General features: G+C 58.1%; 40 protein-coding genes, 4 tRNA genes, 3 pseudogenes and 1 riboswitch. Of the genes and pseudogenes, 25 read left to right on the top strand and 22 right to left on the bottom strand.

What is annotated here, in order from left to right; all coding sequences use genetic code 11:
- Nucleotides 1-2,157: glycoside hydrolase family 3 C-terminal domain-containing protein (locus tag BZK31_RS09870; protein WP_083182505.1), on the top strand; the 2,157-nt coding region annotated here is incomplete at its 5' end.
- A 64-nt stretch (nucleotides 2,158-2,221) separates the two neighbouring features.
- Here BZK31_RS09870 and BZK31_RS09865 read toward each other — a convergent pair.
- Nucleotides 2,222-2,863, bottom strand: a complete 642-nt coding sequence (locus BZK31_RS09865; RefSeq protein ID WP_083182504.1) for a TetR/AcrR family transcriptional regulator — start codon at nucleotides 2,861-2,863, stop codon at nucleotides 2,222-2,224.
- 224 nt (nucleotides 2,864-3,087) lie between these two features.
- Here BZK31_RS09865 and BZK31_RS09860 point away from each other — a divergent pair, with 224 nt between their 5' ends.
- The 4 genes from BZK31_RS09860 to BZK31_RS09845 all read left to right on the top strand — a co-directional run bounded on the left by BZK31_RS09860 (nucleotide 3,088) and on the right by BZK31_RS09845 (nucleotide 8,772).
- Nucleotides 3,088-3,573, top strand: a complete 486-nt coding sequence (locus tag BZK31_RS09860) for a hypothetical protein (protein WP_244182658.1) — start codon at nucleotides 3,088-3,090, stop codon at nucleotides 3,571-3,573.
- A 531-nt stretch (nucleotides 3,574-4,104) separates the two neighbouring features.
- Entirely contained in the window at nucleotides 4,105-5,727 is a 1,623-nt protein-coding gene (locus BZK31_RS09855; RefSeq protein WP_083182503.1) for a methyl-accepting chemotaxis protein, read from the top strand.
- Nucleotides 5,728-6,032: 305 nt separating this feature from the next.
- On the top strand, nucleotides 6,033-6,998 hold the full coding sequence (locus BZK31_RS09850; protein WP_083182502.1) for an endonuclease: 966 nt from the start codon (nucleotides 6,033-6,035) through the stop codon (nucleotides 6,996-6,998).
- Nucleotides 6,999-7,056: 58 nt separating this feature from the next.
- A complete protein-coding gene (locus BZK31_RS09845) occupies nucleotides 7,057-8,772 on the top strand; it encodes an amidase (protein ID WP_083182501.1) in 1,716 nt (571 codons plus the stop codon).
- A gap of 127 nt (nucleotides 8,773-8,899) precedes the next feature.
- Here BZK31_RS09845 and BZK31_RS09840 read toward each other — a convergent pair whose 3' ends face one another.
- On the bottom strand, nucleotides 8,900-10,255 hold the full coding sequence (locus BZK31_RS09840; RefSeq protein ID WP_083182500.1) for an aminomethyltransferase family protein: 1,356 nt from the start codon (nucleotides 10,253-10,255) through the stop codon (nucleotides 8,900-8,902).
- A gap of 78 nt (nucleotides 10,256-10,333) precedes the next feature.
- Here BZK31_RS09840 and BZK31_RS09835 point away from each other — a divergent pair, with 78 nt between their 5' ends.
- The 4 genes from BZK31_RS09835 to BZK31_RS09820 all read left to right on the top strand — a co-directional run bounded on the left by BZK31_RS09835 (nucleotide 10,334) and on the right by BZK31_RS09820 (nucleotide 15,148).
- Complete coding sequence (locus tag BZK31_RS09835; RefSeq protein ID WP_083182499.1) at nucleotides 10,334-10,678, top strand: DMT family transporter; 345 nt, start codon at nucleotides 10,334-10,336, stop codon at nucleotides 10,676-10,678.
- Between the two features lie 2 nt (nucleotides 10,679-10,680).
- Nucleotides 10,681-11,253: a TetR/AcrR family transcriptional regulator gene (locus BZK31_RS09830; RefSeq protein WP_083182498.1), complete on the top strand. Its 573-nt coding sequence runs from the start codon at nucleotides 10,681-10,683 to the stop codon at nucleotides 11,251-11,253.
- A gap of 557 nt (nucleotides 11,254-11,810) precedes the next feature.
- Complete coding sequence (locus BZK31_RS09825; protein WP_083182497.1) at nucleotides 11,811-13,664, top strand: ABC transporter ATP-binding protein; 1,854 nt, start codon at nucleotides 11,811-11,813, stop codon at nucleotides 13,662-13,664.
- A gap of 350 nt (nucleotides 13,665-14,014) precedes the next feature.
- A complete protein-coding gene (locus BZK31_RS09820) occupies nucleotides 14,015-15,148 on the top strand; it encodes a major royal jelly family protein (RefSeq protein ID WP_244182659.1) in 1,134 nt (377 codons plus the stop codon).
- A 104-nt stretch (nucleotides 15,149-15,252) separates the two neighbouring features.
- On the opposite strand, the pseudogene BZK31_RS09815 reads toward BZK31_RS09820, so the two are convergent.
- Nucleotides 15,253-15,957 (bottom strand): annotated as a pseudogene (locus BZK31_RS09815) (substrate binding domain-containing protein); the annotation flags it as partial.
- Between BZK31_RS09815 and BZK31_RS09810 the strand changes: the two are divergent.
- The 3 genes and pseudogenes from BZK31_RS09810 to BZK31_RS09800 form a co-directional block, all read left to right on the top strand.
- A pseudogene (locus tag BZK31_RS09810) lies at nucleotides 15,950-16,639 on the top strand (NmrA family NAD(P)-binding protein); the annotation flags it as partial. The pseudogenes BZK31_RS09815 and BZK31_RS09810 sit on opposite strands and share 8 nt — an antisense overlap.
- A 188-nt stretch (nucleotides 16,640-16,827) precedes the next feature.
- Nucleotides 16,828-17,683: pseudogene (locus BZK31_RS09805) on the top strand (pirin family protein); the annotation flags it as partial.
- A 218-nt stretch (nucleotides 17,684-17,901) separates the two neighbouring features.
- Complete coding sequence (locus tag BZK31_RS09800; RefSeq protein WP_083182494.1) at nucleotides 17,902-18,390, top strand: thiol-disulfide oxidoreductase DCC family protein; 489 nt, start codon at nucleotides 17,902-17,904, stop codon at nucleotides 18,388-18,390.
- 110 nt (nucleotides 18,391-18,500) lie between these two features.
- Here the strand turns inward: BZK31_RS09800 and BZK31_RS09795 are convergent, their stop codons facing one another.
- Nucleotides 18,501-19,004 carry a cupin domain-containing protein gene (locus tag BZK31_RS09795; RefSeq protein ID WP_083182493.1) on the bottom strand — a complete coding sequence of 168 codons (504 nt, stop codon included), beginning with the start codon at nucleotides 19,002-19,004 and terminating at the stop codon, nucleotides 18,501-18,503.
- Between the two features lie 284 nt (nucleotides 19,005-19,288).
- Between BZK31_RS09795 and BZK31_RS09790 the strand changes: the two genes are divergently transcribed.
- The gene (locus BZK31_RS09790; RefSeq protein WP_083182492.1) at nucleotides 19,289-19,921 is read left to right on the top strand and encodes a histidine phosphatase family protein; all 633 of its coding nucleotides are present in this window, start codon (nucleotides 19,289-19,291) and stop codon (nucleotides 19,919-19,921) included.
- 56 nt (nucleotides 19,922-19,977) lie between these two features.
- Here the strand turns inward: BZK31_RS09790 and BZK31_RS09785 are convergent, their stop codons facing one another.
- Nucleotides 19,978-20,913: a LysR family transcriptional regulator gene (locus BZK31_RS09785; protein ID WP_083182491.1), complete on the bottom strand. Its 936-nt coding sequence runs from the start codon at nucleotides 20,911-20,913 to the stop codon at nucleotides 19,978-19,980.
- A gap of 121 nt (nucleotides 20,914-21,034) precedes the next feature.
- Here BZK31_RS09785 and BZK31_RS09780 point away from each other — a divergent pair, with 121 nt between their 5' ends.
- On the top strand, nucleotides 21,035-21,961 hold the full coding sequence (locus BZK31_RS09780) for an alpha/beta hydrolase (protein WP_167377899.1): 927 nt from the start codon (nucleotides 21,035-21,037) through the stop codon (nucleotides 21,959-21,961).
- Nucleotides 21,962-22,162: 201 nt separating this feature from the next.
- Nucleotides 22,163-22,708, top strand: a complete 546-nt coding sequence (locus BZK31_RS09775; RefSeq protein ID WP_341865291.1) for an MFS transporter — start codon at nucleotides 22,163-22,165, stop codon at nucleotides 22,706-22,708.
- Between the two features lie 281 nt (nucleotides 22,709-22,989).
- On the opposite strand, the gene BZK31_RS09770 is transcribed toward BZK31_RS09775, so the two are convergent.
- Nucleotides 22,990-23,066, bottom strand: a tRNA-Arg gene (locus BZK31_RS09770).
- 315 nt (nucleotides 23,067-23,381) lie between these two features.
- Between BZK31_RS09770 and BZK31_RS09765 the strand changes: the two genes are divergently transcribed.
- The 3 genes from BZK31_RS09765 to BZK31_RS09755 all read left to right on the top strand — a co-directional run bounded on the left by BZK31_RS09765 (nucleotide 23,382) and on the right by BZK31_RS09755 (nucleotide 24,630).
- Nucleotides 23,382-23,618 carry a hypothetical protein gene (locus BZK31_RS09765; RefSeq protein WP_083182490.1) on the top strand — a complete coding sequence of 79 codons (237 nt, stop codon included), beginning with the start codon at nucleotides 23,382-23,384 and terminating at the stop codon, nucleotides 23,616-23,618.
- Nucleotides 23,619-23,656: 38 nt separating this feature from the next.
- The gene (locus tag BZK31_RS09760) at nucleotides 23,657-23,842 is read left to right on the top strand and encodes a PA3371 family protein (protein WP_083182489.1); all 186 of its coding nucleotides are present in this window, start codon (nucleotides 23,657-23,659) and stop codon (nucleotides 23,840-23,842) included.
- Between the two features lie 473 nt (nucleotides 23,843-24,315).
- A complete protein-coding gene (locus BZK31_RS09755) occupies nucleotides 24,316-24,630 on the top strand; it encodes an Arc family DNA-binding protein (protein WP_083182488.1) in 315 nt (104 codons plus the stop codon).
- Nucleotides 24,631-24,775: 145 nt separating this feature from the next.
- Here the strand turns inward: BZK31_RS09755 and mgtE are convergent, their stop codons facing one another.
- The gene (gene mgtE / locus BZK31_RS09750; protein WP_083182487.1) at nucleotides 24,776-26,218 is read right to left on the bottom strand and encodes a magnesium transporter; all 1,443 of its coding nucleotides are present in this window, start codon (nucleotides 26,216-26,218) and stop codon (nucleotides 24,776-24,778) included.
- Between the two features lie 324 nt (nucleotides 26,219-26,542).
- Here mgtE and bamE point away from each other — a divergent pair, with 324 nt between their 5' ends.
- On the top strand, nucleotides 26,543-27,040 hold the full coding sequence (gene bamE, locus BZK31_RS09745) for an outer membrane protein assembly factor BamE domain-containing protein (protein WP_083182486.1): 498 nt from the start codon (nucleotides 26,543-26,545) through the stop codon (nucleotides 27,038-27,040).
- A gap of 43 nt (nucleotides 27,041-27,083) precedes the next feature.
- Here bamE and BZK31_RS09740 read toward each other — a convergent pair.
- From BZK31_RS09740 to ltaE, 7 genes are all read right to left on the bottom strand, one after another.
- Nucleotides 27,084-27,160: transfer RNA gene (locus BZK31_RS09740), tRNA-Arg, on the bottom strand.
- An 87-nt stretch (nucleotides 27,161-27,247) separates the two neighbouring features.
- Nucleotides 27,248-27,324: transfer RNA gene (locus BZK31_RS09735), tRNA-Arg, on the bottom strand.
- A 109-nt stretch (nucleotides 27,325-27,433) separates the two neighbouring features.
- Nucleotides 27,434-27,524 (bottom strand) — tRNA-Ser (locus tag BZK31_RS09730).
- Nucleotides 27,525-27,586: 62 nt separating this feature from the next.
- Nucleotides 27,587-27,775, bottom strand: a complete 189-nt coding sequence (csrA, locus tag BZK31_RS09725; protein ID WP_002554426.1) for a carbon storage regulator CsrA — start codon at nucleotides 27,773-27,775, stop codon at nucleotides 27,587-27,589.
- A gap of 172 nt (nucleotides 27,776-27,947) precedes the next feature.
- Nucleotides 27,948-29,180: an aspartate kinase gene (locus tag BZK31_RS09720; protein WP_073166215.1), complete on the bottom strand. Its 1,233-nt coding sequence runs from the start codon at nucleotides 29,178-29,180 to the stop codon at nucleotides 27,948-27,950.
- Nucleotides 29,181-29,273: 93 nt separating this feature from the next.
- Nucleotides 29,274-31,898 (bottom strand): alanine--tRNA ligase, encoded by a 2,625-nt coding sequence (gene alaS, locus BZK31_RS09715; protein ID WP_083182485.1) that lies wholly within the window; start codon nucleotides 31,896-31,898, stop codon nucleotides 29,274-29,276.
- Between the two features lie 143 nt (nucleotides 31,899-32,041).
- The gene (ltaE, locus tag BZK31_RS09710) at nucleotides 32,042-33,046 is read right to left on the bottom strand and encodes a low-specificity L-threonine aldolase (protein WP_083182484.1); all 1,005 of its coding nucleotides are present in this window, start codon (nucleotides 33,044-33,046) and stop codon (nucleotides 32,042-32,044) included.
- A 213-nt stretch (nucleotides 33,047-33,259) separates the two neighbouring features.
- Nucleotides 33,260-33,427, top strand: a riboswitch (FMN riboswitch).
- 126 nt (nucleotides 33,428-33,553) lie between these two features.
- On the opposite strand from ltaE, the gene BZK31_RS09705 reads away from it, so the two are divergent.
- Nucleotides 33,554-34,066, top strand: coding sequence for a 6,7-dimethyl-8-ribityllumazine synthase (locus tag BZK31_RS09705; protein ID WP_083182483.1), 513 nt, complete (start codon nucleotides 33,554-33,556; stop codon nucleotides 34,064-34,066).
- A gap of 55 nt (nucleotides 34,067-34,121) precedes the next feature.
- Here BZK31_RS09705 and arfB read toward each other — a convergent pair whose 3' ends face one another.
- The 8 genes from arfB to BZK31_RS09660 all read right to left on the bottom strand — a co-directional run bounded on the left by arfB (nucleotide 34,122) and on the right by BZK31_RS09660 (nucleotide 41,217).
- The gene (gene arfB, locus BZK31_RS09700) at nucleotides 34,122-34,535 is read right to left on the bottom strand and encodes an alternative ribosome rescue aminoacyl-tRNA hydrolase ArfB (protein WP_029242307.1); all 414 of its coding nucleotides are present in this window, start codon (nucleotides 34,533-34,535) and stop codon (nucleotides 34,122-34,124) included.
- Nucleotides 34,536-34,651: 116 nt separating this feature from the next.
- The gene (locus tag BZK31_RS09695) at nucleotides 34,652-36,061 is read right to left on the bottom strand and encodes an amino acid permease (RefSeq protein WP_083182482.1); all 1,410 of its coding nucleotides are present in this window, start codon (nucleotides 36,059-36,061) and stop codon (nucleotides 34,652-34,654) included.
- 287 nt (nucleotides 36,062-36,348) lie between these two features.
- Nucleotides 36,349-37,572 carry a 23S rRNA pseudouridine(2605) synthase RluB gene (gene rluB, locus BZK31_RS09685; RefSeq protein WP_083182481.1) on the bottom strand — a complete coding sequence of 408 codons (1,224 nt, stop codon included), beginning with the start codon at nucleotides 37,570-37,572 and terminating at the stop codon, nucleotides 36,349-36,351.
- 182 nt (nucleotides 37,573-37,754) lie between these two features.
- The gene (locus tag BZK31_RS09680; RefSeq protein ID WP_083182480.1) at nucleotides 37,755-37,946 is read right to left on the bottom strand and encodes a DUF1289 domain-containing protein; all 192 of its coding nucleotides are present in this window, start codon (nucleotides 37,944-37,946) and stop codon (nucleotides 37,755-37,757) included.
- Nucleotides 37,947-38,079: 133 nt separating this feature from the next.
- Nucleotides 38,080-38,877 (bottom strand): SMC-Scp complex subunit ScpB, encoded by a 798-nt coding sequence (gene scpB / locus BZK31_RS09675; RefSeq protein WP_083182479.1) that lies wholly within the window; start codon nucleotides 38,875-38,877, stop codon nucleotides 38,080-38,082.
- A 15-nt stretch (nucleotides 38,878-38,892) separates the two neighbouring features.
- On the bottom strand, nucleotides 38,893-39,591 hold the full coding sequence (locus BZK31_RS09670; protein WP_208617194.1) for a segregation and condensation protein A: 699 nt from the start codon (nucleotides 39,589-39,591) through the stop codon (nucleotides 38,893-38,895).
- 119 nt (nucleotides 39,592-39,710) lie between these two features.
- The gene (locus tag BZK31_RS09665) at nucleotides 39,711-40,340 is read right to left on the bottom strand and encodes an L-threonylcarbamoyladenylate synthase (protein ID WP_087881653.1); all 630 of its coding nucleotides are present in this window, start codon (nucleotides 40,338-40,340) and stop codon (nucleotides 39,711-39,713) included.
- Nucleotides 40,341-40,353: 13 nt separating this feature from the next.
- Nucleotides 40,354-41,217, bottom strand: coding sequence for a PHP domain-containing protein (locus BZK31_RS09660; RefSeq protein WP_083182476.1), 864 nt, complete (start codon nucleotides 41,215-41,217; stop codon nucleotides 40,354-40,356).
- Between the two features lie 65 nt (nucleotides 41,218-41,282).
- On the opposite strand from BZK31_RS09660, the gene BZK31_RS09655 reads away from it, so the two are divergent.
- The 5 genes from BZK31_RS09655 (at nucleotide 41,283) to BZK31_RS09635 (ending at nucleotide 44,001) form a co-directional block, all read left to right on the top strand.
- Nucleotides 41,283-41,879: a septation protein A gene (locus BZK31_RS09655; RefSeq protein ID WP_083182506.1), complete on the top strand. Its 597-nt coding sequence runs from the start codon at nucleotides 41,283-41,285 to the stop codon at nucleotides 41,877-41,879.
- A gap of 1 nt (nucleotide 41,880) precedes the next feature.
- Nucleotides 41,881-42,180 carry a YciI family protein gene (locus BZK31_RS09650; protein ID WP_004884303.1) on the top strand — a complete coding sequence of 100 codons (300 nt, stop codon included), beginning with the start codon at nucleotides 41,881-41,883 and terminating at the stop codon, nucleotides 42,178-42,180.
- Between the two features lie 146 nt (nucleotides 42,181-42,326).
- Nucleotides 42,327-42,734 carry an SH3 domain-containing protein gene (locus BZK31_RS09645; RefSeq protein WP_083182475.1) on the top strand — a complete coding sequence of 136 codons (408 nt, stop codon included), beginning with the start codon at nucleotides 42,327-42,329 and terminating at the stop codon, nucleotides 42,732-42,734.
- Between the two features lie 7 nt (nucleotides 42,735-42,741).
- Nucleotides 42,742-43,419, top strand: coding sequence for a response regulator transcription factor (locus BZK31_RS09640; RefSeq protein WP_083182474.1), 678 nt, complete (start codon nucleotides 42,742-42,744; stop codon nucleotides 43,417-43,419).
- 111 nt (nucleotides 43,420-43,530) lie between these two features.
- Nucleotides 43,531-44,001 carry a Spy/CpxP family protein refolding chaperone gene (locus BZK31_RS09635; RefSeq protein ID WP_083182473.1) on the top strand — a complete coding sequence of 157 codons (471 nt, stop codon included), beginning with the start codon at nucleotides 43,531-43,533 and terminating at the stop codon, nucleotides 43,999-44,001.
- Nucleotides 44,002-44,057: the final 56 nt, after the last annotated feature.

The raw sequence follows: 44,057 nt of genomic DNA, 5'->3' as shown, positions 1-44,057 counted from the left end.
AACGAACAGGAAGCCAATCGGCATTATCTGGACGTGAAGATCGATGAGCGCGCCATGCAGGAGCTGTACCTGCCGGGCTTCGAGTCGCTGGTCAAGAACGCCAACATTGCTTCGGTCATGTGTGGCTATAACAAGATCAACGGCGAATACGCCTGCGAGAATCACCACCTGATTACCGACATCCTCAAAGGCCAGTGGGGCTTTCAGGGTAACGTCATGAGCGACTTCAACTCAGTGCAGGACGCTTTCAAGGGTGCCTGGGCAGGGACTGACATCGATATGCCGAGCGGCCTGCAATTCACCGAAGCCAAACTGCTGCCCTACGTCTGGAACGGCCAGTTGCACCAGAGCGTGATAGACGACAAAGTGCGGCGCAACCTGAGAGCGCTGGTGAGCTACGGCTTCGACAAAGGCATCAACAAGGCGCAACCGCTGGTGCATCGCGAGTACGGTCAACTGGCTGCGCTGAATGTTGCGCGCGAATCCATCGTGCTGCTGCGCAACGAACCGGTGGATGGACAAAAACCGCTGCTGCCGTTGGCGAAGAGTTCGAAGATCGCAGTGATCGGCGACCTGGCCGCGCAACCACCCTCCTCGCCCTTCGGCACGGCCTACTCTGTTCCGGCCAGTTACGTCACAGAGCTCAGCGGGCTGAAGCAACTGGCATCCAGCGCCGCGAACGTTGAATACCTGACGCAGATGAGCCTGAACCCAAAGTCGTCAGTCTGGTATCAGCCGGGCAGTGACAAGCAGGCGATCAGCAATGCCGGCGTAAAAGCCGAGTATTACGCCAACACCAGCCTGTCGGGCAATCCGGTTGCCACGCGCATCGAGCCGGGCGTCAACCTGGACTGGGTCACCAACAGCAACGTGACGGACAGTGGCTCGACCACAGTCAGCGGCTACAACCCGGCAGCAGGTGCTTTCTCCGCCCGCTTCACTGGCAAGATCAAGCCGACGATCACTGGCCCGCATGTAGTCAAGGTTCGGGCCGATGGTGCCTACAAGCTGTGGATCAATGACGAACTGGTGGCCGAAGACGACGGCGGACAAGTCTCTTTCGACCTGATTCCGGTCGTGCCGCGCACGGTCAAGACCGCCAGCCTGAAAGCCGGCAGCGAGTACAACGTGCGTCTGGAATATCGCCGACTCAAAGGCAACTTCACCCCGGTGCTGGGTGGCCTGAACGGCGTGCAGATGAGCTGGGCGTCGTTGCGTCCGCCGAAGAATCTGGCGGACTACGATGCAGTGGTCATCGCGGCGGGGAGCAACTTCGAGTATGAAGGCGAGTCACTGGATCACCCGTTCGAACTGCCGCAGTTCCAGTCGGAAATGATCAGTTTCGTGCAGAAAGCCAACCCGAAAACCATCGTGGTCCTGCACGGCGGTGGCGGCATGGACATGCAGCCGTGGGCGAACAAGGTCGCAGCCTCGCTGCATGCCTGGTTCCCGGGCCAGCAAGGCGGACAGGCACTGGCCGAGATTCTGTTCGGCAAGGTCAACCCGTCCGGCAAGCTGCCGATCACCCTGGATAAGAAGGTGCAGGACAATCCGAGCTACGCGTCGTATCAGGACCCGGTGCCGTACTACTTCAGCAGCCCCAATCCGCCGACCGAAATGACTTACAGTGAGGGGCTGTACCTGGGCTATCGCGGTTACGACAGGAAGCACACCAAGCCGTTCTATCCGTTCGGCTACGGTCTTTCCTACACGTCCTATGCGTACAGCAACCTTAAGCTGTCGACCAATGTGCTGACACCGGGCTCGACCCTCAATGCCACGTTCACGGTCACCAACACCGGTGACAAGGCCGGATTCGAAGTCGCGCAGCTGTACGTGCAGCCTTCCAAACCACAGGTTGATCGTCCCGAAAAAGAACTGAAAGGCTTTTCCAAGGTTTACCTGAAGCCGGGCGAAAGCAAAACCGTGACCATCGCGCTGGATTCGCGCTCGTTCGCCTATTACTCACCGGATTCGGTGAGCTGGAAAGTCGATCCGGGCAAGTTCAAAGTGCTGGTGGGCAAGGACTCGGAGAACCTCACGCTGGACCGCACCGTCGTCGCGCTTTACCCCGAGCAGTTGACCACGCGCGATTCCAACCCGCTCCCGATCCCGCTGCGCAAGGCCGTGCAGGTCAAGCCGGAACAGGCTTACTGACGGACAGCAACCGGCGGTCTTCACGACCGCCGGTTGCTTTCGGCTCGCAGCACTGCATCCTTCGTTACCTTACTCGCAGGTCCAACGCCATTCGCTCGAGGAACCGGGTAAACGCGCCTTCAATGTCCACGTCGGTCCGGGAGCGGAGCCACTGAATCTGCAGGCCGTCCATCATCGACGCCAGCTCGATGCAAACCTGTTTCACGTCGATATCTCCACGCACTTCACCCGCCTGCACCAGTTGATTCAACTGCGCCTGAAGATGGCCGTGCACGATATGAAAACGCTCGCAGAACCAGCGGTTCGCCGGATGGGTGACTGACAGGCTCTCGGTGTTGATGATCATCAGTGCCTGACTGACGGAGGCGTCCTCGACGCTGAACCGCATGATGAATTGCAGAAACGCCACAAAGCCTTCCAGCGTTGCCACCTGTTCCGCTTCCTGCAATCGGGTCGAGATGCATCGATCCCGATGGTCGAGCACCGCCTGCAGCAACGCGAGCTTGTTGGGGAAATGATGAAGTAATCCGACCTGAGAGATGCCCGCCACCTTGGCAATGTTCGACAGCGACGCACCGGCGAAACCGTCACGGGCGAAGATCACCAGCGCTGCCTGAATGATATCGACTTTGCGCAGATCGCCTTTCGGGATGCGACGACGTTTGGCCGCTGGCGCTGCGGCAGGATCAGGCAGATTTTCGGGCATGGCGGATTCGTTAACTTCCTGTTTGCAGGGTGCAAGCATACAGGGCCGTTGCTGGACGCGCATAAGGGGCAGCCAAAAGCGTTAGATTCATGCCCGTTGAAGTCGTGTTTTCAGTCCCACGGCAGGGTTGCCCGGCGCGACCGGTTGATAAATGCTTCTTCATCTAAAGTAATTCACCCAGACGCCGATGCCGTTCTACCACTTTTATCATTAAGGCGCAGACAATGATCACCCTCAACTTGCCGACCTCCAACCTTGCTCAAACATCGACAGTGAACGCAGGGGAAAGAAAAACGGCTGCCAATACGCCGGAAGTGGCATCGACCGAGGCGGTCGCTACCCCGGCCGAAGGCGTCAAAGTCTCGTTATCGAGCCTGAGTCTGCAAAAGTCCGCCGAAGATAAAAGCGCCAACTCGAACAAAGACATTGAAGAGAGCGGGCTGCCGGCAGACGCGCAGAACATCCTGAAGATGATTCGCGAGTTGCAGCAAAAAATCGAGAAGAAGCAGCAGGAACTGCAAGCACTTATGGCCGATCAAAGCCTGACCCCTGAAGCCAGACAAAGCAGAGCCGGGATGCTGCAGTCGGATCTGGGTGCACTCACTGCCAGCCTGATGAGTGCAAACAACTCGCTGGCCAAGCTTTCTCAGAATGGAACGCTGTCAGACGCGCAGAAGGACCAGGCCGCTGCGCTGATAATGAAAAAATAAAACCAGTGATGGCGTCTTGAACACATAACCAAGGCGTCCTTTCACCTCAAACCCTGATGAACCTGCTCGCTGCCAGGCTGAAGGTCGTGTTCACTTCGCTTAAGTACCGGTCGCACCTGACGTTTCGCTGCCTCAGATGCGGCGACCGTTGCGGTCATTAGCCGGTTGGAACATCAGCATCGCAGCACCGCCGTCGAGCTGATGTTCGATGGCGCTTCTGAAACATCCCACCCAGCCATCACTCATCCAGTGACAGTCAATATAACGCCGTCAAAATACCGTTCACGCGGTTTGATTTCTTGGTTATATGTCGAGCAAAATCTAAATATAAATCGCTTTAACTTCAATAGATTAAGCTTCTTAAATATAAATATCTTCGGCAGCTGGGGCATGCCCCTAAAGATAACCAATGCCCGGTCGAAACCAATGATATCCAAATGATATCAACCTCGAAAAAACTTAATCACTGCCGCTATCCACACACAAAAACGTTATCGGATTGCCAGGAAGGCACGTTTCAGGACCTACGTCATGTTTAATAAGCTCAGCATTTCGCAGAAGCTTTACTTCAGTTTTATCGCTATTGTCGTGCTTATCGCCGTTCTGGTGGCCAGTGCCTACAGAGGGTTTGAGCAGGTCGAAGATGCTACCAACAGCAATGTTCATACCTATCAGGTGCTCAGCGAAGCGCAACTGGCCCTGGAACAGTTGATCAATATCGAGACTGGCATGCGCGGCTTCGTCATTGCCTCGAAAGAGGCCTTTCTTGAGCCCCTGATCGCGGGTGAAAAACGCTTTGGCGAAGAGCTCGATGCTCTCAAACGGCTGACCGCTGACAACCCCGAGCAACAGCGACGCTTGACCTCGCTGGGGGAAACCTACAAACGCTGGCTTGAAGATGACATCAACCCCATCGTCGCCATGCGCAGGGATCTGACCGCACGCAACCTGCCGGATGATGAGTTGGACAAGCGCATCATGTCCGGTGCCGACAAGGCGAAGATGGACAGCATGCGCGCAACGCTGGCAGAAATCAGCGCTGCGGAAAACATATTGCTGGCAAAAAGAAGCCAGAACATGATCGATGCCAAGCATTTAGCATTGATGATTCTGGTGTGCGGCGGCATTGCGGCCGCAATTCTCTGCGCCATTCTGGCAACGGCACTGGGCCGCAGCACCACCGCTCGTCTGCAACTGGCCATTGACGCCGCCACAGCCGTGGCCGAAGGCCGACTGGACACCGTCATCGACACCAGTAGTCACGATGAACTGCCCAAGGCCTTCGACCGGATGCAGAACCGCCTGCGCGAGATGATCCAACAGATCAGCCAGGCCGCCAATCAACTGGTGGTTTCCGTGCAGCAGATTTCCGGAGCCTCCGAGCAACTATCCGGAGCCGTTCAAGAGCAGTCGACGTCTGCTTCAATGATGGCTGCCACCATCGAAGAGCTGACTGTCAGCATTCACCATGTTTCCGAAAACGCCGACGAGGCCCATCAGATCGCCAGCCGCTCAGGCGAGCAATCCAGGGAAGGCGTACAGGTCATCGAGAACACGCTGTCCAGCATGAACGGTATCGCCCGTACCGTGCAGCATTCGTCGACCCAGGTGTCAGGACTGGGCCAGCATTCCGAGCATATTTCATCGATCATCAGCGTGATTCAAGGCATCGCCGACCAGACCAACCTGTTGGCGCTCAACGCCGCCATCGAGGCCGCTCGTGCAGGTGAACAGGGTCGCGGATTTGCCGTCGTCGCCGACGAGGTACGCCTGCTGGCACAAAACACAGGCAAGTCGACCAAAGAGATCGCCAGCATGATCGAAAAAATCCAGGCGGGTGTCAGGGAGACCGTAGAAAGCATGCGCAGCGGGGTACTGGAAGTGAACACCGGCGTGGAAATGGCAGGCAGTGCTGGCCAGGCGATTATCGAAATCCGTGACAGTTCCAGCAAGGTCTTGCACGTGGTGGACCAGATATCGTTTGCGTTGCGCGAGCAAACCGCTGCCAGCCAGGATGTCGCACGCAGCGTAGAGCGCTCTGCTCAAATGGCTGAACAGAACAACATGTCGGTACAGGAGTTGCTCAAGACCAGCGGCGGGCTGAAAACCCTTGCGAGCAGCCTGCAGCATGAGGTGAGCAAGTTCCGGCTTTAACAAGGACAAGCCCCGGCTTGCCGGGGCGCTTGCCGCGCACACTGCGACAACTCGCACGCTCAGAACGATGTCAGCAGTCCGTGCCTCGCCTGATTCAGACAGCTCTGCGAAAGACTCAACCCCGATCCAGCCTGCTCTATCCGGCAGGCCCTTGGGATGAGTTCATCGCCGCCAGTCACTTGGCCAAAACACCTGAGACACCCTGCGGGTCATCCACCCGGGAAACCCCTGATGCAAGGCCTTGCGTTCACAATCAGCCCTCGATGAGTACAATGCGCGCCCCTGAACCTGAAATATGCTGACTCATGAAATTTCTGCTTTACGTCTTGACGCTCTCGTTCCTCGCTACCAACTCCGCCTTTGCAGAACCGCCATCCACCTTTTCCGAAGCCAAGGTCGTCGCCCGGCAGAAGGTCTATCTCGATCAGGCCAGCAGCGCTCAGGGCGATCTGTATTGCGGCTGCAAATGGTCCTGGGTCGGTAAGTCGGGCGGTCGGATCGATGCGGGTTCCTGTGGTCTGCAAGCTCGAAAACAAGAGAATCGTGCAGCGCGCACCGAGTGGGAACACATCGTCCCGGCCTGGACTTTCGGGCACCAGCGCCAATGCTGGCAGAACGGCGGACGTGAACATTGCGAAAGCGATGACCCAGTGTTCAAGGCCATGGAAGCCGACCTGTTCAACCTGTACCCGGCCGTGGGTGAAGTGAATGGCGACCGCAACAATTACAACTACGGCATGGCCTCAAGCGCAGCGCCGCAGTACGGCCAGTGCAAGACCCGCGTCGATTTTGAACAACACGTCGCAGAGCCGCGCGACGAAGTGAAAGGCCTGGTGGCCCGGGCGACGTTCTACATGTTCGATCGCTACAACCTGAACATGTCCCGCCAGCAGCAACAGTTGCTGATGGCCTGGGACAAGCAATACCCGGTCACGGCATGGGAAAAGGAACGCGACCGCCGTATCGCAACGGTCATGGGCCACACCAATCCGTTCGTGAGCCGTGAGCGTACCTGGACGTCGGGCTACAAGCCGGTTGGCGACGGCGTGGTCAGCGCCATCCCGCAGAAAACCGCACAAGCCCCGGCGCAAAAGCCCGCCACCCCGTCGTCCTCGGCAGGCGTGGTCATCGGCAACCTCAACAGCCACATCTATCACTTGCCGCAGGGTTGCCCGAGCTACGATAAGGTCTCGTCGAAAAATCGGATATCCTTCGAGTCTGAATCCAAAGCCAGGGCGGCAGGCTACCGGAAAGCGGCCAACTGCACCTGACCCCGCACGCAAGGCGCAGCGCTTATGTTGCCCATTATCAGCAGTCGGTGATAACCCCATGATCGAAGTCACAGAAGTCTCCATTGCCGAGTTGCGCAAGGCGCTTGAATCCGGCCAGACCACCGCCGTCGAACTGGTGCGGGCTTACCTCGCCCGGATCGCTGCCTATGATGGACCGGACACCGCCACGGCTCTCAACGCGGTGGTGGTTCCGAACCCTGAAGCGCTCGAAGAAGCCCGTGCGTCGGATGCACGCCGCGCACAAGGCCAGACGCTGGGCCCGCTCGACGGCATTCCCTATACCGCCAAGGACAGCTATCTGGTCAAAGGCCTGACCGCCGCATCGGGCAGTCCGGCATTTGCCAGTCTGGTTGCGCAGAAGGACGCCTTCACCATCAGCCGCCTGCGTGACGCCGGAGCCATTTGCCTGGGCAAGACCAACATGCCACCGATGGCCAATGGCGGCATGCAGCGTGGCGTGTATGGCCGTGCCGAAAGCCCATACAACGCCGACTACCTGACCGCGCCCTTCGCCTCCGGCTCGTCCAACGGTGCAGGCACCGCCACTGCCGCCAGCTTCGCGGCGTTCGGCATGGCCGAGGAAACCTGGTCGAGCGGCCGCGGCCCGGCGTCCAACAACGGCCTGTGTGCCTACACCCCTTCACGCGGAGTGATTTCGGTGCGCGGCAACTGGCCGCTGACGCCAACCATGGACGTGGTCGTGCCCTACGCCCGGACCATGGCCGACCTGCTGGAAGTACTGGACGTGATCGTCGCAGAAGACTCAGACCCTCGGGGTGACCTGTGGCGGTTGCAGCCGTGGGTGCCAATTCCGCCAGTGGCTTCGGTACGCCCCGCCGCCTACGCCGAGTTGAGCGCTGGCACGCAGAGCCTTTTCGGCAAGCGTTTCGGCGTGCCACGCATGTACATCAATGCCGACCCGGATGCCGGCACCGCCGAAAAACCCGGCATCGGCGGCCCGACCGGACAGCGGATCATCACCAGGCCTTCGGTGATCGATCTTTGGGAGGCGGCGCGTCAGGCACTGACCGCAGCAGGCGCCGAAGTCATCGATGTCGACTTCCCGCTGGTCTCCAACTGCGAGGGTGATCGCCCGGGCGCGCCAACGGTGTTCACTCGTGGGCTGGTGTCCAAAGCGTTTTTGCACCACGAACTGTGGGAGCTGTCTGCCTGGGCGTTCGACGACTTCCTGCGTGCCAACGGCGACCCGGAATTGAACCGCCTGGCCGATGCCGATGGCCCGAAAATTTTCCCCCACGACCCCGGCACCCTGCCCAACCGTGAAGACGATCTGGCGGCCGGCATGGACGAGTACGTGCGCATGGCCGAACGTGGTATCACGCCATGGAACGAGATCCCGACCCTGCCGGACGGCCTGCGCGGACTGGAACAGACGCGCCGCGTCGACCTGGAAGACTGGATGGAAAAACTCGGACTGGACGCGGTACTGTTTCCGACCGTCGCCGACGTCGGCCCGGCGGACGCCGACATCAATCCCGAATCAGCCGACATCGCCTGGAGCAACGGCGTCTGGGTCGCCAATGGCAACCTCGCCATCCGCCACTTGGGTGTGCCGACCGTCACCGTCCCGATGGGCTTGATGGCCGACATCGGCATGCCGGTCGGGCTGACCTTTGCCGGGCGCGCCTACGACGACTCGAACCTGCTGCGCTTCGCGTCGGCCTTCGAGTCGCTGGGGAACAAGCGCGTCGTTCCGCCCCGCACGCCTGCGCTGGGTCAATCGTTGAGTTAACGGCCCAATCAGAGGTTGGGCCACCATTTGCGTATATCAGTCATCAGACAGGCTCAAGTTCTTGCCAAGACACTGTTGCAACACTTAACTACCGCAGAGGATGCGTTGAGCGCCTGTTTCGAGGCGCCTAACGCTTCGGATAATCGATACCAAGAGAGTGACTCACATCGATTTCACTGTTCTTGGGCAAGTCCAGATACGGATACCGAGCTACGGTCGCCTTGATACGTTTCTGCGTGCTCCCAGGCGAGCCCCATAGCACTTCCAGGGTTTCCCCTATCTTTGCATATTGCGGGCTGAGCAATGCCAATGACAGCATCTTGCGGTAATAGTGGCTAAACACGCGTCCACTGGAAATTCCGACGAGTGAGGCGCCCGCAAACACGTCATCACTGAACACTACAGAGTTGTGGGCTGTCCAGACCGGGTTGGCAGCGAACTCCATGAACTCTGTATCCACACCCTGCACGAACTGGGACGCATACACTTCGAGAACATCGTCAGCGTCCCACTCCAATGTCACGATCCTCCGGTGTGGTGTCCCAAGAATGGCCTCCAAGGCCGCACGTCCTGCGAACTCGTGATCAAACCTGATCATGTGGCCCCAACCCAGTTCTATCGGATTGGCGAATCGTTTTTCCAGGCAGGTTCCCGCACTGCCTGGAAGGTTGTTCATGAATTCATCGGCACGTGCACCGAGAAATGCCATAAATTCGGGGTCTTGATTATAGGCTGGGAGGAAATGAATGAACGACTGCGCAAAACCACCCTCGGTGTGGTTCATTCCATAGACCTGCATACCTAAACGCTCTATCGCAAATGCCTCCCCAGCGTTTTGAAGAGCACGGTAAACATCATGGGCGTGTTCTATTTGACCGTGTACCTCATAAGCCAGCGTCCTTGCGACGTCCACTCGAAGAATTCGAACCGGCCAGCTGGAACCTTCGAACCTTATGATGCTGGTGCGGTGCCAAAAAAAATCGATATCACGCAGATTCTCTGCCGTGGCAGCTTCCAGTACCTGAAGTGATTTCGGGCCAGCAACTTGAAAGAGAAAGGTTTTTCCCGACAAATCTTCTCCCCTTACGTCGTAACGTCCAGAGGCCACAAGATAATCAATGTAAGGGTTTAAAAAGAATCCTGTGAAGTCGTCTTCAGCGGTGCGGATTACCACGCCATCAGCCATCACATTGCCTGACTGGTTACACATGACAGCGTGCCTGGAACAGCCAATCGAGAACGTTTCAAAACCATTGATACACGCGTCGCGCAAAAGCGATAGCGCATCAGGGCCACGAAGCCGATAGGGGGAAGCGGGATTCAGGCCCGCATGCAGGTAGCACCCCGTTTTCCAGGAGAGGGATTCGCGCTTCCACCCGTTGAACGCCACAGGCGAAAGATGTTTGAAGGTAACGTTATAGTCAGGCACGTCGTTGTCGTAAGGCAGGTAGGGGCTGTGGGCAATCATCTTGGTAGGACGCATGTGGAAACTCCGATGCAAAGATACCGAATGGTATGTTAGGATTCGACACCTCTCCGAAAGTTGCAAAGGTATTCGCACTTGAACCCCACTACCGTTTCCTGGATCGCGCTTGCGGGTGCTATCGTGTTCGAGCTGATTGGCACTACGTTCCTGAGCCGTTCAGAGCACATCACCAGGCTTGGCCCTACGCTTGCTGCCGTCGTTTTCTACGGATGTTCGTTCTACCTTCTTGCACAGGCGTTGCGTACCCTGCCTCTCGGTGTGGCTTACGCCATCTGGGGTGGACTCGGTATCGTACTGACCGCGGTTATCAGCGTGGTTTACCTTAAGCAAAGGATGGACTGGATCACGATGGTTGGAATCGGATTTATCGTGGCCGGAGTGGTCATCGTGAACGCCTTTTCCAAAACGGGCGGACACTGAAAATGAGCTCTCCTTACAATCGTCAAAAAGCCCCGGATCGTGTTCGCAAGTTGCTGCTCGATTGCACAGCCTCCATTGCCGCTACGCAGGGGCTTTCAGCAGCGACCGTGAGCGCGGTTTCTTCTGCCGCGGGCGTTACGAAGGGCGCCTTGTTTCACCATTTCGTCAACAAGCAGGCTCTGGTGGACGCTATGTTTGATGAGATGCTCACAGAACTGGATATCGCCATCGATGACTCAATAGCCGCTGATCCGCTGCAATCTGGATGCTTTACGCGTGCTTACGTCAGACTCGCATTGACACTGGACGACACCGCGAAGAGCAAGTGGGCCGTCATTGTAGGCTCTGTCATGGAGAGGGCCGAGCTGGCCTCTAAATGGAATGTCTGGTTGAAAGACAGGCTTCAACGTCATGCCGCTACAGACAATGACTCGATCCTCGAAATAGTCCGGGTCGCCGCCGATGGTGCCTGGCTCAACTCACTCTGCGACGCAAGAGCCGAGCCGATCATTGACGTTTCAATTATCAGGGAGAAGCTGGTGGCGATGACGATCCTCGATGCAGCATCCCACTGACTCGTTTATTCGCACACATGGGGTGGATAGCTTGTTCTGACGCCATCTGCCCTCCTCCGTCCGATTAAAAACTCATAACACTTCTCCGATGTCGTTTCGAGCATTGGACGCACATCACCAGCACATCACCCCGGGTCGTGACGTCAATGACCGCAATCATTCAGCGACGGACCCCAGAGCGTGCCACGTCATATCGTACGCTGATGATCGAGGCGTACCGCCTGCATCCCGACGCCTTTACCTTTGACCTCAGCGAGTGTGAAGCGGCCGACCCTACATGCGTCTGTTGGAAAACCCCAGACGCCTGCTGCTGTCCTTCGCAACGCACAGCGACAAAACCCCGATTTCTACTTTTCAGAGAGATATTCCCCCTGAGGTGGTCTACTACTGACTCATTTGACCCACAGGCCTCAGGCTCTGTGCGAGCGCAGCCACTTTGCCTACAGAGCCTACGTTGCAGGCAGCATCGGCTGCGGGGCTGGCCACTTGCGTCTGAAAAGCTCGACGCGACGGTTCGATGACGGAATCGCTTTAACCGGTTTGTATGGAGACTGCTAATGCTTCGCGCATTTGAAAAACGACTTGATCCTTTCCCGCCCGACGAGGCACCACCGCCGCCTGAAGGCATGGGGAAATTTTTGTGGGCGTGCACGCGTGGGGCTCGGGGTTACGTCCTCGCGCTCGCGGTACTCAGCGCCAGTGTGTCGATCTACGAGGCCTGGCTGTTTTCCTTCCTTGGCCAGGTCGTGGACCTGCTCTCGACCTGGCAGGCCGGCGGCGCTGCAGATGGACAGGAGAGTCGAGTGCTGTGGGGCATCGGCATCATTCTGCTGACCAGCGTCGGGCTGGTCGCGTTACGGACCATGGTTCAGCATCAGGTCCTGGCGATCAACCTGCCGTTGCGGCTGCGCTGGGATTTCCATCGGCTGATGCTGCGACAAAGCCTTTCGTTCTTTTCCGATGAGTTCTCCGGCCGGGTCACGACCAAGGTGATGCAGACGGCGTTGTCAGTACGCGAAGTGCTGTTCACGCTTATCGAAATCGCGCCCGGCATCGGCGTGTATTTCATTGCGATCATCGCGCTGGCTGGCGGCTTCGACCTGAAACTGATGCTGCCTTTCATTGCCTGGGTGGTGTTGTTCGGGCTGGCCATGCGCTACTTCGTGCCGCGCCTGGGGAAAGTCGGGCAGGAACAGGCCAATGCGCGCTCCTCGATGACCGGCCGTATTTCTGACGCCTACACCAACATCACCACGGTGAAGCTGTTCTCCCACTCCAAGCGTGAAGCGCATTTTGCACGTGCAGCGATGGAAGATTTCAAGCAGACCGGCTTTCGTCAGATGCGCCTGGTCAGCCAGTTCGAAATCGTCAATCAGGCGCTGGTGGTCGCGCTGATCATGGGCGCTGGCGGTTACGCGCTGTGGCTGTGGCATCAGGGCGAAGTCGGCACGGGTGCAGTGGCGGCGATCACGGCCATGGCGCTGCGCATCAATGGTATGTCGCACTGGATCATGTGGCAGATGACGTCGCTGTTCGAGAACATCGGCACCGTGCAGGACGGCATGGAAACCCTGACCCGTGGCCCCAAGGTGCAGGACGCGCCGAACGCGAGCGCACTGGTTACCTCCGGCGGCGCAGTGACGTTCGACAACGTGAGTTTCAACTACAACGGCGAACGTCAGGTGCTCGACAGCCTGAGCCTGAACATCCGCCCCGGTGAAAAGATCGGCCTGGTGGGTCGTTCCGGTGCCGGTAAATCAACGCTCATCAACCTGCTGCTGCGTTTCTACGACGTGGACAGCGGCGAGATTCGCATCGACGGGCAAAACATCGCGCATGTGACGCAGGACAGCCTGCGCAGTGCCATCGGTATGGTCACTCAGGATACGTCGCTGCTGCACCGCTCCATTCGCGACAACATCGCCTATGGCCGCCCCGACGCCACGGACGAGCAGATCAGCACGGCCGCGGCGAACGCTCAGGCCGACGGTTTCATCAGCCAGTTGAGCGACAAGCAAGGCCATTCGGGTTACGACACCCTGGTGGGTGAGCGCGGCATCAAGCTGTCCGGTGGTCAGCGTCAGCGCGTCGCGATTGCCCGGGTGATGCTCAAGAACGCACCGATCCTTCTGCTCGACGAAGCCACCAGCGCACTGGATTCGGAAGTCGAAGTCGCCATTCAGGAAAGCCTCGATGAAATGATGCAGGGCAAGACGGTGATTGCCATCGCCCATCGACTGTCCACGATTGCAGCGATGGACAGGCTCATCGTCATGGACGACGGACGTATCATCGAACAAGGCACGCACAGCGAGTTGCTCAGCAAAAACGGCGCCTACGCGCGCTTGTGGCAGCATCAAAGCGGCGGGTTTCTGGGCGAGGATCAGGGCGTGGCGGAAGCTGTCGAGTAGTCAGGCGTATCGATGATCCGGAGCAGGTTCAGGCGACTTGATGGGTTGTCTGTTCGGCTCCGGATGGAGCGCCTGACGCTGTATCTGCACAGCGAGACCACCAGACATTACCCTGTGCGCGAACCATAACGGCCCACCAGTACGCGCCATTTTCTCTATTTCGTTGAAAGTGTTAGCGAATTTAACGGCTTCTTTCCGACTGGCCAAGGGTTCAAGATGCCGGGCAGTCAGTGTTTTATCAGCCTGGCGATGCCAACGTCATACGCTTTTCCACGTTCAACCTGTCCTGCATCAGACCAACGAGACTTATCATGCCCTTCAAAAAATCAATGCTGTGGACGTCATTTGCCATGGTGGTCGCGCTCGACAGCCAGGCCGCTCAATCGACCACGCAGGTCGCACTGCCAAGCGATCAGCCTGTGGGAACGATTGAACAGATTTTCGCGTTTCATGACGCCATGCCAACCGGCGTTACCGTCAGCGAAAACGGTCGCATCTTTATCAACTTCCCTCGCTGGGGCGACAAGGTGCCGTTCACGGTCGGGGAAATACGCGACGGTAAGGTGGTGCCCTACCCCGACCTTGCGTTGAATCAGGCCGACACGAAACACCCGGAAAAGGGCTTCATCAGTGTTCAAAGCGTGGTCGCTGATGGCTTGGGACACTTGTGGATTCTTGACACCGCGGCCCCCGAGTTTTCCTCGCCGGTGCCTGGCGGTGCCAAGCTTGTAGCGGTCGACCTCGCGACCAACAAGGTCGTCCGGACCGTGGTCATCCCGCAAAATGTCGTCTTGCCCGGCACCTATGTCAACGACATGCGATTTGATTTCACTGCGGGCGAGCAAGGCGTGGCTTACATCACCGACTCCTCCGTCAGCGGACCGGGTGCGATTATTGTCCTGGACATCGCGTCGGGCAAAGCCGTACGCCGCCTGAGTGGCGCAACTTCGACGTCGGCAGATCGAAGCATTGTGCCAAGGGTCGAAGGCCAGGAACTCAAGATGCGCAACGCAGATGGCACCAGCAAACCGTTCGCCGTGGCATCCGACGGTATTGCCTTGTCGGCCGATCGCGAGACCTTGTATTTCTGTGCGCTGTCCAGCCGACACCTCTATTCGGTCCCGACCAGACTCTTGCGCGACCCTAACGTCAGCGAGCAGCAACTGGCGGCCGCGGTTCAGGATCTCGGTGAAAAAGGCCCTTCGGACGGACTGGAAGCCGATGCCCAAGGCGCGGTCTATGCGGGCGACTATGAAGACAACAGCATTCGCAAACGCCTGTCCGACGGCAGCTGGCAAACCGTCGCCCACGATCCTCGGATACTCTGGCCAGACACCCTGTCAGTCGCAAATGACGGCTACCTCTACTTCACCGCCAACCAGCTTCATCGCCAGGCGGGATTCCATGGCGGCAAGGATCTACGAGTGAAACCCTACAGCCTGATGCGCGTGAAGATCGACGGCACACCGGTGAAGACGCGCTGAGACGTCGACAGCACGTGTGCGTGCCGTGTCAGTCAGTTCCCTCGCTAAAGCGCCGGTCCTGGATTGCAATGTAATAGCAGGCCTTGAACGGCGTCATGCTGGTCCTAACCTCGCCATACCAACGACATATCAGGGTGCCGGGCACACATAAACTCCACAAATGCACGAACCTTCGGGACCGCGAGGCGCCTGGAGGTGTGCAGCACCCACAGCGCGGGCTCGGCGCCTGAGACGGTGCCCCATTGAACCAGCTCGCCACGCGCCAGCGGAGTCCAGGCGATGGATTGTGGAATGAGCGCTGCACCGCCACCGGCAATTGCGGCATCACGGACCATGAGCAGCGAGGAAAAGCTCATTTTCGGGATCGGCTCCAGAATCAACTGCCCGCCATCGAGACTCCACTGCGTGGGCTGAAACGTTGACGTCACGATGCCGGGAACGGGTCTGATCGCGCCGGGCAGAGGTTTGGCCAGCTCAGGCGCGGCCACGACGACCATCCGGTCTCTGGCGAAGCACCGACCGACCAGATTGCTGTCCGGGCCGGGATTTATGCGGATGGCAGCGTCGAATTGTTCCTCCACCAGATCCACCATGCGGTCTTCAGCCACAACTTCAATCTCCACCTCCGGATAGGCCGCGCAGAATTCGGCACCGATGCGCCCCATCGCCAGTTGGGAAAACAGAATCGGCGCCGCGACCCGCAAACGGCCACGCGGTATCAACATGCCCTCGCGAGCGGCGGTCATGGCGTCGGTAACCTCGCTGAGCGGGCCTTCGGTGCGCGACATCAGCAGTTCGCCGGCTTCGGTGCGTACGCTGTTTCTGCTCAATGCCGTGACCCCCGATGAGGTGACTCAGGCCCTCATCACCCTGAACCTGGCTCGTGAGGGTGGCATCGAGCGCATCGTCTACCTGTCGGTGATCCATGCCGATACGTTCACCAACGTTCCGCATTTCACCAGCAAATACACGGTCGAGCGCATGATCGAAAGCCTCGACATTCCCGCCACCATCCTGCGCCTCGCCTATTTCATGCAGAACGACCGCATGGTCCAGCAGACCATTCAGAACTACTCGGTCTACCCGATGCCCATCGGTTCGGCCGGGGTGTCGATGATCGACACACGCGACATCGCAGACGTTGCGGTTGCCGAATTGTTGCGCCGTGACAAGGCTCCTTCTGCTCTGGATCGCGTCACTCTGGAGCTGGTCGGGCCGCAGGCGCTGACCGGCACGTCTGTGGCGAACGTCTGGAGCACCGCGCTGGGTCGTGACATCGCCTACGGTGGCGATGACGTCGCTGCGTTCGAAGGCCAACTGGCGTCCTACGGCCCAGCCTGGCTGGCGTATGACATGCGCCTGATGATGGCGGGCATTCAGACATTTGGCATGCAAGCGTCTGAAGGAACGGTCGCTCGGCTCGAGTCCATCATCGGACACCCGCTGCGCACTTATGAAGACTTCGTGCGTGAGGCGGTTGCCGAAGCCTGAGCACTCATCGCACAAGGGGCGGGTTCACGGCCGCTGGCCGCCCGCCCCTTTGTCGAACTCGCCACGTTCGGCATTCAACGCTGTAGAGCACACAGCCCTGAGTGACCGGAAGTCTGTTCTGGCCCGATCACGGCAGCTCTCGAATTTCGCTCCTCCATCGCCCGCCTGACTCTGAAGGAGTCGAACTCATGATCACGACCCACCCCCAAATGCAGACACCCCGGCGCATCACACAGCACACGCGCGGAACCGCTGGCCATGGCCCCATCACGCGTCTGATGAGTCCGTCAGACCTGGGGCACCTGCTCAAGCCTTTCGTGCTCCTGGATATTTTCGACGTCAGTGGTGATGCCATTCATGCCCTGTCTGCAATGCCTTTGCATCCCCATTCCGGTATTGCCACAGTGACGGTGTTCACGCAAGGCAGTGTGCACTACAGCGATCCGGACCATGGGGAAGGATCGCTCGGTTATGGCGGTGTCGAGTGGATGCAGGCAGGCGGCGGGATCTGGCATGGCAAAGAGCTGACCGCAGAGGAGACTCCCCGCATCCAGGGATTTCAACTGTGGATCGCATTGCCGGAACACCTCGAAAACGCTGAGCCAGAGAGTCGTTACATCGAATCGGTGGGCGCCGATGCCGGTCAACCGGCTCATGTCATTCTCGGCCACTACCAAGGCGTGCACAGTCCTGTTCCCGCACCGGAGGGGGGTCAATTACTTGCTGGTCACCTTGAAGCCGGGAGAGCATTGGGTGTATCAGCCTCCTGCCGGACACGCTGTCGGATGGCTCGCTCTGGCCAAAGGCAGGCTGGCTGCCGATGGCGTTATCCAGGCGGGTGAAATGGTAAGTTTCAACGCCAGCGAAACCCCTGTCATGCTGCAGGCATCGGGTCAGGAGGACGCGGTATTTGTGCTCGGCTCGGCAGTCCCGCATCCGCATGAGCTGCACCTTGGATATTATTCTGTACACACCAGTGAACAGGCGCTGGCACAAGGCGAACTCCACATCGCCGAACTGGGCAGACAGTTGAAAGCGGCCGGAGACCGTCGTACCGCGTCGGGCAGCACTCCGGTATTTCGATGCAGACTGAAAGCTTCGCAGACAGATGGCCTAACGCTCGCGTCAGGTGAGGAGTGCCAATCGCCCGGGCCGCTCCACCGAAGCCGCAGGGCTCTGAAAGACGGGGCAAGCAGCATTGCGCGTTGTCAGTCCAGGTTTTTGAGCCTATCGTGGTGAAAACTTATACAAGGCACCTACCCATGTACAAGAAGCAACAGTGGCCATTGACGCTTTATTTCGACGGTGAATGCCCGCTTTGCGCTCGGGAAATCAAGATACTGCGTGCAAAGGCCAAAGCGGATCGCCTTCAGTTCGTCGACCTCAGTGATGAAGCGTTCGATGCCGGATCCGTTGGGTTCACACGTGCGCAAATGGAGTCATCCCTGCACGCCAGATTTGCCGACGGAATATGGGTGAAAGGTCTGGATGCAACGCTCTGGAGCTGGAGAGCGGCAGGCTTGGGGGCTTGGGCTGCGCCACTGTCATGGCGATTGACCCGGCCGCTATTCGATATGGGCTATCGACTTTTTTGCCGCTGGCGCCCGCATCTGGCCTGGTTGCCTCATCCCGAGGGCGGTGCACGCTGTCGAGACGACAACTGCGCAATTTCCAAGGCCGACCGCCCTATCGACAGTCAGTCAGACGCTGGAAAAACTGCGCAAACGCGTAGAGAGAAAAATGAACGCTGAGTGCTGTTGCCAGCGGCGATTGCTCATCAAAGCGTGGAAAGGACTTTGGTGAACTCAGGGCATAAGGTTCCTGACTTGCTTGCTTGGCAGCCTATATCAAAACTTTCTCCTCAAGGTTCGCCGTCCCAATAATCCAGCGTAACGCCAGGTCGCTGCACTGCCGTGAATGCACGTGCACCATTGATCGTGACCATCGCCTGATATTTGCCAGAGTCCGGGTATTGACACACTTCCGGGGTTTCTCGAGTGCTGATGGACAGGTACTTCAACGGCGCATCCGACGTATTAATGATTTGATGTGGATATTCCGGACCCGGCGGGATAAAGATGACGTCGCCACTGCGAATCGGCAGCATTTCGCCCGCCACACGTAACGTGCCATGCCCTTCCACGATCACGAACATCTCTTCCTGCGCATAATGAAAATGGTAAGGACACGAACGCTTGCCCGGCGCAACAATGTCCACCGACGCCCCCAGTTTCTGCGCCGCAGTACCCGCGCCCAAACGCGCGGCATGGTTTTCGTACAGCGGATCGCGACGCTCATGATGCAACGCCACCTCGTTGAAGTTACGAATCAGACGCGCGGCCAAGGCCTGAGGGTCGTCGCTCATTGTTCTCTCCGAGAAAGGTACGCGGTTGGGGTCGTTATTGCCTGGATCGACTTGGCTCTCATTGTTGGTGAGCCTTACTGTCTTTGTGCGATGTTTCTTATGTCTTATGGACGCCGATAGCGCTTCCTCTTGACCGTTCATTGTAACTTCGGGGTTGGCCGGACATTACTTACATGCGTTGATGGAGTCTGACAAGGGGCCTGGCATCCCGTCATACGAGCGGTGAAAAACGACGACGCCACCAATCGGGGAAAATGAATGTCCGCTGTCCGAGTATCTGTTCAATGAAGCGGGTCACGCTAATCCGGCATGGAGAAAGTGCGGCCAACGCCGGTAAACCGAGTCTGGATCACGCGACCATTCCCCTCACATCGAAAGGTGTCGAACAAGCACAGTCAGTCGCCACTTCATTCGTCCACGCACCTGATCTGCTGGTCGCCTCACCGTTCTCGCGAGCGCAAGCGACCGCGATGACCACCGTAGCCGCCTTTTCTACCGTACCGTTCGAAACCTGGCCCATTCATGAATTCACCTACCTTGAACCCACACGGTGTGCCAATACGACCGTTAGCCAAAGACGAGGCTGGGTAGAAGCCTACTGGGCCAGGTCAGATCCCACGTTCACGGACGGCACAGGCGCCGAGTCATTCCACGACTTCATATTCAGAGCCCAACGCTTTCTCAACGAGCTTGCAAAGCATCCCGCTCAAAACATTGCCGCGTTTTCGCACGGGCAGTTCATCAACGCCGTGGCCTGGCTGATCGAACGCAATCCACTGATCATCGACGCAAGCGCCATGGCCGACTGGCGTGAATACGAGATCACCCACCACGTGCCCAACTGCTCCGGCTACGTTCTGTCCATGTATTCAGACGACGCCGCATGGAGAGTAAGGCCGTTAGTGCTTGAGTTTTGAGGGTGTATGGCTGGTGTTGCGGCGGATGACATGGCGCTCCGATTTGCCGCTGACGGCTAGGCAGAGTGAAGACCTTCCGTCGACTGTTCCCACGGCGGACAAGGCGACCAAGCCTCTACGAGCTTATCGATGAAGAGTCGAATTTTGGGAGAGAGGTGACGTTTACTGGGGTAGATCACGCGAATAGGCTCCGCTGCCTCTGCGTACTCCGCGAGCAGTTGAACGAGCTTGCCGCTGCGCAAGTCGTCGTTAACCACGTAGGAAGGCAGCGTCGCGATACCCAAGCCAGCGACAACTGACTGGTGCAATGACTCGGCACTGTCCATCTGTAGCCTTCCACCATGAGTAACGGACACAGAGCTACTATTCACGCGAAAATTCCAAGGAAGCAACCTCCCACCGCTCACGAAATGCAGGCACTGGTGCTCGGATAAATCCTCCGGCGTTTTAGGCTCGGCATGCTCAGCCAAATATTTGGGGGAAGCGCAGGTAATCATTTGTTGGTAGGCCACAGTGCGCGTTAACAACCGAGAATCTTCCTTCGGTGGCCCGATGCGTATGGCCAAATCGAATCCCTCATCGATCAGATCGACCAGCCTGTCAGAAAAGGTGATATCCACGCTCAAGGGGGGCCAATCCTTAAGACAGCACTCAATGTGCTGAAGGACATGAAGCCTGCCCAACGCAACCGGCAGACTCATCCGCAGCCGTCCACTAGGAGTCGATCGGCGAAACGCCAAGGCGTCTTCCACGTCGTCCAGATCCTGAAGAACGCCCACGCAACGCTCATACAGAACCTGGCCGTCATCCGTCATGCTTAAACTGCGCGTAGTGCGATTCAGTAAACGTACCTGTAAACGAGCCTCGAGCCTGACTATCGACTTCCCCACTGCAGAGCGCGTAAGGCCAAGCTGTTTTGCCGCCGCAGTGAAGCTTCCAGCGTTTACCGAGCTTACAAACGCGGCGATATCATTCAGGTTATGGAGTTCCATACGGCCTCAGAGGTCTCGACGTTCGGGCGGTTTAGCACCTGTTATGGGGAACCCTATTCCCCAATACCAAGCATAGTATCTCGATTAGCTAATCCACTCCCAGCGATCAATTGAGGTCATTATGAATACTAAAGTCCAAGCAGCCGTCCAAACCTGGGCCAACAGCCTCAGCGATCTGGTACCCGTTCTTAAGGGAATCGATACCACCACAAAAATGAGCGACATCCGCGACTCTTACGCAAAAATGCTCGCGCAAAATCCAGCGCCAGCTGGCGTTAAATTCGAAGCAGTCGACATGGGTGGCGTACCCGGCACTCTGGTTACTCCGGACGAGATCAAAACCGACGCGGTCGTGATGTACATCCACGGCGGCGCCTACATTGTAGGACGTTCAGACGGCTACCACGGTATAGGCGGCAACTACGCGAAAATGCTCGGTGCTCGTGTGTACATGCCGGACTACCGCCTCGCTCCTGAGCACAAGTTTCCAGCATCTATTGACGACACATTGCGCGCTTACGAATGGTTGCTTGAGCAGAAAATTCCGGCTAATAAAATTGCGTTCTCTGGCGAGTCGGCTGGCGGCGCAATGGTTGTCAGCATCATGGTCGCAGCTAAATCGAAAGGGCTTCCATTGCCTGCGGTTGGCTCCTCCATCTCACCATGGGCGAACCTTGAACACACCGGCGCTTCCATGAGCAACCGTGAAGGTCTGGATCCTCTGAACTCCAAGCCTGTCTTGGACATCCTCGCCAGAGCATTCCTAGGCGACACATTGGCCAATCATCCTCTGGCCTCACCTGTGTTTGCGGACGTCACCGGTCTTCCACCAATCTTGGTGCAGATCGGCGAGAACGAGCTGATGTTGAGTGATGCAATGCGCCTTGCAACTCACCTGGCTGATAACCGAGTTCGCGTGAACCTGGAAGTATGGCCTGCGATGTTCCACGCCTGGCATTTCTACGCCACCATGCTGCCAGAAGGTCAGCAGGCTATGGTGAGTTCCGTTCGCTTCATCGAGGCTGGCTTGGCCGACGCTAACTGCTAAAACGCAGAACAACCGCGATAGCTTTGTGGCTGTCGCGGTTTTGCTCATCCTGCTTCTATAAACGCTTCATCAGGCTATTCAGAGAGCCTGAGTAAGCGCCCTGCCCACCCCGAGAAAATTTCACCAAACGCCCCTTCTTGGCAGGCCGTGTCCACTGAACTCAGAGGATGGTTTTTCCGATGACACCAGGACCGCAGCACGATCAACCCAAGGGTCTATGCGCTGACCTTCACTGCATTTGTAATGCTCTCCTCTGAATTTATCGTCGCAGGTTTACTACCTGAAATTGCAACATCGCTGGCCATCACTATTGACGCGGCGAGTGGGCTGGTGACAGCTTTTGCTTTAGGCATGGGCATCAGCGCGCCAATCATTGGTGTTCTAGCACACCGAGCCTCCAAACGATACCTTCTCATCGCCGCGTGCGTGGCACTTGTTCTCGGGAATGGGATTTCCGCAGTCTTTAGCGGCTACTACATCATCCTCATTGGTCGCGTACCAGGAGGAATTGGTGTTGCTGTTTTCTGGACAAACGCCTCTCTGGCCGCGAAGTCATTGTCGCAAGGCCGCAATGAAAGCGTGGCGATAGGTAGAGTCTTGGTAGGAATCTCGATCGCATCGGTCGTAGGCGTCCCAGTTGGCAAACTCATCGCAGACGCCGCCGATTGGCGGATGGCAATGTGGATGATGACAGCGCTGAGCAGTGTGGCTTTGCTAATCGTGTGGATTTGCTGGGAGAAAACCTAGGCGCCCATTTTAGAGATTCAGATGGCAGATTTGGTAGCTTGCCGCTGCATGATGACTTCGGTGATGAAGGGTTCTCCTAGATCTGCAAGCAGGTATCTTGTGTCACCGCTGGAGGTGGACCCCACCCAAGACTTAAGAGTTTGCCTATCTACGTTCGATTGAATGCCCGGCAGCAATCGAGGACCTGAAGACACCTGAAACGATGAGAAAGAAGTAGTGACCGAAGTAGTGACTAACCGTACTGAAAATTGGATCGCCAAATCGCAAAGTCTAGCCAAATATGGTGTCCCAGGGCAGGTTCGAACTGCCAACCTTCCCCTTAGGAGGGGGATGCTCTATCCAATTGAGCTACTGAGACACTGATGCCGACACACCGATCGGTGCCAGCGAGGACGGCGAGCATCTTAACGATCCAGAGCGGTTTTGTCATGTCGTCATTGTCCGCCAGGCACGTAGTCTCTATCCGCGGGCAGCGGCCACTTTCAGCCGATCATGCAAATTGCATTACCCCAAAAAGCCATCATTGCAAAACGCAAGAGAGGGACATTTTTATCATTATGTAAGCCATTGTTTTTAAATGATTTTTTTAACATTTTCAGTTGGCATGCAGACTGCATTATCAGTATCAGCGAACCACCCCTCCCTTATGATGTCCGGGCACAGGTACTGAAAAATGAACATGACTCTCTCAGTGTTGAACGCAGCAGCTCTGGTAGCTCTCATTGCATTTCATTTTCAGGACACGGGCCTCAAGAATGATCAGATCAATGTGCAACAGCACGAGATCCGCCTCAGTCAGGCTCCACAGCTTGCCGTGATGACTGGCAAAAGCGCCAATGCAGCTATGCTGACCAACGACGCTGAGGAAAATCTGCAGGCACCTCGTGCCGAGCAGCGCTGGATTTTCTGAGACCGTTACACATAGCCCACCTTCACGAGAGAGTAGCCATGTCGAAATCCGCTTTGTCCTTCATGATCCTGGCACTTATGGCGGTTGCCGTTGATCTTCTTCTCCCAGCCCATGCTCAGGCGCTGAGTACGGCAGCAAAAATTGGTGCCGGTATATTTGCCAGCCTGTTCGTCGTTGCTCTGGTAGTTGGCCGTCGCTTCAAATTCGATCCGGTTCTTCGCTGATCTGAAATCTCCAAGCTGCTGATGGCTGTACTGGTCGGAAAAGGCTCAACCTGCCTCTGACTGGATCATCGGCCCGCCGGGCTTCCCCGCTGTCGGCGCTCCTCACTCCCCTTCTCTCCGTCTGCCAGGCCTCGCGTTTGTCGGCACGCACTCGTATTTCAATCATTTACCTTCTACGCTGAAGACAGATAGCCATCATGGCAAAAAGTAGTCAGGCGGGGATCTTGCTATCAGCTGAGCGGTTGTGATTGTTTTTACACATCAGCTCGCAATTCTGATGATTGGTGCTGGCTAAACGCCTTTATCTGAGTCAATATTTGTCACAGAATTGACGCCAAGGATTCGACGTAATAGGGGATGATGCAGCCCCTTTCGACAACGCGGTGGAACATTTGGCCAAAATGACTGTCCCATGATCACAATCTTGCGGCCACTTGCTAGAACCGCTTCCCCTGAACTAACCGGTTAAATATATGAGCCCTATGAAACAGGCTACTTATTCCAGCCGCACGGCTGACAAGTTCGTTGTTCGCCTACCAGACGGCATGCGTGATCGCGTGCACGAGGTAGCCAAGAATCATCACCGCAGCATGAATTCGGAAATCATTGCTCGTCTCGAGCAAAGTCTGATTCAGGAAGGCGCTCTTGGCGATGAGCCAAGCCTGCGTCTTGACAGTCCTGAGCTGTCTCTGCACGAGCGTGAATTGCTGCAACGTTTCCGTCAGCTTTCACACAGGCAGCAAAATGCCTTGGTGTCGCTGATCGCTCAAGACACGGAACTTGCTTAAGTAAGCACCGTGACGGCAGCAAAGAGTTCAAGGCCAGCGCAAGCTGGCCTTTTTTACTCTAAGAACTGCCTTTAGTTGTTGTAGGAAGCATCACTACAACAACCACAAAAAACCGCCTGAATGGCGGTTTTTTTGTGGCTGCGTTTTAAAGCAGAAAGATGGTCGCTAGCCCAAGAAAGATAAAGAAGCCACCACTGTCGGTCATCGCCGTAATCATGACGCTGGCCCCCATGGCAGGATCCCGACCGAGCTTGGCCAGCGCCATCGGAATGGACACGCCCATCAGCGCAGCCAACAGCAGGTTAAGCGTCATCGCGGCAGTCATTACCACACCAAGCGACCAACTGCCGTAGAGCATGTAAGCCACAACACCAATTACCCCGCCCCAAAGCAGGCCGTTGATCAAGCCAACCGCAAGCTCTTTGCGCAGCAACCGTGAGGTATTGCCGACATTGACCTGATCCAGCGCCATGGCGCGAACGATCATGGTGATCGTCTGGTTACCGGAGTTGCCGCCGATGCCAGCCACGATCGGCATCAATGCTGCCAGCGCTACCAGCTTTTCGATCGAACCTTCAAACAAGCCGATAACCCGGGACGCCAGGAAGGCCGTGATCAGGTTGACCGCCAGCCAGGCCCAACGGTTACGCAGCGAACGCCACACCGAGGCGAAGATATCCTCCTCCTCGCGCAGACCCGCCATGTTGAGGACTTCGCTTTCGCTCTCTTCACGAATCAAGTCGACCATCTCGTCGATGGTCAGACGACCAATGAGCTTGCCGTTCTTGTCGACGACGGGCGTGGAAATCAGGTCATAACGCTCGAACGCCTGCGCGGCCTCATAGGCATCGTCTTCCGGATGAAAGCTGACCGGGTCATTGGCCATGACTTCGCCGACCTGCTTGTCAGGATCATTGACCAGCAGGCGCTTGATCGGCAGCACGCCCTTGAGCACACCGTCCACGTCGACGACGAACAGTTTGTCGGTATGACCAGGCAATTCTTTGAGTCGGCGCAGGTAACGCAAGACTACTTCAAGGCTGACATCCTCGCGGATCGTCACCATCTCGAAGTCCATCAGCGCGCCGACCTGGTCCTCATCGTAGGACAAGGCTGAACGCACGCGCTCGCGCTGTTGTGAATCCAGCGCTTCCATGAGCTCATGAACAACGTCGCGAGGCAGTTCCGGGGCTAGGTCGGCCAGCTCGTCGGCGTCCATTTCACGGGCAGCAGCAAGCAACTCATGATCGTCCATGTCGGCGATCAGGGTCTCACGAACGGAGTCCGAAACTTCCAGAAGGATGTCGCCATCACGCTCTGCCTTGACCAACTGCCATACGGAGAGGCGGTCTTCCAGCGGCAAGGCTTCGAGAATATAGGCGACGTCGGCGGAGTGAAGGTCGTCGAGCTTGCGTTGCAGCTCGACAAGGTTCTGCCGGTGAACCAGGTTTTCTACACGATCCTGATGCTGACCTTCCTGGCGATGAGTCAGGTCCTCAACAATACGCTGGCGCTGCAGTAGCTCGATGACTTGAGCAAGACGATCCTGCAAGCTTTCCTGCGTTTTTTTAACTTCTCTTTCGGTCATAGGCGAACTCCACTCCCAGCAGCGGAGCACGCCGGGGAGATCAATCAGTTAATTCATGATTGTTGAAACAAACTATTGAGTAACTACTGGGTAAGTCCATGGAGGTATTCCACAAGCCCCGGCGGGGCTGACGGGCGCAATGATACACCGCTTTGAGCGGATCGCACGCGGGAAATTCAGTCTAGAACAGTCGCTTGCGACGTAAACTTCAAACGTTCCGCTAACCATCAGCGGTTCGACGTCACATCCAGCCAATAAAACACGTTCGCCCAGGCCAGGGTCTGTCGCTAGGCTGTGACGACTGTCGTCGCAAAGGACCCGACCATGCGCATCACTATCTGTATTCCGCTATGGAGCGCCCTGCTCTACCTACCCTTTATCGCTCAGGCCAACACCGTGCAACGTTGCGAAGACGCAAACGGCAAGGTGACGTTCACCACGCTAGGCTGCCCCGAAGGACACAGCAGCCGTTCACAGCGAGCATTCAACGCGCCACCGGGTAGCACGGACGGACCGATGCTGCTTCCGGCAGATGACAGAGAGCGCCAGAGAGGTGCAGGCGGTACGGATAAACAAATCGTGATTGTCGGCCAGCGAGACGACGGGTGCGGCAACCGATTAAGCGCCGACCAGCGCCGACGAGCCATCATCAATCAGCGCACGCCACCCGGGATGACACAACGCGATGTAGAAAGCCTGCTTGGACGACCGGACAAGGTCACAAACAATAACGGCGAACTGCGTTACGTGTACAACCTGAAGAAGGGCCGTAGCAACACCGTAACATTCGACGAACATGGCTGCGTTAAAGGCAAACGCTAGAAAGCAAAAAGCCCACATCTTTCGATGTGGGCTTTTTGGTGTTTGGTGCACTCGACAGGATTCGAACCTGTGACCGCTCGGTTCGTAGCCGAGTACTCTATCCAGCTGAGCTACGAGTGCATTGGTGTTTTTAGACCAGATCACCTCTGGTTGAAGCCAGCTAACTTCATTGCTGTAATAACTTACAACGTTGAAACTAACCTTAAATGGTGCACTCGACAGGATTCGAACCTGTGACCGCTCGGTTCGTAGCCGAGTACTCTATCCAGCTGAGCTACGAGTGCATGTGTTGGTGCCGCGCATTATAGGTCGTCAGATCGTTTAGTCAAGCACTTTTTCTAGTAAATTCAATAACTTACCGATCAAGCCAAATCTGACGCACTACATAAATAATGGCGGAGAACGGGGGATTCGAACCCCCGACACCCTTTTGAGGTGTACTCCCTTAGCAGGGGAGCGCCTTCGGCCACTCGGCCAGCTCTCCGCAACACGGGGCGTATAATAACCACCCTTTTCCCCGTTTGCAAACCAAAAATTCAATAAAAATTAATGGCTTGGTTCTTCGTCCTTCTCTTTCTTGATCCGCAGGTAAATCTCTTCACGGTGAACCGCGACTTCCTTGGGCGCATTGACACCAATACGCACCTGGTTACCCTTGACGCCCAGCACGGTGACAGTGATTTCGCCATCACCAATGATCAGGCTTTCCGCGCACCGACGAGTCAGAATCAGCATACCTTTCTCCTTACGCAATCATTCAGGAACAACAGTCTGCACAACCGGTAGGCACAGCCCGCACCTGCGAAGGCTGCGGACATGGCCTGAGTATCAACTAAGGCAAAGAAAAGAACAGCCTTTCTGCGTAACCCTCACACGGCGCAGCCAGGCCGCGCCGCGCGAAGACGGATCACTCACCCTGTCGAGCAGCATCCAGTTCAAAAGCCGTATGCAATGCACGCACTGCAAGCTCCAGGTACTTCTCTTCGATCACCACGGACACTTTGATTTCCGAGGTCGAGATCATCTGGATATTGATGCTCTCCTTGGCCAGCGCTTCGAACATGCGACTGGCAACGCCGGCATGGGAGCGCATGCCCACGCCGACGATGGAGACCTTGGCGATCTTGGTGTCACCGGACACTTCACGGGCGCCGATTTCACGCGCCGTGGTTTCAAGCACCTGAAGCGCTGCCTGATAGTCGTTGCGGTGAATCGTGAAGGTGAAGTCGGTGGTGTTATCGTGCGCGACATTCTGCACGATCATGTCGACTTCGATGTTCGCCGCACTGATCGGACCGAGAATCTTGAACGCCACGCCCGGAGTGTCTGGCACGCCACGGATCGTCAGCTTGGCTTCATCGCGGTTGAAAGCGATGCCGGAAATGATCGGCTGTTCCATGGATTCCTCTTCATCAATGGTAATGAGGGTGCCCGGACCCTCTTTGAAGCTGTGCAGTACGCGCAGCGGGACGTTGTACTTGCCGGCAAACTCGACGGCCCGGATCTGCAGCACCTTGGAACCGAGGCTGGCCATTTCCAGCATTTCTTCGAAGGTGATTTTGTCCAGGCGCTGCGCTTGTGACACAACCCGCGGATCGGTGGTGTAGACACCATCGACATCGGTGTAGATCTGGCATTCATCGGCCTTCAGTGCAGCCGCGAGCGCGACCCCCGTCGTGTCCGAACCACCACGACCCAGGGTCGTGATGTTGCCGTTCTCGTCGACGCCCTGGAAACCGGCGACCACCACCACGCGACCTTCTTTGAGGTCATTACGGATTTTCTGGTCATCGATCTGCAGAATGCGCGCCTTATTGTGCGCGCTGTCGGTGAGAATGCGCACCTGATTGCCGGTGTACGACACCGCCGGCACACCGCGCTTCATCAGCGCCATGGCCAGCAGTGCGATAGTGACCTGCTCGCCCGTGGACACGATCACGTCCAGCTCGCGTGGAACCGGCTGATCGCTGATCTGCCGGGCCAGGTCGATAAGGCGATTGGTTTCGCCGCTCATGGCCGACAGCACCACGACCAGATCATCGCCCGCTTCGCGGAATTTCTTGACCTTGTCGGCGACCTGCTCGATGCGCTCCACGGAGCCCACGGAAGTGCCGCCAAATTTCTGTACGATTAAAGCCATCTCAAAGCCGCCTCAGAACCCGTTAAGAGCACCCATTGATAGTCGAATTCGCCTATCAGGCCTGCCGTGTAGGAACAGGCCTGCGTATTCGATTCAGATACCCTGCTCTACAAAAGGAACGGTCAGTGCCAGCGCAGCATCCAGCGCAGCTGCATCGACACCACCACCTTGAGCCATGTCAGGGCGTCCGCCGCCCTTGCCGCCTACTGCCGCGGCCGCCTGTTTCATCAAATCACCGGCTTTGAGTTGGCCAGTCAGGTCCTTGGTCACGCCTGCAACCAAGACAACCTTGTCTTCATGAACACTGCCGAGCAGGATCACTGCGCGGCCGAGCTTGTTCTTCAACTGGTCGACAAGCGCCAGCAGCGCTTTGCCGTCCTGACCATCCAGGCGCGTGGCCAGAACCTTGACGCCTTTGACATCCAGCGCAGCGGACGACAGATCGTCACCTGCGGCACTGGCGGCCTTGGCCTGCAGCTGTTCCAGTTGTTTTTCCAGCAGACGGTTGCGCTCCAGCACAGCCGTCAGCTTGTCCAGCAGGTTGTCGCGATTGCCTTTGACCAGCGTCGCGGCTTCCTTGAGTTGGTCTTCGGCCGAGTTCAGCCAGGCCAGTGCCGCAGCGCCGGTGACCGCTTCGATCCGGCGCACACCTGCAGCGACGCCGCTTTCGCTGACAATCTTCAGCAGCGAGATGTCGCCGGTACGGTTGGCATGGATGCCGCCGCACAGCTCGACGGAGAAATCGCCGCCCATGCTCAGTACGCGAACGCTGTCGCCGTACTTCTCGCCAAACAACGCCATCGCACCACGCTTTTTGGCGCTTTCGATGTCGGTTTCTTCGGTCACGACCGGGGTGTTCTTGCGAATTTCGGCGTTGACGATGTCTTCCAGCGCACGCAATTGCTCAGGCTTGATTGCCTCGAAGTGGCTGAAGTCAAAGCGCAGGCGCTGACTGTCTACCAGAGAGCCTTTCTGCTGAACGTGATCGCCCAGCACCTGGCGCAATGCGGCGTGCAGCAAATGCGTGGCGGAGTGATTGAGTGCTGTTGCCTGACGAACCTCGGCCGATACGTCGGTTTCGACCTGGGTGCCAACAGTCAGACTGCCACTGGCCACCACACCATGGTGCAGGAATGCGCCACCGGTCTTGGTGGTGTCGCGCACGTCGAAACGCACATCGCCTGCCTGCAGGAAGCCACTGTCACCGATCTGACCGCCGGATTCGGCGTAGAACGGCGTGGTGTCGAGAATCACGACGCCCTCTTCGCCTTCGCTCAACTGCTGAACGGACTGGCCGTCCTTGTACAGAGCCACGACATTGGCGCTGCCGGTGGTGGCCGAGTAGCCGGTAAACAGCGTTGCCGCGTCGACCTTGACCAGGCTGTTGTAGTCCATGCCGAACGAACTGGCCGAACGGGCACGCACGCGCTGGGCTTCCATTTCGCGTTCGAAGCCTGCTTCGTCCAGTGTCAGATTGCGCTCACGGGCGATGTCACCGGTCAGGTCCATCGGGAAGCCGTAGGTGTCGTAGAGTTTGAACACGACTTCACCCGGTACCACCGAACCTTTGAGCTCGGCCAGGTCCTGCTCGAGAATCTTCAGGCCCTGCTCCAGCGTCTTGGCGAACTGCTCTTCTTCGGCCTTGAGCACGCGCTCGATGTGCGCCTGCTGCTGAACCAGTTCAGGGAACGCAGCCCCCATTTCCGCGACCAGCGCGGCAACGATCTGATAGAAGAAGCTGCCCTTGGCGCCCAGTTTGTTGCCGTGACGGCAGGCGCGACGAATGATGCGGCGCAGCACATAGCCGCGGCCTTCATTGGATGGCAACACGCCGTCGGCAATCAGGAAACCGCACGAACGAATGTGGTCGGCGACGACTTTCAGGGACGCCTGATTGTCATTGGTGCAGCCGATGGCTTTGGCCGATGCGGACAGCAGGCTTTGGAACAGATCGATTTCATAGTTGGAATGAACGTGCTGCAGCACCGCACTGACGCGTTCCAGGCCCATGCCGGTATCGACCGATGGTGCTGGCAATGGGTGCAGTACACCATCAGCCGTGCGGTTGAACTGCATGAAAACGTTGTTCCAGATCTCGATGTAGCGGTCACCGTCTTCTTCCGGCGAGCCTGGAGGGCCGCCCCAGATTTCCGGGCCGTGATCGAAGAAGATCTCGCTGCATGGACCGCACGGGCCGGTGTCACCCATGGTCCAGAAGTTGTCGGACGCGTAAGGCGCGCCTTTGTTGTCGCCGATGCGAACCATGCGCTCGGCAGGCACGCCGATCTCTTTGGTCCAGATGTCGTAGGCTTCATCGTCGGTGGCGTAGACCGTGACCCAGAGCTTTTCCTTGGGCAGGTTCAGCCATTTCTCCGAAGTCAAGAAAGTCCAGGCGTAGGTGATCGCATCGCGCTTGAAGTAGTCACCGAAGCTGAAGTTGCCCAGCATTTCGAAGAAGGTGTGGTGGCGGGCGGTGTAGCCGACGTTTTCCAGGTCGTTGTGCTTGCCGCCGGCACGCACGCACTTCTGGCTGGTGACGGCGCGGGTATAAGCACGCTTTTCCTGACCCAGGAAGCAATCCTTGAATTGGTTCATGCCTGCGTTGGTGAACAACAGGGTCGGGTCATTGCCCGGAATCAGGGAGCTGGAGGCGACACGGGTGTGGCCTTGCTCTTCGAAGAAGCCAAGGAAGGCTTCACGGATTTCTGCGCTTTTCATAGGTTCTTCCACGGAGACGGCGGCCAGAGGCAATTGCAAAACGTCAAAGACGTAGCGACGGCAAAGGGCCGCATTATATAGGCGTTGCGTCCTCGGTACAGTCTGTTTGTACGATAGAGACAAGTAACTGGACTATTGGCATGTCATTGGCGTGCAAACCCGGCGAACGCAGCGATCACGCGTTCGAGGTCTGCACGGGAAACATTCAGATGAGTGACCATTCGCAGGCGCGGCGCGGCGACCAGCCGGATTTCGCGCTCAGCACAAAATGCCTTGAGCGACGCAGCCCGATCGCCGACGTGCACGTACACCATATTGGTCTGTACAGGCTCGACATGATAGCCAAGACCGGCCAGACCTTCGGCCAGAAACTGCGCATTGGCATGATCATCGGCCAGGCGTTCGACCTGATGATCCAGCGCATAGAGCCCGGCGGCAGCGAGCGAGCCGGCCTGACGCATGCCGCCGCCCACCATCTTGCGCAGCCGACGTGCCTTGGCGATCAGCGCATCGGAACCGCACAGCACCGAACCCACCGGAGCACCCAGCCCTTTGGACAGGCAGACCGATACGGAATCGAAATGGCTGGCGATATCACGCGCATCGACACCCAGCCGGACCGCGGCGTTGTACAGCCGCGCGCCGTCCAGATGCAGCGCCAGGCCCTTGTCCAGGGTCAAGGCGCGTGCGGCGGCCAGATAGGACAGTGGCAGCACCTTGCCCTGCATGGTGTTTTCCAGCGCCAGCAGACGCGTGCGGGCGAAATGGAAATCATCGGCCTTGATGGCTTCACTGACCTGCTGCAGGTCCAGCGAACCGTCGGCCTGAACATCGAGCGGTTGTGGCTGGATCGAGCCCAGCACGGCAGCGCCACCACCTTCGTATTTGTAAGTGTGTGCCTGCTGGCCGACAATGTATTCATCGCCACGCTCACAGTGCGCCATCAGGGCGAGCAGATTGCTCATGGTGCCGGACGGCACGAAAAGCGCAGCATCGAAGCCCAGGCGTCCGGCCAGGGTGGCTTCGAGAAGGTTGACTGTCGGGTCTTCGCCATAGACATCATCGCCAACGGGCGCCTGGGTCATGGCATCGAGCATGCCCGCCGTCGGCAATGTAACGGTGTCACTGCGCAGATCGATGACCATCACGAAAAAGCTCCCTGAAATTCGAAGGTCGATAATGCATGCGACCTGAAGGTTGCAACAAGGCATTACTAAGGCCGGAACCCATGATAATCAACCCTGAACATGCCTGATACCGTACCTCCTTATAAGGAAAAGGCAGGTTTACCGTACGAAAGTGTCCATGCAAGATCACAAGATCTGTGATAAAAATCCCGCGCCAGCCACGAAATGTGTCGGCAACGTTCTCAGGGCGGGGCGTAATTCCCCACCGGCGGTAATGATGCGCAATGCATCTAGCCCGCGAGCGCTTGAGGGTTGGCAACCACGGTTGACGATTCGCAAGGTCAGCAGACCCGGTGTGATTCCGGGGCCGACGGTCATAGTCCGGATGAAGAGAGAGCGGGAGTGGCGTCTACAAGAACGTCTGCAAAACCCCAGCTTGAACGACAGCGTTCAAGTGGTTTTCCTACGCGACTAGAATCCCTTTCGATCCAAATGCCCTGTTTTTTCTATAAACAGGAGTCAGAACACGTGCAACCTACTGCAATCGACAGCAAAAGCAAAAGTCATCCAAACGAGCGCGTTGCGTTCATTCAAGCCTGCTGGCACAAGGAAATCGTCGATCAGAGCCGTAAAGGTTTCGTCGCCGAAATGGCCAACCATGGCTACGCCGAAAGCGACATCGACTTCTTTGAAGTGGGCGGCGCTTTCGAGATCCCGCTGCACGCCAAACTGCTGGCCAATTCAGGTCGTTATGCCGGCATCGTAGGCGCCGCACTGGTGGTGGACGGCGGCATCTATCGCCACGAATTCGTCGCGCAATCGGTGGTCAGCGCACTGATGCAAGTCCAGCTGGAAACCGAAATCCCGGTGTTCTCCGTGGTCTTGACGCCGCATCATTTCCATTCTGGCGAAGAACATCAGAAATTCTTCTTCGATCACTTCGTGCACAAGGGCGAGGAAGCGGCCAAGACCTGCGCTGATACCCTGAACAAGGTTCGTGCCCTGCGTCGTCACGACACCCAGCAGAAAGCGGCTCGCTAAGCGCGCCTGAAGAGGCGGCGCCAGTCACCCACGGTGACAAGCGTCGCCTATCCGCTCAGAAATCCACCTTGCCCCGCCCTGCCTTGATCGAGCCGCGTTTGCTCTTGGATTCCAGTCGCCGGGTCTTCGAGCCCAGCGTCGGTCGCGTCGGCCTGCGTTTCTTCTCGACCTTGGCCGCATTGACGATCAACTCGCTCAGGCGCAATAACGCATCGGCACGGTTCTGCTCCTGCGTGCGGTACTGCTGAGCCTTGATCACGATCACGCCATCGCTGGTTATCCGACTGTCGCTCAGCGCTAGCAGCCGCTCTTTGTAGAAAGGCGGCAACGACGAGGCGTTGATGTCGAAACGCAAATGCATGGCACTGGACACCTTGTTGACGTTCTGCCCACCTGCGCCTTGGGCGCGGATGGCGGTCAACTCGATTTCGGTGTCCGGCAGGTGGACGTTGTTGGAAATCACCAGCATGAAAACATCTGCAGAAAGTCGGAAACGGACGTCAAGGATACGCCCCTGCGGCAGCACTGTATCGCCCTCATGAAAAACCCCGCCTGGTGAGCCCGGGTTTTCATGTGCAGATCACGTCATTTCACGGCAGCAGGCACCACCACAGGACTACGCCTGGTCTTGATCCGGTAGCAGACCCACATCGCCGCCAGCCAGACCGGTATCGCATACACCGAGACCTGAATGCCGGGGATCATCAGCATGATGCCCAGAATGAAGACCACGAACGCCAGGCAGAAATAGTTGCCGTATGGATACCATAAGGCTTTGAACAGCGGGATCTGTTGCGTACGGTTCAGGTGCTGACGGAATTTCAGGTGCGAGTAGCTGATCATTGCCCAGTTGATGACCAGCGTGGCTACCACCAGCGACATCAGTAATTCCAGCGCATGTTGGGGAATGAAGTAATTGAGCAGCACCGCCACCAGCGTCACCGCCGCCGAGGCAAAGATCGCCTTGACCGGCACACCGCGCTTGTCCACCTGCGCCAGCACTTTGGGCGCATCGCCCTGCTCGGCCATGCCGACCAGCATCCGGCTGTTGCAGTAAGTGCCGCTGTTGTAGACCGACAGCGCAGCCGTTAGCACCACGAAGTTGAGAACGTGCGCGGCGGTGTCGCTGCCCAGCATCGAAAATACCTGCACGAACGGGCTGCCGCTGTACGAGTCGCCCGAGGCGTTGAGGCTGGTCAGCAGGCTGTCCCATGGCGTCAGCGAAAGCAGCACCACCAGCGCTCCGATGTAGAAAATCAGGATCCGGTAGATGACCTGATTGATCGCCTTCGGGATCACGGTCCTGGGCTGTTCGGCTTCGGCGGCGGTGAAACCGAGCATTTCCAGACCACCGAACGAGAACATGATGATCGCCAGCGCCATGACCAGACCACTGACGCCATTGGGGAAGAACCCGCCGTGCGCCCAGAGGTTGCTGACCGACGCCTGAGGCCCGCCACTGCCGCTGACCAGCATATAGCTGCCCAGCGCGATCATGCCGATGATCGCCACCACCTTGATGATCGCGAACCAGAACTCGGTCTCGCCGAACACTTTGACGTTGGCCAGGTTGATTACGTTGATGAAGATGAAGAACGCCGCCGCCGAAACCCAACTGGGGATATCAGGCAGCCAGTAATGGATGTATTTGCCGACGGCTGTCAGTTCCGACATGCCGACCAGGATGTACAGCAACCAGCAGTTCCAGCCGGACAGAAATCCGGCGAAACCGCCCCAGTAATTGTGCGCGAAATGGCTGAAGGATCCGGCCACCGGCTCTTCGACGATCATCTCGCCAAGCTGGCGCATGATCATGAAGGCGATGAAGCCGCAGATCGCGTAACCGAGAATCATCGAAGGCCCGGCTGACTTCAGCACGCCTGCCGAACCAAGGAACAGCCCTGTGCCGATAGCGCCGCCCAGGGCGATCAACTGGATGTGCCGATTCTTCAGACCACGCTTCAACTCGCCTGAGGGTGAGGTGTTTTCACTCATTCAATGCCACCTGATTGTTCTTGTTCTGTGACGGAATAGGACCTGTTGCGCTCGTGACGCAACAGAATGCGGCGCGTGGGACGGGTAAGCCCCGAGCGGTTTCAAACAGCAGTGATTCACAGAAAAAAGCGCGGCATTGTACACCGGCCTCAAGATCGGGGTTTAAAAGGGACGCAAGCGTGTTTATTCAAATGATTACAAGGCATCGGTAACATCCGAAAACGACAACGCCAGCCGCGAAGGACTGGCGTAGCTGTCAACTCACTCACACGGGTCACACGCCACGCTTACTGCGGCTTGCGACGACCGAAGCCCGGACGCTGCCCGGAACCTGCCGGTGGGCCGCGACGCTTGCCTGACGGCGCATCGTCGTCGACCAGCTTGATACCGGCCCGCTTGGGCGCCGGCTTGGCCGGACGCTTGTTCATCTCGCTCGGACGCTCGGCAACCGGAGTACCCCGGCTGTTGTCGGCCGGACGTGGCGCACGCGAGCCTGGCTTGCCGGAATCTTTGCGCGGTGAAGGGCGCTGAGTCGAATCGCCACGCGGACGATCGCGGTCGCTGCCGGTGATCTGCGGTTGACGCGGCGCACGGTCACCCGACGCAGGCGCGCCAGCGGCAGGACGCAATGTGCGAACGCGCTCGCCCTTGCCCAGCGGGCGGGACGATTGACGCTGCAGACGCTCGAGCTTTTCCTTGGTCTTGGCGTTCATCTGCGGCTGAGCCACAGGTGTCAGACCGACTTCGGCTGCCAGAATGTCGACTTCGTACTGGCTCATTTCGCGCCAGCGGCCCATAGGCAGATCGGAGTTGAGGAACACCGGTCCGTAACGCACGCGCTTCAGGCGGCTGACCACCAGGCCTTGGGATTCCCAGAGACGGCGTACTTCACGGTTACGGCCCTCCATCACCACGCAGTGGTACCAGTGGTTGAAACCTTCGCCGCCCGGCGCCTGCTGGATGTCGGTAAAACGCGCCGGACCGTCTTCGAGGATCACGCCGTTCTTCAGACGCAGCAGCATGTCGTCATCGACTTCGCCACGGACACGGACTGCGTATTCGCGGTCCATTTCGAACGACGGGTGCATCAGGCGGTTGGCCAGTTCACCGTCGGTGGTGAACATCAGCAGACCGGTGGTGTTGATGTCCAGACGACCGATGTTGATCCAGCGGCCTTCTTTCGGGCGCGGCAAACGGTCGAACACGGTCGGACGGCCTTCCGGGTCGTCACGGGTGCAGATTTCACCGTCGGGCTTGTTGTACATGATGACGCGGCGAACCGTTTCGGCTGCCTCTTCGCGCTTGATCACGCGACCGTCGACGCTGATGGCGTCATGCAGGTCAACACGCTGACCGAGGGTCGCGTCCTTGCCGTTGACCTTGATGCGGCCCTGGGTGATCCAGGCCTCTACATCGCGGCGCGAGCCGACGCCAATGCGCGCCAGAACCTTCTGCAGCTTTTCGCCTGCGGGTCCGATTTCCTGGCTGTCCTGCTTGTCTTTTTCACTCATCTGGGCACCTCCCGGTGTGTCGAATCAGGGCTGACCGAGAACCGGTGAGACCTGTGCCCTGCGCGCCGTGGACAGCGGCAAGGCGAAATACTTGAAGCCTTGGCGAAGGTTATCGCCGAGGGTCGGCCATCATACGCCCATGCGCTCTGTCGCGCACCTGGCATGCAGCTCAATTGAGCGGATCACTTCTTCTTTTTGCGACCGCCGGTCTTGAGCTTCGCCAGGCGCTTGGCAGACTCGCTCAGCACCTCACGCTTTTCGTCCTTCTCCAGTTTTTTCCAGCCCTTGATTTCACGCTTGCTGCGACCGCACCCCAGGCAAATATCGTCGTCGAATTTGCACAGGCTGATGCAGGGGTTCTTGGTTGAACTCATGGGCCGCAATTCTCATGGGGAAGGTGACTGAACGTCTGACCGCGGGTGAGTAGATGAATTCGACGTGATGAAGATCAGGACATGACGCAACACCAACGATGCGCAGCATTCCAACGCAGCGCTGCATTGCAGCTCAGGACGCTCCGCGCTCGCTCTCCGGGTCAATTGCCTGATCAGGATCTTCTTCATCGGTGGGTTCCGGCCCGGCTCTCAACAAGTCATCGAAATCGATCTTGAGCCCCTGTTCCATCGAGTCCAGCTCGACCAGCAGGCTGCGGAAACTGGTTTCGTCACGCGCCGGCTCAGGCTCCTCTTCGGCGTCGAGGCTGGCGTCGGCCAGTGCCTGAAGGTGCGCAGGAACAGGAGCATCTTCGAAGTCCATTTCCGGCTCGGTTTCCATCTCACGCAGGTCCGCCAGCGGCGGCAGTTCGTCGAGGCTTTTGAGGTTGAAGTGATCGAGGAAAGCTTTGGTGGTGGCGAACATCGCAGGCTTGCCCGGCACGTCACGATAGCCCACCACGCGGATCCACTCGCGCTCCAGCAGTGTCTTGACGATGTGACTGTTGACCGCCACGCCACGCACGTCCTCGATCTCGCCGCGAGTGATCGGCTGGCGATAGGCAATCAGCGCCAGGGTTTCCAGCATCGCCCGCGAATAGCGTTGCGGCCGTTCCTCCCACAGCCGACCGACCCAGGGCGAAAACTTATCACGTATCTGCAGGCGGTAGCCCGACGCGACTTCCTTGAGCTCGAAGGCCCGACCCTCGCAGGATTTGCGCAGTATTTCCAGGGCTTTCCTGAATACCGGCGGCTCCGGACGTTCGCCTTCTTCGAACAGCTCATAGAGACGGTCGAGCGTCTGCGGCTTTCCGGAGGCCAGCAGAAAGGCCTCAAGCAGTGGAGCCAGTTCACGGGGTTCGTTGAGGTTCATGGATGTGCTCTGGCTCTACTCGGCTCGCGCCCTGACATGGATCGCCGCAAAGGGCTCGTTTTGGACCAGCTCGACCAGCGATTCCTTGACCAGTTCGAGGACCGCCATGAACGTCACGACCACACCGAGGCGTCCTTCCTCGGCAGTGAACAGCTCGGCGAACGGCACGAAACCGCCACCCTTGAGACGCTCCAGCACGTCGCTCATGCGCTCGCGGGTGGACAGCGCTTCACGACTGACCTGATGGCTTTCGAACATGTCGCCACGATGCAGCACTTCGGCCATCGACATCAGCACCTCTTCAAGGCTGACATCCGGCAACAGCTTGCGGGCGCGGGCTTCGGGGGCATCCAGCTTTGGCACGATGACATCGCGCCCTACCCGTTTCAACGTGTCGATGCCTTCGGCGGCGGCCTTGAAACGTTCATACTCCTGTAGACGGCGGATCAGCTCAGCACGCGGATCGCCTTCCTCCTCTTCGACTTCCGCCGAACGCGGCAGCAACATGCGCGACTTGATCTCGGCAAGCATGGCGGCCATCACCAGATACTCGGCCGCCAGCTCCAGGCGCACGGTTTTCATCAGTTCGACGTAACCCATGTACTGCTTGGTGATTTCTGCCACCGGGATGTCGAGGATGTCGATGTTCTGTTTGCGGATCAGGTACAACAGCAGGTCGAGCGGGCCTTCGAAGGCTTCGAGAAAGACTTCCAGCGCATCCGGCGGAATGTAGAGGTCGAGCGGCATCTGCGTAAGCGCCTGCCCGTAGACCAGCGCAAACGGCAGCTCCTGCTGGGCATCGGCCTGACTGTCCACCGTCTCCACGACTGTCATTACGCGTCTTCACCGAACGGCGTCGGATCGCCGCAGCCGACGCGAATCACTTGCGGCTCGCCTTCGGACAGGTTGATGACCGTGGACGCAGAAATGCCGCCCATGCCGCCATCGATGATCAGGTCCACCTGATGCTCGAGGATCTGGCGCATTTCATACGGATCGCTCAGCGGCACCGTGTCGCCGGGCATGATCAGGCTGACGCTCATCAGCGGTTCGCCCAGTTGCTCAAGCAGCGCCTGGGCAATCGGGTGGCTGGGAACGCGCAGACCGATGGTGCGCCGTTTAGGGTGTAGCACCAGGCGCGGCACTTCACGGGTGGCATTGAGAATGAAGGTGTAGGGGCCCGGTGTATGGGCCTTGAGCGCACGGAACGCGCCGGTATCGACTTTGGCGAACAGCCCCAGCTGCGACAGGTCGCAGCACATGAGGGTGAAGTTGTGCTTGTCGTCCAGTTGCCGCAGACGGCGGATTCGCTCGATGGCGCTCTTGTCACCAATCTGGCAACCCAGCGCATACGACGAATCTGTCGGGTACACCACCAGCCCGCCGGCCTTGATGATCTCCGCGGCCTGTTTGATCAGGCGCTGCTGCGGGTTCTCCGGGTGGACCTGGAAAAATTGACTCACGGTAACTTCCTGTTCAGACGGCGGCAGTAGATTGTTCATGTTTGAATCTGCACCACAGGGGCGGCAAATCCTCCGGTACGGGACGGTAGACACCGATCTCACCCCAGGCACCGGGGCCGTGGAAATCGCTGCCGGCGCTTACCAGCAGGCCGAACTCACGCGCCAGAATGGCCAGGGTGCCGACTTGATCGGCAGGCTGCATGCCATTGACCACTTCGATGGCGTGACCGCCGGCCTGGATGAAATCGCCGACCAGTTTACGCCGTTTGCTGCGGGTAAAGTCATAATGCGAAGGATGAGCGAGACTGACCCAGGCGCCAGAGGCCCTCAATGTCGCCACAGTGTCTTCCAGGGTCGGCCAGTGTTGCTTGACGTCGCCCAGTTTGCCCGCGCCCAGCCATTTGCGAAACGCTTCGGCGCGATCCTTGACGAATCCTTCGCGTACCAGGAAGTCGGCGAAGTGCGGCCGGGCGGGCGCGTTACCGCTGTCGCCCAGCTCTTTCTGGATCGCCCGGGCACCTTCCAGCGCTCCGGGCATACCTTTGATCGCCAATTTGCGACTGATTTCCTCGGCCCGCAGCCAGCGTCCTTCGTGCAAACGCGTGATCGCTTTGGTCAGGGCTGGTGCCTGGGTGTCGAAAGCGTACCCCAATACATGGATGGTTGCGCCACCCCATGTGCAGGACAATTCCACACCGTTGACCAACTGCATGCCCAGCGAATGCGCGGTCGCACGGGCTTCTTCAAGACCTTCAAGGGTGTCATGGTCGGTGAGCGAAAGGACACGCACGCCATTTTCGTAAGCACGCGCAACCAGCGCGGCGGGCGACAGGGCCCCGTCCGAGGCGGTGCTGTGGCAATGCAGATCAACATTCATAGTGGTGCTTTCGCAGTCATTGATGTTTGTTATTATGCCGCTACATCCTGCTTCTGGCTGCCATTGTGAAACAATTCATCGACTTCATCCCGCTGCTCCTGTTTTTCATTGTCTACAAAACCGAACCCCGCGCTGTGGATATCATGGGTCACAGCTATATGGTGGGCGGCATTTTCAGCGCCACCGCCATGCTGATCATCAGCTCGGTGATCGTCTACGGCATCCTCTATATAAAGCAGCGCAAGCTGGAAAAGAGCCAGTGGCTGACCCTCGTCGCCTGTCTGGTGTTCGGCAGCCTGACCCTTGCCTTTCATAGCGAAACCTTCCTGAAGTGGAAAGCGCCGGTGGTCAACTGGCTGTTTGCGCTGGCCTTTGCCGGCAGCCATTTCATCGGTGACCGACCGCTGATCCAGCGCATCATGGGCCATGCCCTGACGCTGCCTGCTGCCATCTGGACCAAACTGAACATCGCCTGGATCTTCTTTTTCCTGTTCTGCGGTGCGGCCAACCTCTATGTGGCCTTCACTTACCAGGAGTTCTGGGTCGACTTCAAAGTGTTCGGCAGCCTGGCCATGACCCTGATCTTCCTGGTCGCCCAAGGCATCTACCTGTCTCGTCACTTGCACGACGCGGCCTCCACCACGACCAAATCCGAGGACTGACATGCTCTACGCAATCATCGCCACTGACGTCGAAAACTCGCTGGAAAAACGTTTGAGCGTACGCCCCGCGCACCTTGAGCGCCTGAATGCCCTTAAGGATGCAGGCCGTCTGGAACTGGCCGGACCCAACCCTGCGGTGGACAGCAACGACCCGGGCGCAGCCGGTTTCAGCGGCAGCCTGATCGTGGCCGAGTTCGACTCGCTGGCAGCGGCAGAGGCCTGGGCCAAGGCTGATCCCTTCGTCGAGGCAGGCGTCTATGCCAATGTTGTGGTCAAACCATTCAAAAAGGTTCTGCCCTGATTCACCGCTGAACCTGCAGCGCAGTCCTGCCTGAACACGGCAGGGCCGCCCTCCCCGCTCCCTCCCGCACCGCTCAACATTCCCGACGCCTGGCCGACAACCTTCCGATGCCCTAACAAAAACAGTTCTGGTCAATGGGAGTTCAGATGCGTCCAGGTACGTTGTGTCTGCTGATAGCGATGTCGGGAACAAGCCTGCAGGTTCAGGCGCAAGGCGTGGATGGCGTCGAGAACGCACCACCGGCGCATTATTCGAGCGCAGCCAGCCAGATCGCGGATCTTCAAGCGCGACTTGGCGACAGCGAGCGCCAGCGTGAAGAACTGCTGCGCCAGGCACAGAACACCGAACGCGACAGCGCCTTGCTGGGGCGCTTGCGTCAAGAGAACCAAAAGCTCAAGTTGCAGCTCAAAGAAGCACTGTCAGCCACGCCGCCACGCCTGCTGACCGAGCAACAACAGTGGTTTGTCGCAGGGGGCGGCGTTGCGATGATTGCCCTTCTGTGCGGTATATTTGTTAGCGGTTGGCGTAAGCAACGTCGACAGTGGCTAAATTGAGTGAGTCATGAGCGAGCTGTTACTAATTGATGATGACCAGGAACTGTGCGAACTGCTAAGCAGCTGGCTCAGTCAGGAAGGCTTTCAGGTACACGCCTGTCACGACGGCAACAGCGCACGTCAGGCACTTGCCGAGCACGCACCTTCAGCGGTGGTGCTGGATGTGATGCTGCCCGACGGCAGCGGCCTGGAATTGCTCAAACAGTTACGCTCCGAACACCCCGACCTGCCGGTGGTGATGCTCTCGGCACGTGGCGAGCCGCTCGACCGCATTCTGGGCCTGGAGCTGGGCGCTGACGATTACCTGGCCAAACCCTGCGATCCCCGCGAACTGACCGCCCGCCTGCGCGCCGTATTGCGCCGCAGCCATCCGGTGGCGTCTTCAACCCAGCTCGAACTCGGCGACCTGACCTTCAGCCCGGTGCGCGGCGTGGTCAGCATCGATGAAAAGGAACTGACCCTGACCGTCTCGGAAAGCCGTCTGCTGGAGGCGTTGCTACGCCAGCCCGGCGAACCGCTGGACAAGCAGGAGCTGGCGCAACTGGCATTGGGCCGCAAGCTGACTCTTTATGACCGCAGCCTGGACATGCACGTCAGCAACCTGCGCAAGAAGATCGGCCCGCACCCGGACGGCCGTCCGCGGATCGTGGCGTTGCGCAGCCGCGGCTACTATTACAGCCTTTGAATACCGGACGGACCTTACACAAGCTTTACCAAGGCCTGACCGCGCTTGACCTTGATCTCCCTAAACTGGGCTCAACGGCATAGAGCCGCACTAGAGACAAGGAGATACACCATGCGCAAGACCCTGATCGCTTTGATGTTTGCCGCTGCCCTGCCGACCGTCGCCATGGCTGTTCCACCACCACCTGCAGATCCAGAGGCTGGCGCGCCTGCGATGCACATGGAACGTGATGATCGCGGTCCAGGCCCAGGCATGCACCGTGGCCCAGGCCCTGGTCCGTTCCGTGATCTGGACCTGTCGCGTGAACAGCGTCAGCAGATCGACCGCCTGATGCGTGAACAGATGCACGAGCGTCGTGACATCACCCAGCGCTATCTGGACAAGATGCCGGCTCCCGAGCAGAAAGCCATGCAGGACGAGATCAACGCCAAGCGCACCGAAACCGACAGCCAGATTCGTGCCCTGCTCAAGCCTGATCAGCAGAAACAGTTCGACGAAATCAAGAAAAGGCAGGATGAGCGTCGCGCCGAATGGGCCGAGTTCAAGGCGTGGAAAGCCGCCAAGGCTGCAAAAGCGCAATAATACCGGTCACGCCTGACGGCAGACTGATTGCAACCAACCCGGCATGCTCGAGCATG

The organism is Pseudomonas floridensis (assembly GCF_002087235.1).
GTDB lineage: Bacteria > Pseudomonadota > Gammaproteobacteria > Pseudomonadales > Pseudomonadaceae > Aquipseudomonas > Aquipseudomonas floridensis.
Note: the sequence above shows the minus strand (reverse complement) of the source record. Positions and strands in the feature narration are given on the sequence as shown.

Coding starts and splice junctions, on each gene's coding strand:
- BZK31_RS09720 (WP_073166215.1), bottom strand. CDS start 29,180: ATGGCTTTAATCGTACAGAAATTTGGCGGCACTTCCGTGGGCTCCGTG.
- alaS (WP_083182485.1), bottom strand. CDS start 31,898: ATGAAAAGCGCAGAAATCCGTGAAGCCTTCCTTGGCTTCTTCGAAGAG.
- mgtE (WP_083182487.1), bottom strand. CDS start 26,218: ATGACCGAAAGAGAAGTTAAAAAAACGCAGGAAAGCTTGCAGGATCGT.
- BZK31_RS09780 (WP_167377899.1), top strand. CDS start 21,035: ATGAATACTAAAGTCCAAGCAGCCGTCCAAACCTGGGCCAACAGCCTC.
- rluB (WP_083182481.1), bottom strand. CDS start 37,572: ATGAGTGAAAAAGACAAGCAGGACAGCCAGGAAATCGGACCCGCAGGC.
- BZK31_RS09660 (WP_083182476.1), bottom strand. CDS start 41,217: ATGAATGTTGATCTGCATTGCCACAGCACCGCCTCGGACGGGGCCCTG.
- BZK31_RS09645 (WP_083182475.1), top strand. CDS start 42,327: ATGCGTCCAGGTACGTTGTGTCTGCTGATAGCGATGTCGGGAACAAGC.
- BZK31_RS09650 (WP_004884303.1), top strand. CDS start 41,881: ATGCTCTACGCAATCATCGCCACTGACGTCGAAAACTCGCTGGAAAAA.
- BZK31_RS09785 (WP_083182491.1), bottom strand. CDS start 20,913: ATGGAACTCCATAACCTGAATGATATCGCCGCGTTTGTAAGCTCGGTA.
- BZK31_RS09790 (WP_083182492.1), top strand. CDS start 19,289: ATGAAGCGGGTCACGCTAATCCGGCATGGAGAAAGTGCGGCCAACGCC.
- BZK31_RS09635 (WP_083182473.1), top strand. CDS start 43,531: ATGCGCAAGACCCTGATCGCTTTGATGTTTGCCGCTGCCCTGCCGACC.
- BZK31_RS09865 (WP_083182504.1), bottom strand. CDS start 2,863: ATGCCCGAAAATCTGCCTGATCCTGCCGCAGCGCCAGCGGCCAAACGT.
- scpB (WP_083182479.1), bottom strand. CDS start 38,877: ATGAACCTCAACGAACCCCGTGAACTGGCTCCACTGCTTGAGGCCTTT.
- BZK31_RS09680 (WP_083182480.1), bottom strand. CDS start 37,946: ATGAGTTCAACCAAGAACCCCTGCATCAGCCTGTGCAAATTCGACGAC.
- arfB (WP_029242307.1), bottom strand. CDS start 34,535: ATGCTGGTGATTTCCAACAACGTCCACCTGCCGGACACCGAAATCGAG.
- BZK31_RS09765 (WP_083182490.1), top strand. CDS start 23,382: ATGAACATGACTCTCTCAGTGTTGAACGCAGCAGCTCTGGTAGCTCTC.
- BZK31_RS09855 (WP_083182503.1), top strand. CDS start 4,105: ATGTTTAATAAGCTCAGCATTTCGCAGAAGCTTTACTTCAGTTTTATC.
- BZK31_RS09800 (WP_083182494.1), top strand. CDS start 17,902: ATGTACAAGAAGCAACAGTGGCCATTGACGCTTTATTTCGACGGTGAA.
- BZK31_RS09795 (WP_083182493.1), bottom strand. CDS start 19,004: ATGAGCGACGACCCTCAGGCCTTGGCCGCGCGTCTGATTCGTAACTTC.
- csrA (WP_002554426.1), bottom strand. CDS start 27,775: ATGCTGATTCTGACTCGTCGGTGCGCGGAAAGCCTGATCATTGGTGAT.
- BZK31_RS09850 (WP_083182502.1), top strand. CDS start 6,033: ATGAAATTTCTGCTTTACGTCTTGACGCTCTCGTTCCTCGCTACCAAC.
- BZK31_RS09830 (WP_083182498.1), top strand. CDS start 10,681: ATGAGCTCTCCTTACAATCGTCAAAAAGCCCCGGATCGTGTTCGCAAG.
- BZK31_RS09640 (WP_083182474.1), top strand. CDS start 42,742: ATGAGCGAGCTGTTACTAATTGATGATGACCAGGAACTGTGCGAACTG.
- BZK31_RS09845 (WP_083182501.1), top strand. CDS start 7,057: ATGATCGAAGTCACAGAAGTCTCCATTGCCGAGTTGCGCAAGGCGCTT.
- BZK31_RS09825 (WP_083182497.1), top strand. CDS start 11,811: ATGCTTCGCGCATTTGAAAAACGACTTGATCCTTTCCCGCCCGACGAG.
- bamE (WP_083182486.1), top strand. CDS start 26,543: ATGCGCATCACTATCTGTATTCCGCTATGGAGCGCCCTGCTCTACCTA.
- BZK31_RS09695 (WP_083182482.1), bottom strand. CDS start 36,061: ATGAGTGAAAACACCTCACCCTCAGGCGAGTTGAAGCGTGGTCTGAAG.
- BZK31_RS09820 (WP_244182659.1), top strand. CDS start 14,015: ATGGTGGTCGCGCTCGACAGCCAGGCCGCTCAATCGACCACGCAGGTC.
- BZK31_RS09760 (WP_083182489.1), top strand. CDS start 23,657: ATGTCGAAATCCGCTTTGTCCTTCATGATCCTGGCACTTATGGCGGTT.
- BZK31_RS09840 (WP_083182500.1), bottom strand. CDS start 10,255: ATGCGTCCTACCAAGATGATTGCCCACAGCCCCTACCTGCCTTACGAC.
- BZK31_RS09860 (WP_244182658.1), top strand. CDS start 3,088: ATGATCACCCTCAACTTGCCGACCTCCAACCTTGCTCAAACATCGACA.
- BZK31_RS09755 (WP_083182488.1), top strand. CDS start 24,316: ATGAGCCCTATGAAACAGGCTACTTATTCCAGCCGCACGGCTGACAAG.